The sequence below is a fragment of the Bradyrhizobium forestalis genome (genome assembly GCF_002795245.1).
Taxonomy (GTDB): domain Bacteria; phylum Pseudomonadota; class Alphaproteobacteria; order Rhizobiales; family Xanthobacteraceae; genus Bradyrhizobium; species Bradyrhizobium forestalis.
On record NZ_PGVG01000012.1, the window covers coordinates 1 to 55620 of the forward strand.

Consider the following 55620-nt stretch of genomic DNA (forward strand, 5'->3'; position numbering starts at 1 on the left):
CTCGTCCGCACAAATCTCATGCACAGACGGCCGATCAACAACTTGCTCGAACTACGGCAATCCGTCCCAATCAACCAAAATCAGTTGAACCTTGGACTATACTTCCAATGAACCGGACAGCCGTGGGTCAAGCCCGGCCGTGACGAGAGCGTCCAATCACACGCAAATGTGCGATTTCATGCGGCTCGCGTGATCAGTCCTGCCCGCTACCGAACAGCGCAGCGAACTGCTTCTCGCCGGTACGCGTGAAATTCACGACGCGGCTGCCGGGCGTGGCATCGCGCGCGGCCCATTTCAGCTCAGCGAAGCGCTGCATCAAGGCCGCGCCCAGCGTGCCGGCGAGATGGTGACGCCGCTCGCTCCAGTCGAGGCACGCCTTGCACACGGGGCGGCGTGGGTGGCTGAGCATGTCGGGCGAGATCTGCAGATGCTTGGCGAGGAAGCGCTCGCCCTCGGCCGTGAGCTCGATGTCCTGCTTCCTCTGCCTGACCAGCTGCCGCTGGCGCAGGGAGTCCAGCATCTGCACGCCGAGATCGCCAGCGAGATGGTCGTAGCAGATCCGCGCGCGCCGCAGCGCAGGGTCCTTCGGTCCGGTTCGCACGCGCATGTGGCCGGTCCGCGCGGCAAGGCCCGCAAGCCCCTCGAGCACGCCGGCGACGTCGTCGTCGGTGAGGCGGTAGTAGCGGTGCCGGCCCTGCTTCTCCGGTTCGACCAGCCCGCCGGCCTCGAGCTTCGAAAGATGCGAGCTCGCGGTCTGCGGTGTGATGCCGGCCTCCTGCGCCAGCTCGCTGGCAGTGAGCGCGCGGCCGTTCATCAGCGCCGTGAGCATATTGGCGCGGGCGGGATCGCCGACCAGCGAGGCGACCATGGCGATGTCGGGACCTGATTTCATGCTTCGATGGTAGCCGAAGCATTGTGGTCGGGCAAGGGCGTAGCGTGTTGTTACGAACACGTCATTGCGAGCGAAGCGAAGCAATCGAGAAGCTTCAGCGGCGACGGTGTTGCTTTGCTCGCTGCCACGGCCAATCAGGAGCCCATCATGTCCGTCACCGTCTTCATCCGTTACCAGCTCGATCCCTTCAAGCGCGCGCAGTTCGAGGAATATGCGAAGCGCTGGCTCACCATCATCCCGAAATGCGGCGGCGACCTGATCGGCTATTTCATGCCGCATGAGGGCACCAACAACATCGCCTTCGGACTGATCAGCTTCGAGAGCCTGGCGGCCTATGAAGCCTATCGCACGCGGCTGCGGCAGGACGCTGAGGGCATGGCGAATTTCCACTTCGCCGAGGAACACAAATTCATCCTCACGGAAGAGCGCACCTTCCTGCGCAAGGTGGTATTGTAGTCCACCAACAGCAGGAGATGCCCATGATCGCCGTGATCTTCGAGGTCTGGCCCAAGCCGGAACACCGCCAGGACTATTTTGACCTCGCTGCCGACCTGAAGCCACTGCTGCAGACCATCGACGGCTTCATCTCGGTCGAGCGCTTCGAGAGCCTGACCGAGAAGGGCAAGATCCTGTCGGTGTCGTTCTGGCGGGATGAGGCGGCAGTAGCGGCCTGGCGCAACACGATGGAGCACCGCCGCACCCAGGCAAAAGGCCGCGCAAAAATCTTCGCGGATTATCATCTGCGCATCGCCAGCGTGATCCGGGACTACAGCATGACCGACCGCGAGCAGGCCCCGAAGGACAGCCGCGCCGTACACGACGCGCACTAGCGGAGTTGAAAACGCGCGCCTATGTCTGCGCGGCCAACAAGGGAGAGAAACATGCATGTGACGACCGCTGACAAGCGCGCGACGTTCAGGAAGATGCACGAGAGCGGCTGCTTCATTTTGCCGAACCCGGTCGATGTCGGCAGTGCGAAAGCGTTGCAACATCTCGGTTTCAAGGCGATTGCGTCATCGAGCGCCGGCTTTGCCTGGACCATCGGCAAGGCGGACAATCACGTCAGCGTCGAGGACGTCTGTCAGCATCTGGCAGCATTGAGCTCGGCCGTCGACATCCCCGTGAACGCCGATTTCGAGGGCGGCTTTGCCGTCGAGCCGGACAAGGTCGCCGACAATGTCGAGCGCTGCGTGCGTACCGGCGTGGCGGGCCTGTCGATTGAGGATTCCACCGGCGACAAGGACAAGCCGCTCTACGACCGCGCGCTGGCGGTCGAGCGCATCAAGGCCTCGCGCAAGGCGATCGGCGACAGCGGCACGCTGCTGGTCGGCCGCTGTGAGGCGTATCTCTGGGGCGTCACCGATCTCAAGCTCGTCATCGACCGGCTCACCGCCTACGCGGATGCAGGTGCCGACTGCCTCTATGCGCCGGGCCTGAGGAGCCGCGAGGACATCGCCGCGGTGGTGAAGGCTGTCGCACCAAAGCCGTTCAATCTTCTGATCGGCGCGTCCGGCCTGTCGCTGCAGGAAGCCCAAGATCTCGGCGTGCGCCGGATCAGCGTCGGCGGCTCGCTCGCCCGCGCCGCCTGGGGCGGCTTCATGCGTGCGGCAAAGGAGATGGCGGAGAAGGGAACGTTCACAGAGCTTGGCAGCGGCTATCCCGGCGGCGAGCTCAACAAGATGTTCGGCTGAAGAAGATGCTCAGCTGAACGAAAAGCGGCGGGACGGTCAGTCCCGCCGCTCTCTCATCCTTTCGGTGTCATTCCCCGCCTCGCGCGCACTTGCGCACGGGGGCGGGGAATCCAGTACGCCGCGGCTTTTCGGTTCAATCGATACCGTCTCGGAGTACTGGATCGCCCGGTCAAGCCGGGCGATGACAGTTGTGTGCTGCGCGATGGCAGTCGCGTTGTTACTTCGCGCCGTCAGACGGACTCTGTGTATCCGGGGCCGGTTTGCTCGGTGCAGCACCCGTGGTCGTGCCCGGCTCGGTGTTGCTGCGCGGCGTTACGTCACGCATGCCGGGAGGGGCGGCCGGGTTGGCCGGCGCCGTCTGCTGAGCAGTTCGCGAAGCCGGCTCGTTGCTCGCCTGGTTGCTGGTGGTCGTGTTGTTCAAGCCGTAGAACACCGCGCCGAGCACCAGGGCGACGGCCACGGCAAACAGCGCGATCCTGCCGCTGGAGGCAGGGCCTTCGCCAAGCTCGGGATCGGCCTGAAGGTCGGCATCCCGGCGTGCCGCGCGAAGATACTCATCGTCGGCGAGGTTCGGGCGATACGGATCGTTGGGAAAACGGTCGTCAGCCATCGATTGGTCTCCTCGGGTTATGACCCCGGGACAACCCTCAGGTGCGAGATTCTGTTCCGCGCCACCCAATGCTTTCGTCGCATGTTGCTCCGGCGGCGGGAATCGGGAACCTGTTTGCTCGGGAACTGGACGCGAGTTCCATGGCCGCGACGAGGGACGAAGCTGATGTGGAGCCTGCCGCCGACCGATAGCGTGCTGCACTTTCTGGCGCTCATCGCCATCACGGCTGAGGGCATGACGGCGGCACTGGCCGCGGGGCGGCGCAGCATGGATTATGTCGGCGTTTGTCTTCTCGCCTGCATCACCGCGCTTGGCGGCGGCACGCTGCGCGATCTGTTTCTCGGTCATTATCCGCTGGTGTGGGTGGCCAACCCGATCTACCTCGCACTGCCGGGTGGGGCGGCGCTGCTGACCATCCTGATCGCGCGGCTGGTGCATCGGTTGTACCTCGCCTTCATCGTGCTCGATGCCATCGGCCTCGTCGTCTTCACCATGATCGGCTGCAACGTCGGCTGGCAGATGGATGCTTCGCTGCCGATCGTGATCGTCTCGGGCATGGTGACGGGCTGTGCCGGCGGGGTCTTGCGCGACGTGCTCTGCAACGACGTGCCGCTGCTGTTTCGATCCGAGCTCTATGCCAGCGTCTCGGTCGTGACAGGATTGTTCTATGCCACCGCCTTCGGCCTCAATCTCAATGCCGAGCTCTGGACGATTCTAACCTTCGTGCTCGGCCTCAGCTTCCGCCTGCTCGCGGTGCGCTACAAATGGGAGATGCCGAAATTCGTGTTCACGGGGGATGAGGGCAAGTAGAGCTCTTTCTTCGCCTCTCCCCGCGTGCGGCCGCAAGCGGGGGGACTTACTCCGCCTTCCTCGCCTTCGCCACCTGGGCTGGCGTCACCAGCGGGCCCGCATTGCCCCAGGAATTGCGGATGTAGTTCGTCACCGCCGCGATCTCGCGGTCGGACAATTGCTTGGCATAGCCCGGCATCTCGCCGGTGTTGGGTGCGCGCGGCGTCGTCACGGTGTGGGCACCGTCGAGGATGATGCGCAAGGTGGAGGATGGATTGATCGATTGCAGCAGCGCATTGCCCGGCAGCGGCGGGTAGATGCGCGGCGCGCCCGAGCCGTCGGCCTCGTGGCAGGCGATGCAGAGCTTTGCATAGACGGCCTGGCCGGCCTTCATCTCGGCATCGTCGGGCGGTGTCACGATTGTCTCGCGCCGGGCCGGCGGCAGGCTCTTCAGATATAGCGCGATCGCGCGTACATCGGCATCGCTCATCTTCGAGGTCGAGTTGACGATGACCTCCGCCATTGGCCCGCCGGCGTGGCTCTTGGCGTTACGCCCGCTTTGCAGGTACTCCGTAATGTCCTCCTCGCTCCACGATTTCAGCCCGGTGCGCGCGGCGCCATCGAGCCGCGGCGCAAACCAGCCGCCGATCTCATTGCCGGATAGCGCCTGCGCGTCCCTGTCGGCGCCGAAATAGTTCTTGGGCGTGTGGCAGGCGCCGCAATGACCGAGCCCGGTGACGAGATAGCCGCCTCTGTTCCAGGCCGCGCTCTTGCTCTGGTCCGGCTCGAACAGGCCGGGCTTGAAGTACATGGCATTCCAGATCCGCATCAGGCCGCGATAGCCGAACGGCCAGCGCAGCTCCGGCGGCTTGTTGGGGCTGGTGACGGGCGCAAGCGTGCCGAGATAGGCCCGGATCGCCAGCGTGTCGTCCTTCGTCATCTTCGTGAAGTAGGTGTAGGGGAAGGCCGGGTAGTAGTTCGATCCGTCCGGCGCGACCCCGTAGCGCAGGGCGCGGGTGAAATCGGCATCCGTCCAGGCGCCGATGCCGGCGTCGCGGTCCGGCGTCAGGTTCGGCGCATAGACCGCGCCGAACGGGGTGTCGATGCGTTTGCCGCCCGCGAAGGGCCTCTCCGGATCGGCGGTGTGGCAGCCCGCGCAGCCGCCGGCCTCGACCAGCGCCTTGCCATAGGCGATCAACTCCGGCGATGGTTCGGCGGCACGGGCCGCGCTTCCAACCGCACTGCACAACGCCAAACCCGCAACAGCCAAGCCAGCCAGAATCGTTCGCATCGAAAGCCTCTCCTGCGACCAATCGACCTCACCTGCGTGAAGGGAGCGTCAATTCATTTCGCGACGGCGGGGGGATGGTGACACAAATTGAAAATGCCCGACGCCTTTGCAGCCACGAAATTGCGATTTTTACCCGGCGCTCGCTTTGGTCCAGATTTGTGATGCGTCGCGTTAAATATCCGACATAGAGTGGCGGCGGTGGTCGGCGCGCCCTAGCTAAAAACAACGGGAAGGCAACGGCTTAAGTCGGCAAGACCTGAACAGGGCGGCAAAAGAGGACAGTATGGGCATCAACCAGGGTCCGATCAGTCTCGATCAAAAATACACCCAGCAGACCGGACACGTCTTCACCACGGGCATCCAGGCCCTGGTCCGGCTGCCGATGGCCCAGATCCGGCGCGACCGCGCCAACGGCCTCAACACCGCGGGCTTCATCTCCGGCTATCGCGGCTCGCCGCTCGGCGGCTACGACCAGCAACTCTTCGCCGCCCGCAAGCATCTCGAACAGTACAACATCAAGTTCCAGCCCGGCGTGAACGAGGACCTCGCCGCAACCGCCGTCTGGGGCTCGCAGCAGCTCAACCTTTCGCCCGGCGCCAAATACGACGGCGTGGTCGGCATCTGGTACGGCAAGGGGCCCGGCGTCGACCGCTGCGGCGACGTGTTCCGTCACGGCAATGCCGCGGGCTCGGCCAAGAACGGCGGCGTGCTGTGTCTTGCCGGCGACGATCACGGCGCAAAATCATCCACGGTTCCGCATCAGTCCGACCACGCCTTCATCTCGGCGCTGATGCCCTATCTCTATCCCTCGAGCATCCACGAGATGATCGAGATGGGCCTGCTCGGCATCGCGATGTCACGCTATTCCGGCTGCTGGGTCGGCATGAAGGTGATCACGGAGACGGTGGAGACCACCGCCGAGATCGACCTCACCGACGAGATGAAGCCCTTCATCATCCCGACCGATTTCGAGCTGCCGCCCGGCGGGCTCAATCTGCGCTGGCCCGACGACCGTTTCGAGCAGGACCGGCGCCTGCAGGACTACAAGGGCTTTGCCGCGATCGCCTTTGCCCGCGCCAACAAGGTCAACCGCGTCACCATGGATTCGCCGAACGCGCGCTTCGGCATCATGGCGTCAGGCAAGAGCTACGAGGACGTGCGCCAGGCGCTGCGCGAGCTGGGGATCACCGAGGAGGTTGCCGCCAAAATCGGCTTGCGTCTCTACAAGATCGGCATGCCCTGGCCGCTCGAGCCGGAGGGCGTGCGCCAGTTCGCCGTCGGGCTCGAGGAGATCTTCATCGTCGAGGAGCGCCGCGAGATCGTCGAGAACCAGGTCAAGCAGGAGCTGTTCAACTGGCGCGACGACGTTCGCCCGCGCATCGTCGGCAAGATGGACGAGCACGACAAGCGCTTCCTGACCTTCGCCGCCGAACTCAGCGTCGCCTCGCTTGCGACCTCGCTCACCGAGCGGCTGCTTCGACTTAATCTCAACCCCGAGATCGCGGAGATGCTCCGCGTCAAGGCCGATTGGTTCAACGGCCGTCAGGCCACCCAGATGCAGGCGGTCGCGCCCGTCTCCCGCACTCCCTATTTCTGCTCCGGCTGCCCCCACAACACCTCGACCAAGGTCCCAGAGGGAAGTCGCGCGCTCGCCGGCATCGGCTGTCACTTCATGGCGCTGTGGATGGACCGCTCGACCGAGACGTTCACCCATATGGGCGGCGAGGGCGTGCCGTGGGTCGGCATCGCGCCGTTCACCAACGAGAACCACATCTTCGCCAATCTCGGTGACGGCACCTATTTCCATTCGGGCATTCTCGCGATCCGCCAGGCGATCGCCTCCAAGGCCAACATCACCTACAAGATCCTCTACAACGACGCCGTCGCCATGACCGGCGGCCAGCGCCATGACGGCGATCTCTCCCCGCAGAAGATCATGGCGCAGCTTCATGCCGAGGGCATCAGCGAGATTTACCTGGTGTCCGAAAATCCCGACGCGTATCCGGCCAATACCATCGCGCCCGGCGTGAAGAAGTATCACCGCGACGAGCTCGACAACGTCATGAAGATGTGCCGCGAGTACAAAGGCACCTCGGCGATCGTCTTCGTGCAGACCTGTGCCGCCGAGAAGCGGCGCCGCCGCAAGCGCGGCCTGATGGAGGATCCGGCACGCCGCGTCATGATCAACCCGGCGGTCTGCGAGGGCTGTGGCGATTGCTCGGTGCAGTCGAACTGCATCTCGGTCGAACCGCTGGAGACCGAGTTCGGCCGCAAGCGCGCCATCAACCAGTCGTCCTGCAACAAGGACTATTCCTGCCTCAAGGGTTTCTGCCCGTCCTTCGTCACCATCGACGGCGGCGCGCCGCGCCACCGCGCACCTAGCGAACTCGCCGAGATCGGCGAGCTGCCCGAGCCGGCCTCGCGCCCGACTCTCGATAAGCCCTATAACATCGCCGTCGGCGGTGTCGGCGGCACCGGCGTGCTCACCATCGGCGCGCTGCTCGGCATGGCCGCCCATATCGAGGGCAAGGCCTCGATGATCCTGGACATGTCGGGCCTGGCGCAAAAGGGCGGGGCGGTGCTCAGCCATGTGCGGCTATCAGACCATCCGGCCGAGGTGACCTGCTCGCGCATCGTCACCGGCACGGCCGATCTCGTGCTCGCCGCGGACGAGGTAGTCGCGGTCGCCAAGGACACCATCTCGCTCTGCGACCCCAGCCGCACCCGCGGCATCATCAACAGCCACGTCATTCCCACCGCCGACTTCATCCTCAACCGCGACTTCAACTTCCAGACCCGCAAGCTCAATGCGGTGCTGGAGACGGCGCTGCACAAGGGCTCCGTCTTCTTCGATTTCACCAGGCCCGCCGAGCAGCTGCTCGGCGACAGCATCGCCACCAACATGATGATGATGGGCTATGCCTATCAGAAAGGCCTGCTGCCACTCTCCGCGGAATCGATCGAGCAGGCCATCGAGGTCAACGGCGTCTCGATCAAGATGAACAAGGAAGCCTTCCGCCTCGGCCGCCTCGCGGTCGCCGATCCCCAGCGCCTCGCCGACATGCTGAAGGGGACCGACGAGGTGGCTGCACCGAAGACGCTGGATGCGATGACGCTGGACGAGATCATCGAGCACCGCGCCAAGCATCTGGTCGCCTACCAGAACACCCGTCTCGCCAAGCGCTATCGCAAGCTGGTCGATCAGGTTCGCGATGCCGCCAAGCAGGGCGGCTACGGCGATGCGCTGCCGCGCGCGGTCGCGGTGAACTATGCCAAGCTCTTGGCCTACAAGGACGAATACGAAGTCGCGCGCCTCTTCTCCGATGGCGCTTTCGAGCAGCAGCTCCGCGACCAGTTCGAGGGCGACTTCAAGTTCAGCTTCAACCTCGCGCCGCCGATCCTGGTGAGCGGTGTCGATGCCTTGGGCCGCCCGAAGAAGCGCGCCTTCGGCCCGTGGATGCTGAACGTCTTCCGCGTGCTCGCAAAGTTCAAATTCCTGCGCGACACCCCGCTCGACATCTTCGGCCGCAGCGCCGACCGCAAGCTCGAGCGCGACCTGATTGCCGGCTACGAGAAAGATGTCGCCACCGTGCTCGGCCTGTTGTCGCCCGTGACGATCGACACCGCAGTGGAGCTCTTGTCTCTGCCCGACCGCATCCGCGGCTACGGCCCGGTGAAGGAGAAGGCGGTGGCGGACGCCAAAACCCGCTACGCCCAGCTCGCCGCGGATTTGGCGAGCCCGCCATCTGCGCCAAGGCAGATCGCAGCGGAGTAGACCCAGTAGCCCGGGTGAGCGAAGCGACACCCGGGGCGGTGCTTGCGGTATCCCGGATGTCGCTTCGCTCATCCGGGCTACGCCTACGGCACCTACGACACCATCCCTTGCGTTGCCCGCCGGGCAAAACATCATGCCGTGGGTCAATCCGCGCCCGCAAAAACATTCCGCTTTACCGAAATTCGGAATTGGCGTATCCACCCGCCCACCTCATCCCCTCAAAAGGGGCGTATCGCGATCGTCACGAAACGCGGGGTGAGCGGCGGTGGACGCGGGCTGCGTCGCACGGGCAATCGTCTCGTGCACACGACAGGCGCGGTCTCGCGTACGGCAAAATCGTGTGGTCCTGACGCCCGGGGTCTGTGCGTCAAGTCTTGCGGTTACTTGCAAGGCGACGGGGGCAATAGTGCATCGCTCCCCGGGGAGAGCGCGACATAAGCCGTAAAACCACTGCGCAGGGAAGGCCGGATGTTTGGCCGCACCTGTATGCCGCTGTGCATCTGTTCTTCGCGCAATTCGCGCACAGCGGACCGTGGGTGCCCAGCCGGCACCCGGTCTTCCCTGCGCCCTCTGTTTTGAGAGGGGAGCAAGACGGACGCAAGGCTCGGGCGAGAAGTGCCGCGAGGATGCGAGGGTGTGCCTGCAACGCAAGCTCTCGTGCCCCGGACGCTGCGCAGCGCCACTTGGCGGTGCGCTGCTGAGCCGGGGCCCATCTCGCAACGAGGACGCGGTGGCATGGGTCCCGGCTCTGCGCAGCAACGCTGAAGCGTTGCAGCACGTCCGGGACACGAGAACGTCCCCCACTTGCGCCAACCCGCTGCCCTCTCGCGGGGCGGAATATTTCCGCGCTTGCCAATCAGGCCGGTGCGGTTCAGAAAAAAGAGCCAAGAAGAAACGCGAGCGGAGACCTGAAGTTTGACCATCAAGGGCAAGGCCTACATTGCCGGGATCTACGAACACCCGACCCGGCATGCGCCGGACAAATCCACCGCCCAGCTCCATGCCGAGGTCGCCAAGGGTGCGATCGAGGATGCCGGGATCAGCAAGGACGATGTCGACGGCTATTTCTGCGCGGGCGATGCCCCGGGCGGCGCCTGGCCGATGGTCGACTATCTCGGCCTGAACACCAAGAAGCTGCGCCACATCGATTCCACCGAGACCGGAGGCTGCTCCTACATCATCCATCTCGGCCACGCGGCCGAGGCGATCGCCGCGGGCAAGTGCTCGATCGCGCTTGTTACGCTCGCCGGCAAGCCGCGCACGGGCGTGATGCCGCCGCGCGCGGCCGGCGCCGAGGCCGATTTCGAGTCCGCTTACGGCGCGACCACGCACAATGCCTATGGCATGTGTGCCATGCGCCACATGCACGACTATGGCACAACCTCCGAGCAGCTCGCCTGGATCAAGGTCGCGGCCTCCCATCACGCGCAATACAATCCGCATGCGATGCTCAAGGACGTCGTCACCGTCGAGGACGTCCTGAACTCGCCGATGATCTCCGATCCCCTGCATCGCATGGATTGCTGCGTCGTCTCCGACGGCGGCGGCGCGCTGATCGTGACCACGCCGGAGATCGCGAAGAGCCTGAAGAAGCCGCAGGTGCGCCTGATCGGCCATGGCGAAGCCATGAAAGGCCCGCGCGGCGGCAAGGATCTCGACCTCACATACTCCGCCGGCGTCTGGTCCGGCCCCCGCGCGTTCGAGGAAGCCGGCATCACGCCGAAGGACATCAAGTACGCCTCGATCTATGACAGCTTCACCATCACCGTCTTGATGCAGCTCGAAGACCTCGGCTTCTGCAAGAAGGGCGAAGGCGGCAAGTTCGTCGCCGACGGCAATCTGATCTCCGGCGTTGGCAAGCTGCCGTTCAACACCGACGGCGGCGGTCTTTGCAGCAACCATCCCGTCAATCGCGGCGGCATGACCAAGATCCTCGAGGCTGTCAGGCAGCTGCGCGGCGAGGCGCATCCGAAGGTGCAGGTCAAGAACTGCGATCTCGCCATCGCCCACGGCACCGGCGGCCTCTTGGGTGTTCGCCACGCCGCCTCGACGGCCATTCTGGAGCGCGTGTGATGAGTGAAGCAAAGAAATATCCGACTCCGGTGACGAACCCCGAGACCGCGGCGTTCTGGGATGCGGCGAAAGAGGGCAGGTTCATGATCAAGCGCTGCACCGCTTGCGGCGAAGCGCATTACTTCCCGCGCTCGATCTGCCCGTTCTGCTACTCCGACAAGACGGTGTGGGAGCAGGCCTCGGGCGAGGGCACGATCTACACCTACAGTCTGATGCGGAAGTCGCCGACCGGGCCCTACGCCATCGGCTACGTCACGCTGAAGGAGGGGCCGTCGGTGCAGACCAATTTCGTCGACTGCGATCTCGAAAAGCTCAAGATCGGCCAGAAGGTGAAGGTGGTGTTCAAGGCCACCGATGGCGCACCGCTGCCGTTCTTCACGATGGCCTGACGCGAAGCAAGATGTAACCCTCTCCCCTTGTGGGAGAGGGTGGCAGCCGAAGGCTGCCGGGTGAGGGGTCTCTCTCCACACGAAAAGTGTCATTGCGGAGCCAACCCCTCACCCGAGTGAGTTTGTTGCAAGAGCGGTGCGGCCCTCTCCCACAAGGGGAGAGGGCACATTAACGAGCGCGGCTGCTCGCTGAGACAAATGCCGGGAGGAAACCAGAAAAATGTCCGCCAGATACGAAGAGCTCAAAGCCCTCAAAAACATCGGCCAGAAATACGCCTACACCGACCGCGAGGTGATGCTCTACGCCTACGGCATCGGCCTCGGCGCCGATCCCATGGACGAGAAGGAGCTCGCCTTCGTCAACGAGGGCACGCTGACGCCGCGGCCGCTCAAGGTGGTGCCGACGTTTGCGTCCGTTGCCGCCTGGGGCTCGGGTCCCGGCGAGATGAATCTCAACCGCGTGATGGTGGTCGACGGCGAGCGCGACATCACCTTCCATCAGCCGCTGCCGGTGGCCGCGCGCATCACAGCCGACTCCTCCGTCCTCGAAGTCTACGACAAGGGCAAGGACAAGGGCGTCGTCATCGTTCACCAGACCGTGCTGAAGAACGAGAAGGGCGAGAAGCTGGCAACGCTGGTCGCCTCGCGCTTCGCTCGCGGCGACGGCGGCTTCGGCGGGCCGAACCTGACCCAGCCGGATCCGCACAGGATCCCCGCGCGCGCACCCGACAAGACCATCGATATCACCACGCGCCCCGACCAGGCGCTGGTCTATCGCCTCTGCGGCGACCGCAACCCGCTGCACTCCGATCCCGAATTCGCCAAGAAGGCCGGCTTCCCGCGCCCGATCCTGCACGGCATGTGCACCTACGGCATCACCTGCCGCGGCGTGCTCCAGACCTATGCCGACTACGACGCCTCCGCCTTCCGCCAGCACGTCGCGCGGTTCTCTTCCCCGGTTTATCCGGGCGAGACCGTGACCATGGACCTCTGGAAGGACGGCAACGTGATCTCGTTCGAAGCCAAGGTGAAGTCGCGCGGCGTCACCGTGATCAAGAACGGGAAGACGGTGCTGGGTTAGCAACAGGCGACGGCCGTCGTCTCCCTCGCCCCGCTCTTGCGGGGAGAGGGTGGGGTGAGGGGCTCTCACCACGAGCTGTGACGGTATTGAGACCTGTACCCCCTTACCCGATCGCTGCGCGATCGACCTCTCCCCGCAAGCGGGGAGAGGTGAAAAGCAAAAACAGGGAGAAGCCACCATGGGACTACTCGACGGCAAGGTTGCGCTGATTACCGGCGCCGGCGGCGGGCTCGGTGAGGCCTATGCAAAGCTGTTCGCGCGGGAAGGGGCCTCTGTCGTCGTCAACGACCTCGGCGGGCCCCGCGACGGCTCCGGCGCCGACACCTCGATGGCCCAGCAGGTGGTGGACGCCATCAAGGCTGAGGGCGGCAAGGCCGTCGCCAACGGCGCCGACATCTCCACCATGGAGGGCGGCCAGTCGGTGTTCGACGACGCCATCAAGCACTTTGGCCGCGCTGACGTCCTGGTCAATAACGCCGGCATTTTGCGTGACCAGACCTTCGTAAAAGCCTCCGAGGCCGACTGGGACAAGGTGATCAAGGTCCATCTGAAGGGCACCTTTTGTTGCACAATGCCGGTGTTTCGCTGGATGCGGGAAAACGGCGGCGGTGTCATTGTCAACACTTCCTCGACATCAGGGCTGATCGGCAATTTCGGCCAGACCAATTACGGCGCGGCCAAGGGCGGCATCTGGGGCCTGTCCAACGTGCTGGCGATCGAGGGCCGCAAATACAACATCCGGATCTGGACGCTCGCTCCGGGCGCCCTGACCCGCATGACCGCAGACCTGCCCCGCTATAAGGAGAACCCCTCGGCGGCGCTGGGGCCGGACGGCATCGCGCCGGCCGTGCTATACATGGTCAGCGATTTGTCGGGCGACCAGACCGGCAAGGTGCTGGGCGTGTCCGGGCCCCGCGGCGTGCGCGAGATGCGGATGATGGAAATGGAAGGCTGGAAGCCGCCGCACTCGGGCTGGAAGGCCCAGGACATCGCCGATCATGCCAGGGAGATCTTCTTCTCCGAGGAGCAGATCAAGATGGGGGCGCGGCGGTTTTAGCCACACTGTCATTCCGGGGCGCGACGAAGTCGCGAGCCCGGAATCCATAACCCCGGCTTGTGGTTATGGATTCAGGGCCTGTCCCTTCGGGCCATCCCGGAATGACGAATAAAGAGAGACAAGGAAAGACGATGAGACTCACCGCCGACGCCAAGGGCACCTTCGCAATCGCGCCGACGCCGTTCCACGACGATGGCCGGATCGACGAGCGCTCGATCGACCGCCTGACCGATTTCTACGAGGAGGTCGGCTGCGACGGCGTCACGGTGCTCGGCATCATGGGCGAAGCCCCCAAGCTCGATGCCGCCGAGGCCGAGCAGGTGGCGGTGCGCTTCGTCAAGCGCGCCAAGAAGATGCAGGTGATCGTCGGCGTCTCCGCGCCGGGCTTTGCCACGATGCGATCGCTGGCCAAGGCCTCGATGGATGCGGGCGCGGCCGGCGTGATGATCGCGCCGCCGCCGTCACTGCGCACCGACGATCAGATCATCGGCTATTTCAAGCAGGCGGCGGAAGCGATCGGCCCCGACGTGCCCTGGGTGCTCCAGGACTATCCGCTGACGCTGTCGGTGGTGTTCACGCCCGCGGTGATCCGCAAGATCGTCATGGACAATCCGAATTGCGTGATGCTCAAGCACGAGGACTGGCCGGGCCTCGAGAAGATCTCGGCGCTGCGCAATTTCCAGAAGGATGGCTCGCTGCGGCCGCTCTCGATCCTCTGCGGCAATGGCGGCCTGTTCCTTGATTTCGAGATGGAGCGCGGCGCCGACGGCGCCATGACCGGTTACGCCTTCCCCGAGCTTCTGATCGACGTGGTGCGCCTGTCGAAGCAAGGCCAGCGCGATGCCGCGCACGATCTGTTCGACGCGCATCTGCCGCTGATCCGCTACGAGCAGCAGCCCGGCGCCGGCCTTGCCGTGCGCAAATACGTGCTGCAGAAGCGCGGCGTCATCGCCTCCAGCGCGCAGCGCAAGCCCGGCGCGACCATCACGGCGGCGGCGCAGGCGGAGGTCGAGTACCTGCTGTCGCGCGTCGCCCGTGTCGACAAGCGGGCCAATCTCGGCCCGCAATCGAGCGCCGCAGGTTAGTTGCATGGCCGAGACATCAGCATCCCGCCCGGCGTCGACGATCCTCCTGCTGCGCGACGGCGCAGCACGGGAAATCGAGGTCTTCATGATGGTTCGCCATCATCAGATCGAGTTCAACTCGGGCGCGCTGGTGTTTCCCGGTGGCAGCGTCGATGCCGGCGACAAGGAGATCGTCGCCCGCTCCGACCTCTATTCGGGCGGCGAGGCCTTGAGCGAAGCGGACCGCGGCTTTCGGATCGCCGCGATCCGCGAGACGTTTGAGGAGAGCGGCATCCTGCTGGCGCGGTCGAAGGAGACGGGCACGCCGGTCGATGCCAAACGCGCCGGCGAGATCGCCGATGCGCACCGCGTTGCGCTCAACGAGCACAAGATCAGCTTCCGCGACATTCTCGCCGACAACGGCCTCCGGCTCGCGCTCGACACGCTGGTGCCTTACGCGCACTGGATCACGCCGGAGGGTATGCCCAAGCGCTTCGACACCTGGTTCTTCCTCGCTGCGGCGCCGCCCGATCAGCTCGGCGCGCATGACGGGCGGGAGTCCACCGATTCGATCTGGGTCTCGCCGCGTGAAGCGGTGGCGGGCGGCGAGAGCGGCCGGTTCAAGCTGCCATTCCCAACCACGCGCAATCTGATCCGGCTCGCCAAGCAGGGCAGCGTGAGCGCGGCGCTCGACCATGCCCGCGGCATGTCCATCGTCACCGTGATGCCGGTCATGACCAAGACCGAAACCGGCCGCCAGCTCCGCATCCCCCGCGAAGCCGGCTATGACGGCGAGGTGTTCGAGGTCGGTGCGGTCGGCTAGGATAGTTCGACAACAAACGAAGTGTCAGCGGCTGCAGACGCGCCAGGTTCCGTCCGTCGCGAATGGACGGGACGCAGCAGCGTGGCCTTCCTGGGTGAAGCCTTGAGCCGGCCCGCAGGGCAGCCAGCGTCAAACTGTCGTAAGGCGGAGGCTGAAGAGGACGGCAGGCCCCGATATTAAGGATATTCCGCGTCCCGCGGCATGTTCCCCCCGGGCGGCAATACGTCGTATATTGGGTCTCCAGCAGCCCGGTCCTCAAACCACCAATGTCCGCCGAATTGACGCCGCCCCCTGAGAAAAGGCGAACATTCTCGCTCTCCATCGGCCAGCTCACCTTCGGCAGCTTTCTGTTGGTGCTGGCGGTGATCATCGTCACCTCGACCGCGAGCGTGATTGCGATCCGCCACATCGACACGACCTTCGCCGAGTTGCAGCGGCTGCAGAGCGTCGGCGACCTCGCCGAGGACATCGACCGCCGCATGAACGAGCTGCGTCTTGCCGCGCGCGATTTCGTCACGGATCCCGGTGCCGGCATCCAGTTCCAGCAGGTGGGCGAGGCGGCCTCGACCCTGAGTGACATCCTGAAGAAGACCCGCATCGAGCTCGCGCCCGAGCAGCAGGACATGATCGACGGGGTCACCGAGCGCCTTGCGACCTATCGCACCGGCCTCGAGCGGATCTCCACCCTGATCGACCGCCGCGCCCAGCTGCTCGCCGGCCTGCCGCCGCTGCGCGACCAGTTCGACGCGGCGATCTCCGGCACCGCCGACCGCGAGCTCGCCTCGCGCCTGTCCGAGGCGCAGAGCCGGATCGCGCTCGGATTGCTCGCGCGCAACCCGTCGGCGGCCGAGCAGGCCGCACAGGGCATGCGTGCGATGGATATCACCGATCCCAAGCTCAAGGTGGCGGTGAACGATTATGCCGAGGCGATCATGGCGGTCGCCGTCCGCGAGCGTCAGATCGCCGACATCGACCGCGAGGTGCTCGGCACCGAGGGCCGGCTGATCGGTCGCGTCACCGAATTGTTGCGCGAGGTCAGCGCCCGCCGCGGGCACGTGCTGTCGCGCGATTTTGCCCGTACGCTGACGGAGGCGCGATGGCAGAGCATCGTGCTCGGTACGGTGGGCGTGCTGATCGGCATCGGCGCTGCGTTGTTCGTGGTGCGCAGGACGGTGCGTCCGCTCGCCCAGATCGCCCGATCCATTCGCGCGCTTGCGGCCGGCCGGAAAGACACGTCGATTCCGTCCGCCGACCTCGACAACGAGATCGGCGACATCGCGCGGGCGGCCGAAGTGTTCCGCCGCGCGCTGGAGGAGGCCGACACGGCGCGCGAGGCGGCGGTGCGCGCGCTCACCGAGCAGCGCCTCGCCGAGGAGAGCTACCGAAAACTGTTCGAGGGCTCGGTCGACGGCATCTATGTGACGACGCCGGCCGGTGATCTCCTGAACGCCAATCCGGCCCTGGCTCGGATGATGGGCTATGACAGCCCGCAGCACCTCATCGACAGCATCAACGACATCGCCCACACGATCTACGTCCATCCCGAGGCGCGCGCCGAGTACCAGCGGCTGATGGCGCGCGACGGCATGGTCCGCGAGTTCGAGTATCAGGTGCGCCAGCGCAGCGGCAACATCCTCTGGCTCTCCGACAGCGCCACGGGCGTGCGGGACGAGCAGGGCAACATCGTCCGCTACGAGGGGACGCTGCGCGACATCACCGATCAGAAGCGCGCGGAAGACGCCATCGCCGAAGGCCGGCGCCTGCTCCAGCAGGTCATCGACACCGTGCCTGCGGTGATCAACGTCAAGGACCGCAATCTGCGCTACGTGCTGATGAACCGCTACATGGCGGGCATCTTCGGCATCGAGCCCGGCGATGCGCTCGGCCGCACCACGGCCGACCTGATGTCGCGCTATGGCGCGGCCAAGTCCGACGAGAGCGACAAGAGGGTGCTCAAGCTTCGCAAAGGGCTCGGCTTCTACGAGGAGGAGTACAAGGACGCCTCCGGCAACATGCGGCAATGGCTGGTCAACAAGCTGCCGCTGCTCGATGCCGAGGGCGAGATCGAGCGGATCGTGACCGTCGCGCTCGACATTGGCGAGCGCAAGCGCGGCGAGCAGGAGATGCGCAAGGCCAAGGAAGCCGCCGAAACCGCGTTGCGCAATCTGCGCGAGACCCAGGCCTCGCTGATCGAGGCAGAGAAGCTCGCCGCGCTTGGGCGCCTGGTCGCCGGCGTCGCCCACGAGGTCAACAATCCCGTCGGCATCAGTCTCACGGTCGCCTCCGCGCTGGAGCGCAAGACCGCGATGTTCACCGCCGAGGTCGAGCGCGGCGAGCTGCGCCGCTCCACGCTCAACGACTTCCTCAGCACCAGCCGCGATGCCTCCTCGCAGCTCGTCTCCAATCTCAACCGCGCCGCCGAGCTGATCCAGTCGTTCAAGCAGGTCGCCGCCGACCGCAATTATTCGGATCAGCGTACTTTCGATCTCGGCGACCTCACCGAGCAGGTGGTGATGAGCCTGCGGCCGGGCCTGCGCAAGCACAATCTGACGCTCAACGTCGAGTGCCAGCCGGACTTGACCATGAACAGCTATCCCGGCCCGTACGGCCAGGTGCTGACCAACCTGTTTCTCAATTCGGTGGCGCACGCCTTCCCGGACGGCCGGCCGGGGACCATCGAGATCCAGGCGCGCGAGTCCGGCAAGGACAATGTCGAGATCATCTTCTCTGACAATGGCTGCGGCATGTCGCTCGACGTCCGCCGCCGTGCCTTCGATCCGTTCTTCACGACACGGCGCGACCAGGGTGGCACCGGCCTCGGGCTGCACATCGTCTACAGCATCGTTACGAACCGGCTCGGCGGGCGGCTTGATCTCGATTCCGAACCGGGCGGCGGCACCCGTATCCAGATCATCCTGCCGCGCGTGGCGCCGCTCGAGCAGGCTGCGGAATAGCTAATCGACCTCTGCGAGCTTATGCAGGGTGGCGCCGAAAATCAGACTGGCCTTGCCGACCAGCGCTGTGCCCGTCATCTCCGCGCGCGTGTCCGTGTAGGTGCCGCTGACGCCGATGCCGACTGGGGCAGGACCGCCGAACAGCGGATTGTCATCGCCCCGAGGCGACGTGTGCCGTTGCACCAGCACCTCGCCTTTGAAGGTGTTGTTGTCCTTCACCGTGTAGCTGCCGGTGTAATAGAGGTAGGCATCGCCGCCAAGAATCTTGCCGTCGCGGAAGAGAATCACACCGCTGCCCTTGCCGACTCGACCATCGAGCAGGGTCACGTGAATTGAATAGAGGCCGTTCTTCATAACGTCCCGCAGGCCGGCCGCCATCGCCCAATGGCGTTACCGGTCGGCTTTTATGCCAAAGCCCATCCCCTCGCGCAACGCGGCAGATTGCCGGCCGGTCGCGGGATCCTGCAGCAGCGAGCCGTAGTTGTCCCGGCTTGTGCGTGACACCGTCATGACGCTCTGATGGTGAGGCGAGGCCCGACGTTGCGAATCAGAGTTGGCCCGCGAAATGCATAACCATTGTTGCACCGGCCGCGGGGTGCTGGAGCAAGACGAACGTGACCAACTGGATCGATTCCGGCGGCGATGAGCCGTGTCTGTACAGTGTGCGTCCCACGAATTGCAAAAGCGAACAACAGCGGATTGGCAGTGCGATACGCCGGCGAAACCTGACAAGGCTGGTGTGCGCCTTGGCCTTGATTGCGTTCGCAGCTCCCTTTGGCCACGCGCGCGATCGCGGGCAGTTCGTCAACACCAATGCCGAGCTGAAGGCATGGTTCGACAGTCTGCGCAGCGGCAAGGGGCCTTGCTGCTCCGATGCCGACGGCTCGGCGCTCTCGGACGCCGATTGGGACAGCAAGGACGGGCACTATCGCGTCCGCATCCCGCGCCATGGCTACGCGCTCGATGGGCAGCAGCAGGAACTCGTCTGGGTCGACGTGCCCGAGGAGGCCGTGATTTCGGAGCCGAACCGGGTGGGGCGCACCATGGTCTGGCCGATCTACGGCTACATGGGCGTCACCATCCGCTGCTTTATGCCCGGTAGCATGACTTAGCCCCACGGGGCGTCACGTCGCCCCGGTGGGATATCCGAGACGACCCAACGCCGCGTCACATCAGGTGTATTTCTTGTCGCGCTCGAGCAGCTCGATGGAGATGCCTTCGGGGCCGCGGATGAAGCAGATGCGTACGCCGGGCCGGATGGTCGTCGGCTCGCGCGTGAACGTGACGCCTTTGGCCTTGATTTCGGCGGCGACGGCGTCGATGTCCTTCACCGTCAGACCGAAATGGTCGAGACCCTGATGCGGATGCGGGGGCGGCGGGTTGACGGTGCTGTCGCCCTCGAGCGGTGCGATGAAGATCCTGGCTCCGCCGAGGTTCACGTCGATCCGACCGGGGGCTCGCACGATCTCGCCGCCAAGGATGTCCCGCAGCCATACCGCCGTGGCCTCCGGATCGGGGCTGCGCAGATGGACGTGATCCCAAGTGACGGCGAATGGCATTTCATATTCTCCCAACGGGGGTCTTTCGATGTTGCGGCGCATGTTAGCGGCCACGGCCGGTGCTCGCCACCGCCCTTGCCGACTCGCATGAAGCGCGGGAACCTTAGTTCCTCTGCTGGATTAAGGTAAGCAGTGACCGAATCCATCGTTGATGGTGCTTCGGCTGCGATCGGTGATGCTACCATGAATGCCAGGCGCGACCGGATCGGATTGGGGCGCTTCGCCGCGACCAGCGAACGACTGGCGCACGCCGTAACGATTGCGAGCGTCTCGTTTGGTCGCAGCCTTCTGTGGCTGCTGGCGGCAATCATCGCCGGCTGCGGCATGTGGATGCTGCTGCCTCTTTCCAAAGGCAATAGTGCTGAGCCGGTGAGGGCGGAACTGGCGGCTGTTGAGGCGGCTCCCCCGGGCGATACGTCCGCAGTGGCCTCGCCGGCGTCCGGAGCTCAGGTGCCGGTCGCAGCAGAACTCGGTCGTCTCAGGATCTCATCGCAGACCTGGCGCCGCGGCGGCCTTGGCTCCAAAGCCCTGGTGACGTTCACGCTGCGAAACGACAATGACTATGCCGTAAAAGATGTCGAGATCGTCTGCGCCTTCACGCGGCGCGACGGCAGTCATCTTACCGACCGCAGCCGCGTGCTGGCGGATTCGGTCAGTATGAAGAGCCGCAAGACCTTTGCGCATATTCCCGTCGGCTTCGTTAACGTGAATGCCGATCAGGCAAAGTGTTCGCTGGTTGCAGCGCGCCGCGCTTGAAGACGGCGTGTTCCGGTAGCGGAAAAGTTACCCTCATGGTCCTTGGCCAAAAAACCATGCATCGCCATTTGAACCGAAGGGCTGGGCCAGGAACCAATTGAAAGATCGCCTGTTGAGGCGGAGAGAGCCCACGCGGGGAATGCGGGGGGCGGAGCACGGCCAATGCCCATCCTTAGGTATTTCATTTTTGTCGGTGGAGCCTTGCTCGCACTGCTGTTCGTGGCGGATTTCGTTTTCCCGGCGGCGCCTGTAGTGCAAGCCATCGTGACCGCAAGCAACGACCAGCCTCTGATCCGAATCCGGTCCGATCGTCATCTGCCTGAGCGCGTCGTGCTCGATACCAGCCAGCCGACGATTGCCGCACCCGCGGTAAAGACCGCCGCTGTCGCGGCTCCCCAGCCGCCGGTACAGGAGGGCCTGTCGCCGGCTTTCGCCGAAATGTCGGCCAAGACGCGGGTGCGCGAGACGTTCGCCCAGTTCACGCCGGCGCCGCGGGCCGAGACCGCCGCGGCCAGGAAGTCCGAGGCCGCTCAGCCTCAGATCTCTCAGGCTCAAGCTTTTCCGGTGCAGACTCAGCCCAAGCGCAAGATCGTGAGGACGCATCCGGCGCCGCAGCCCGGCCGTCCCATGATGCAGGTCGCTCAGCAGCCGCATTTCGGCCTCTTCAACGCGACCTGGTGACGGCGTCTTCGACCCGCTTCGATGGAGGCGGGAAGGGCTTTTTATTGGCCGGCCTCTCTGCTAATTCGAACCGATCCGAACGCCATCCGGTGTGCTGGTTCGTCGCCAGCGCCGGTCGGGCGAATTTCGGTGGCCCCGTACCCGGGCCAGGGCGCTCGTAGCTCAGCTGGATAGAGCATCGGATTTCGATTCCGAGGGTCGGAGGTTCGAATCCTTCCGAGCGCGCCAGTCCTCGGTTTGTTCCAGATATGTTCCGAAACGGCGCTGGCGTCGGGGCAGTGTCGCGAGGCCTGCGGTGTCCATCAGCCCGCCCAGACACCGCTTTGCCGGCCGCGTGCCAGCGTGTCGGAGGGCGCCTCATGGAAGGTCGCGCGGTAGGCTGCGGCAAATTCACCGAGGTGATGGAAGCCCTGGGCGCGTGCGCAGGTGGCAACGGTAGCGCCGCCGCCCTTGAGGAGGCGGGCGCGGGTCGCCCACAGCCTCTTCAGGCGAATGTACTGGTGCAGGCTCATGCCACGCACCTTGCTGACGGCGCCGCCGAGAGTCCGGATCGAGACGTCAAACTCGCGGGCGAGATCGGCCGTATAAATCGGAGCGGTCGGATAGGTCGCGACGTAATCGTCGATGCCCTGCACGAGCTTGATCGCGCGCTCGCTCTGGACCGAGGCGCTCCGATCCGAGATCGAATCGATCCGAAATAAATCGTCGAGCGCGAGCAGCAGGCCTTCCTGGAGATGGGCCGCAACTTCGGTGGTTTCGAACAGGCGCGGCTGCACTGATGCGGTGCGCAGAATGTCGAGCAGGAGCTGCCGCGTGTGGAGCAGGGCGGGCCGGTTCGCGACATGGGCCCGCAAATGGTCGGCGTGGTCGAACCAGCCCCGGTCTCTCAGCCCGGGGGAGAAGATGATCATGGCATGATGATTGGTCCGGGGCTCGACGAAATGGCACTCATCGTTGCCGTGGAGCGCAACGAAGAAGCGGGCGTCGAGATCCACTCCCTTGAAGCTGGCCTGAAGATCGTCGGTCATCGACAGGATCACCATCCCGCCCGGCATCCGATAGGCGGTGTCGAGGATGCGCGCGAATGATCTCATCACGATGATGCGGCACGCCGGCAGGGAGACGACGGCGCGGGCCGCCGCGAAGTTCGGGATGTCGAGCGGAATGCTTCTCGCATCCTCCATCGTCTCGACCGGCCGAAACGCATCGACGTCGGAAAAGCCGATCAGTTGAAGCGCGGAGGATGGAGCGAGGTTGTCGAACAACATGGTTCTGGCCGGCCGCGGAAATGAGACAATCAAATAAACGTCGATGCATCGCCATCAATGGCGAAACATCGCGTTTCAGTAAACCGGATTCCGGGCCGTAGTATTGCGGACATCATGGCATGAAGTTCGCCGGATCAATGTCACCGTCAACGTTCTCGGCTCATCAGTTCGCCGGACGAGGGCAATGAAATACTGTCCGCATGCAGGCGCAAAGCTTCGTCGCTTCGTTATTGTAGAATGACGGGATCGACTGACTTCATCTTTGATCTGGATCAGATCTGAAGGGCCGCAGGCCAGTGGCGGCCGCGCAAGACGTGATCTGGCAAAAGCGAAGGGGCCCGAGGGCCCCTTCAAACGTCACCAGCGGCGATATCCGTAATAACCATAGTAGCGCGGACCGTAATAGCGCGGCCCATAATACCTCGGGCCGTAATATGGCCGCGGCCCGTAGTACCCATAGTAGTTCGGGCGCCACCAGCACCGCCCCCAGGCGTTGCAGACCATGCGGACCTGCTCGACGCCGGAGACCTGCGGTGTCGCAGGTGCGGGCGCGATGGGCATGGCGGATGCCGCCGACGACGCCGCGAGGGCGCCGAACAGGGACGCGGCGACGAGGCCAGTCTTGAAATTCATGATGTTGTCCTCCGCTTACGCGACGCAGAATATCGAAGTTGTTCTGCCCAAATTGTGGCGGAACCGAAATGTAATACTGATGAACAAACCTTCAGCGAGCCGGCCGGCCCTGAATCCCAGCCCGCCAACTGGCCTAGGCCGCAGGGCGATGCCGTGCCTTGGACCTTGATCTTGCGCAATTCGCAAGTTTGTCTTGGCTCCTAGTGTCGCCGACATGGCAGCGGCGTGGGGCCAGCTGCCGGGTAAGGTGATCTGGATGCGAGTCATTCCAAATCTGTCGATCTCGCCGGAGAAGGTCTTCTTCGTCATCTCGAAATCGCGCCGGTCCGACAGCGAAGCGGCGGGGGGTGGTGTCGTCCTGGACTTCGGCGACGACGACATGAGCTACGGCCGCGGCGGACGCGGCCAAACCACCGACCGTGCGGAGCTCGTCGGCTTCATCCGCGCTCTCAATGTTGACGAGCAGATCGATCTTGTGGCGCTGACCTGGCTCGGCCGCGGCGACGGCGATCTCTCCGATTGGCGCGAACTGCGCGCTCAGGCCGCGCAGGCGCACAACCAGCGCACTGCCTCCTACCTGATCGGCACGCCGATGCTCGCCGACTATCTGGAAGAGGCGATGACGCAATTCGGCAAGCCCTTCGAGGAATTCGAAGAACAGCTCTGATGCCGGATGCGGCGTCTGCAAGACGTCAAGGAGAAGTTGTGATGGACAAGATGAGAATGGCCAAGGGTGACTGGCTGGTCGTATGCGACGGGCGTAAGGCGCTCATTCTGGAGAATCTCGGCGACGGGATGTTTCCGAATCTCCACACCAGAGAAGTGCACGAGCAGCAGCCTAACCCTTCGACCGCCGCGCAAGGCAGCGATGCCCCGGGCCGATTGCATCCGGCGGCCGGAGGGTCGCGCAGCTCGGTCGAGCAGACCGATTGGCACGACGAGGCCGAGCGCGCCTTCTTGCGGGAATTGGCCGGTCGGCTCGATGCCGCCGTCAGCTCCGGCGAGACCAAGGCTCTGACCTTGGTCGCCTCACCGCGCGCGCTCGGCATGATCCGCGCCGACTATTCGGACGCGGTGCGCAACGCGCTTCAGGGCGAGGTCTGCAAGGACCTCGTCAAGCTGCCTGTCTACGAGATCGAGAAGCAATTGCTGCTGTCGGGCGCCGCCAAATAGGCACGCCCGCGGGAGGGACGCGCGGCGCCTCAGTAGCAGGGGTGCCGCCGGCCGTCCTGGCCGATATAGGCGGCCGCGCTGCGGTAGCAGTGGTTGGTCGACGGACCGTCGTAATAGGCGAAGGTGCCGGGAGTGATGCCGGGTCCGTAATTGTGCAGATAACTGATCGGATAGGGCAGCGGGTTGGCGTAGGAGCGGTGGTACCGGTGATGTCCGCGCGCCTCCGCGAGGCCAGGGACCAGGACCGCAGTCGTCAGGGCCGCAACCGCGGCTACAAGCGTCAACTTGCTCATCTCGATTCTCCGGAATCCGCTCGAATAGGTCGGCCATCTATAGCAATTTCGAGTGGTCAGGCATCGCTCCAGAGGCCCGAAATCATGGCCAATCCTGCAGATTTCCGGGAAGGTGTGACCGAATTGCCGGACATGCGGTTGAAAGCTGCCCATTTTTGGCCTTTTCGGGATGCTTAACGAATTCCCCACACAAGTATGACCAAAGAGTATTCGGTTAAGATCCTGTCGCCGGCCCCAGGGATCATCATTTGAGGGTCCTTCGAGGCCGGTCCATTCCTGAAGGCCATCGCCGTCACCTCGCCATGCGCATCACGCTTCTGAGCCTGCTGTTGCTCTCCGCCGTCATCGCCACGCCGGCGCGCGCCGAGTTGCACATCACCCGCGACCATGGCGGCTATGTCGAGGAGTACAAGGCCAAGTACAAGCGCGTGCGCGAGAAGGGCGAGCGCGTCATCATCGACGGTATCTGCAATTCGGCTTGCACGCTCGTGCTCGGCATCGTGCCGATGAACAAGATCTGCGTGACGCCGCGCGCCAGCCTCGGCTTCCACCAGGCCTATTACGACAAGGCCTTCACCTTCGGCATCAAGGTCACCAGCGCCGAAGGCACCTCCGATCTCATGTCCTACTACCCCGACAAGGTGAAGGACTGGATTCGCCGCAATGGCGGGCTCACCACAGACATGAAGAAGATCAAGAACGGGGTCGAGCTCTGGAAGATCATCGACCCCTGTCCGGAAGAATGGTGAGCGGCTGAGCGAGACCGCTGTCGTCCGTCGCAGCGCAGCATCGTCCGGACGAAATTCGCATTGCCGCATGGCCTCCGGTGGGGCAATGAGGGCGGCAATGAACCATAATCAAGAAACCCTGACCGCCCGCGCCGCGCCGATCCTGTTCGTGCTGCTCTGGAGCACCGGCTTCATCGGCACCAAATACGTCGTCAACAACGCCGATCCCTTGACCTATCTCGCCATCCGCATGGCGATCGTGGTCGGCTTGATGGCGATCATCGCGGGCATCGCGCGGCCTAAATGGCCTGATCGCGCGGGCATTGCACACAGCGCGGTCGCCGGCATCCTCGTCCACGGCTTCTATCTCGGCGGCACCGCGATCGCGATCGCGCATTCGATTCCGGCCGGCCTTTCCGCGCTGATTCCAGGTCTGCAGCCGATCCTGACCTCGACCATCGCCAACCGCTGGCTGGGTGAGAAGGTGTCGCCGGTGCAATGGGCTGGCCTCGTCCTCGGCCTCGGCGGCGTCGTGCTGATCCTGCACAACCGCCCGATGACCGGCGAAGCCGGGCTCGGCTGGCTCGCATCGGTGGTCTCGCTGATCAGCATTACGCTCGGCACCCTCTACCAGCGTCGCTACTGCAATCACATCGACTGGCGCGCCGGCAATCTCGTGCAATACGTATCCGTCACCATCTTCTTCGCGATCGGGGCCTTCCTGTTCGAAGACCGCGTGGTGCACTGGACGCGGGAATTCGTGCTCGCGCTCGCCTGGCTCGCCGTGGCGCTCTCGATTGGATCGATCGGGCTGTTGTACTGGCTGATCCGCCACGCCGCGGCAACTTCGGTCGCGAGCCTGTTCTACCTGGTGCCGGCGGTGACGGCCCTGATGGCCTATCTGCTGTTCGGCGAAAAGCTGGACGCAATTGCCATTGCCGGCATGGCGCTCTGCGCCGCAGCGGTCTTTGTGGTCAATCGGCGCTCATAGCGGTTTCCAGCGCGCACAGCCCTGACGTGTGTTGACCTTTTCGTGCTAGGGTGCGGCATTCAACCCATTTCTTTTCAGCACGGTGATGTCCATGACGAAAGCACGGCGTGCACTGCTCGGCAGGTCGATGAAGCCGGTCCGGATTGCCTGCATCAACTATGCAGAGGAGATGCTGAGCGACCGAATGATGGGAAGGCTCACGGCCGCGCTCCAGAAATGCTACGACGAGCATTTCTTCCCCGTCTGGGGCTACCCCGTCGATCTCGATGTCACCCGCAAGCCGAAGCCGACGGACTGGCAGCTGGTCTATTTCGACGACGCCACCCACGAGAACTTCCTCGGGCGGCACGAGCTGACGCATCAGGGACAGCCGATCTCGAAGATATTCCTGAAGACGCTCGGCGAGAACGACCCGGTCAGCCTCGCCGCATCGCACGAGTTGTTCGAGATGGTGCTCGACCCCATGGCCAATCTGTGGGCGGACAAGACCCGGCACACCCAATATGCCTACGAGGTTTGCGACGCCGTGGAGGAGGAGTCGTTCCTCGTCAACGATTTCCCGATGTCGAACTTCGTCTATCCGTCCTGGTTCGAGCCATTCGAGCATCCCCGCGGCACCAAGTTCGATCACATGGGGTCGCTGAAGGCGCCTTTCACGATGACCGAGGGCGGCTACGTGATCAAGAAGGTCAACGGCAAACGGGTGATCAAGCAGTTCGGCTCACCGGAAAAGCGGAAGCGCTTCAATGCCGAGGACCGGCGCGGTCATCGCAGTGAATTCCGCGATCCCAAGGGCAAGCATCATCCGGGCCGGCGCGCAGCCAAGCGACGAGGGTAGGCGTCGCTGGGGCTGTCTCCGGGCGCGCCCGCACCCGGAGACGTCCCTGACCGTTGCGATCAGCGCTTGGCCTTTTTGGCCTTCTTCGACTTGGTGGCTTTCTTGGCGGCCTTCTTCGCAGCCTTCTTAGACGACTTCTTGCCGGCTTTCTTCGTCGTCTTCTTCGCAGCCTTCTTGGCTTTCTTCTTGGCAGTCTTCTTCGGCGCTACTTTCTTGGCGACCTTCTTGGCCGCTTTCTTCACCTGCTTGACGGCGGTGACTGCGGCGTCCTTGGTTGCTTCCACGGCGGTGGTCATCGTCTCCATCGCCTGGTCGGTGATCGGCTTGTCGTCATCCATATCGTCCCCCACGGTTTGTATGGAGCGATGACGATAGCGGGTTTCGAAATTGTGTCAAAGCAGCGCTCAACCTCTGCGGATATTGCGCAGGCGGCAGGCGCGCGTCCCCTGGCATGATCGACGATCGGCTGCGGAGAAGTCTTGCCGATCGTGATGCCCGCGCCCGCAAGCTCGATCGGCGTCGCCTGCCAGGGCCGGTGGATCAGCTTGGGCGGCATGTCCTTCAGTTCCGGCACCCAGCGCCGAAGGTGGCGCGCTTGGCGAGGGCAGGGAGGCCTCGTTTACCAACTGGAAAGCATGCCGCGTGCGGCGGTGGGAACCGTCGTTAATGCGACTGTAAGTCAATTGCACGATTATGCAGGAATTACGGGGGTCATTCCATCCATGTCCAATCCTCTAACGGCGAAGTTCCTGCCGCAGTTCAAGCTCGGCACCAAAGCGGTCCTGTGCGCTGTGGTGCTGATCGCAATGAACACGGCGCTGGTGGTCGGCGCCGGCTATTGGTCGCTGACGTCAGCCTTCAACGATCGCGCGCTCCGCGACATCGAGGTCAATCTGCGCACGCTGGCGCTGGCCTTTGCGGAGACCGTTCCCGAGGCCAAGATCACGATGCGGGATGGCGCGGTGGTACGCGCCGAGATTCCCAAGATGCCCGACCTCAAGGATCACGCCATCGTCGATCGGGCGGTGTCCTATGTCGGGGGCAATGCGACCCTGTTCGTGTTCGACGCGGCGAGTGGGCAATTCGTGCGACGCTCGACCAACGTGAAGAAGGAGAATGGCGACCGCGCCGTCGGCACCCAGCTCGCCGCCGATCATCCGGGGCAGGCCCCGCTGCGCCGCGGCGAGGCCTATAAGGGGCCGGCGACGCTGTTCGGCAAGACGTTCATGACCGCCTATTTCCCGGTTCTGGACGCGACCGGCAAGGTCGCCGGCATCCTCTACGTCGGCATCCCCATGGCCCAGTTCGAGAGCATGCTGACCCAGGCGATCGAGAGCATGGCGATGGCCGCCGGTCTTGCCGCACTTCTGGTGCTGGTCCTGACCCTGCTGGTCGTCCGCCGCGTCACCCGGCCGCTCATCTCGGTCACGCACTCGCTCACCGCGCTTGCCAACGGCCAGAGCGACGTCGCGATCGAATGCGAGGACCGCGCCGACGAGATCGGCGAGATCGCCCGCACGGTTGCAGTGTTCAAAAGCAATTCGCAGGAGCGGGCGCGGCTGCGCAGCGAACAGGTGGCGGCAACGACGGCCGCGGCCGAGCAGCGCAAGGCGGAGCTGCGCAGCTTCGTCGAGGAGTTCCGCGGCAGCGTCGGCGGCATTCTCGACAAGGTGCTCGCATCGTCGGGCGAGTTCGAGCGTTCCGCGCGACAACTCACCGACGCCGCGCGCTCCACGGCCGATCTGTCGGCGCAGTCGGCGGGAGCTTCCGAAAGCGCCTCCGAGCACGTGCGTTCGGCCGCGTCGGCCTCTGACGAGTTGTCTCAATCGATCTCCGAGATCACCCGCCGGGTGCAGGAATCCAACGAGATCTCCGCCGAGGCGGTGCGGCAGGCCGAGGCGACCGACCAGCGCATCGCGCAGCTCTCGGAAGCCGGCGCGCGTATCGGCGATGTCGTCAAGCTGATCACCTCGATCGCCGAGCAGACCAATCTCCTGGCGCTGAACGCCACCATCGAGGCCGCACGCGCGGGCGATGCCGGGCGCGGCTTCGCGGTGGTGGCTCAGGAGGTCAAGACGCTCGCCGGCCAGACCGCAAAGGCGACCGACGAGATCTCGAACCAGATCGAGAGCATGCAGCTCGCGACCGAGGAGTCAGTCGCCGCCATCAAGGCGATCAGCCAGACCATCGAGCGCATCAGCGGTATCGCGGGCTCGATCTCGGCTGCGGTCGAGCAGCAGAAAAGCGCGACGCACAACATCGTGGCCAGCGTTGGCGCGGCGGTATCAGGCACGGCCGATGTCGCCGTCAATGTTCGTCACGCCGCCAAGGGCGCCAGCGAGACCGGCGAGACCTCGAGCCGGATGTTTGCTTCCGCCCAGGCGCTGTCGGGCGAGAGCCTGCATCTGAAGGCCGAGGTCGAGAGCTTCCTCGACCGCGTGCACGCGGCGTAATTCAGCCCAGTCGTTCCGGGTCGGTCCGCAGGACCGAACTCTGGTGCGCAATTGCGCACCAGAGAACCTCGAGATCCCGGGTTCGCGCTTGCGCGCGCCCCGGGATGATTTTTTGCGGCCGCTATCCGCGACCGCAAAAAGTCACTTCGGCTGCGGCACGATGCGGATGTAGGGCTTCGGCTCCTTCCAACCCTGCGGGTAGATGGTCTTGGCCTCGTCGTTGGAGACCGAGCCCGCGATGATGACATCCTCACCCTGCGACCAGTCGGCCGGCGTCGCGACGCGATGCTTGGCGGTGAGCTGGAGCGAGTCGATGACGCGCAGGATCTCCTGGAAGTTCCGCCCGGTGGTCATCGGGTAGACCAGCACCAGCTTGATCTTCTTGTCCGGCCCGATGATGAAGACGTTGCGGACGGTCTGGTTGTCGGCCGGCGTGCGGGTGAGGGGATCGCCCGAGGTCGAAGCCGGCAGCATTTCATACAGCTTGGAGACGTTGTAGTCGGTGTCGCCGATCATGGGATAGTTCGGCGCCGCGCCTTGGGTCTCCTTGATGTCGTCCGACCATCTGGCATGGTTGTCGACCGGATCGACCGAGAGTCCCATCAGCTTGACGCCGCGCTTGTCGAACTCCGGCTTCAATTTCGCGAGAGCGCCGAGCTCGGTCGTACAAACTGGCGTGAAGTCCTTGGGGTGCGAGAACAGAAGTGCCCAGCTATTGCCGATCCAGTCGTGGAACTTGATCTTCCCTTCGGTGGTCTCGGCTTCGAAGTCGGGTGCGGTGGTGCCGATCGGAAGTGTCATGGTTCTACCTCATCGCATTGAATTTACTTGGGAATTCGTCTCTTGCCGTCACACTCAGTATAAGGGCTTGGCGAGGCCAAGTGAACGCCAAGTGAACTGGCTCAAGTAAAATGTGAATTCCTTCCTTGAAGGACCGATTTTCTAGCACCTTTCTGTTACAGCGGCGCCTGCGGCGAAACATCTCCACCGGGGGCAGACGGTCTCGCTTGCCCCGATAATGCCTTTTATGACTTCCATCACGCCCGCCCGGCGCGTCCTAGAACCAAAATGGTCCTGACAGCGACCAATTGGCAACCATCTAGAAAAGTCGCGATCACCGTATCGAATCGTTAACCACCCCTTTACGCCGGCATGAAAATGCTGGCCGATCAGAAGAAATCTGGAAGTGAACTATGTCTGCCGCTGCGCCTAAGCCTACCGAGTCGTCGTCCCTCGAACCGTCCTGCCGCGATACCGCGGCCCATGCGCTGAGCATTGTGCGTGACGGCGTGATCACGGGCGAAGGCCCCACGACCAAGGGAAGGGTGCATTTCTCCCGTTCGCTGGATGCCGATGACACCGCCTGGTGCATGCGCATCCTGACCGCCACCGCCGTCAACGACCAGCCGGTCAGCCGCACCGAGGCCGAGGTTCTGTTCGAGATCAACGAGGCCGCGACCGAGCGTACTGACGGTGGCTGCTTCGACGACCTGCTCGCCAAGGCCGTTGCCCATTATGCCGCCAGCGCCTCGGGCCTGAAGGTGCCGCCGCGCAGCGTTGCGCTGTCGGCCGACACCGAGATCGAGAGCTGGGCGCCGTCCTATGCCTCCAAGGTCAACAGCGAGATGCTGGAGTGGATCGCCGGCCAGATGCGCGGCAAGCGCCAGAACAACCGTCGCCTGATGGCGATGGTGGCGACCTTCCTGGGCGCCACCGCGTTGCCTCTGGCGGGCCAATTGCCGAACGTGTTCGACATTGGGATGTAGGATTTTGCGCGTCACTCGATGACGCGAGGGAACGGCGGGGTCACTTCCCCGCCGTTTTTTGTTTGCGGTGCTCCAGTCCAAGCTTGTCCACCTCGAGGCCCAGCGTGCGGCCCGGAAAACCGGCGGCGTCGAAATAGCGCTGGCTGCCGACGCGCTGGAAGTTCAGCACGGTCGTCAGGCCGCCCTCGGCGGGCTTCGACTTCAGCGTGCCAACATAGGCCTTCGGCACGATGCCGTTGGGCATGGCCTCCGACATCACGCGGCCGATCAGGCCGCCGTTCTGCGAGCCGCGCAGGCCCATGAGCTGGGCGGCCGTCATGCCGACATCGGCATTGCTGACCGGAATCTCGTCGACATAGCCGGCTTTGAAGTCCGGGCCGATCGCGGCCATGAAGTTCATGGTGTCGCCGCGGCTGAAGCTGCCATGCATGCCCTGGCCCTGGCGCAGCACGGTATCGGCGACCTGGACCGAGCAGTTGGTCGGCGCCTCGCCGCAATCGCTGGCATAGGAGCGGAAGTTGACGACGATCGACGGCGTCGGCGTCGCCGACTTGCCGCGCAAATTGATGCTCGACAGCGGCAGCGTCCCGGGGAAGCGGCCGATCGAATCCTCGACGAACAGGCCGGAGACGTAGTCCTGCTCGAGCAGTGCCTTGATGGTCCTCGCGGCGAGCTTCTTGTCCTTGTTCGGCAGATAGATCAGGTCGGAGCCGCCATTGGTGGCGACGACGAGGTCGGGCTTGGTCGGATCCTTGCCGAGCACGCCGTTGCCGGCCTTCGGATGCTTGTTGCCCTCGATCTTCGCGTTCTTGTCGTTGGGATCGAACAGCGGCAGATCGAGCGCTTTCGCAAGGTCGAGCGCCAGGAATCCCATCGGCAGGAAGTCCTTGGGCGTGTCGTCATAGCTGACCTTGGCGGAGGGGCTGGTCTTGCTCTCCTTGGAGATGGTCGAGAAGCCGTGGTCGGCGGAGACGATGATGTTGGTGGAGGCGGCGAGCCCGAGCTCGTCGAGCGCCTTGCGCAGCTGGGCGAGGTTGGTGTCGGCGTTCTTGATCCCGGCCATCGAGGTCGGGCCGTTGATGCCGGGCTTGATCTGGTTGAGGCTGTCGCCGGTGTTGTGCTGGCTGCCATCAGGGTCGCGCGACCAGAACACCAGCACGAAGGGCTTGTTGCGCGCCTTGAACATCGGCAGCACCACCTTGGTGGCGACGTCGGCGAAATAGGCCTGCTGCGCGACGTTGGCGACCGTGGTGCCCGGCGTCTTGGCGTCGCCCGCCTTCGAATTGTCACCGCGTGGCGGCGTGGCGATGGGCAGGCCGGCCTTGGTCAAAGCGTCTTTCACCTCGTCCGACAGCGCAACGCCGTTCTTGCCGCCGGTGGAATCGTCGAACACGATCGAGTGCAGGCCCGCCTTCTCGGGTTTGTCGGTGTGGTCGAACTGATAGGTCGGGCCGACCTTGCCGATGGCCGCGGTGCTCAGCCCTTTGTCGCGGGCCATTTTCAAAATGGTCTCTTCGTTGAGATAGTCGCCCCTGAAATGCTCGTCGATGTCGCCGAGCACGGCGTCGTTCTCGATGAAGGGGACCACGGTGTCGCCGGCCGGACCTGAGGTGTAGTTGGTCCAGATCGTGTTGGAGAACACGCCGGTGTCACCGAGATAATGGCCGGTCGACATCGCCGAGCCGTTGGCCATGGTGAAGGTCGGGAACAGCGAATGCGGATTCTTGAAGTTGACGCCCTTGTCGCGGACGTCGGCCATCGCGGGCGTCGTTTCCGGTGTGACCTTCAGCGCGCGCAGACCGTCGGGAATGAACAGGATCAGGTTGCGGGGTGTGTTGTTCTGGGCCAAGGCAAATCCGGTTGACAGGACTGTCAGCCCGGCGGACAGCAACAGCAGTGAAGGGCGCATGGAAGTCTCCTGGGCGGTGAGGCGGCGTGGCCGCCGACCGCGGCCCCCGGCAATCGTTTAGTTTTGCTGCATGACAGTCTTGTTACAGGCCCCCGTTGTCGATGCAAGAGGCTGGGGGAGGGGTGCGATCCACTCTCGTGTCCCGGACGCGCTGCAACGCTCTTGGCGTTGCGGGCGCAGAGCCGGGACCCAGTGTCGCCTCGCGAGTCGCTGTTGCATGGGCCCCGGCTCTGCAGCGCACCGCTGAAGTAGCGCTGCGCTGCGTCCGGGGCACGAGATCGAAGTTTTTGCGCCCAGCTCATCAACATCGTCATTGCGAGCGCAGCGACTTGTCCGCCGAAGCCTTTGGCGAAGGCGGAAGCAATCCAGTTTCCCTCCGCGGCAACCCTGCTCGTTCCGTCATCCTGAGGTGTGAGGCGTGCGACGCAACGCGTCGTATGCCGAGCCTCGAAGGATGAACGGCCGGGATGCAGCCGGGCCGTCGCCCTTCGAGGCTCTCCACGCGACGCGTTGCGTCGCATGGAGAGCACCTCAGGGTGACGGTGATGGATAGGTGCTCGCGGCATTGGTCTCGATTTCCAAACAACAGACACACCTTCGCATTCTCGCGGCGCATCTCGCCCGAGTTTTGCTTCAATGCCTTGCCCCCAATGAAAGAGGGCGCAGGGAAGGCCGGGAGCCGGCTGGCACCCGCGGTCCACTGTGCGAAAGTTGGCAGTCAGAAAATCTGCACAGCGGCATACAGGTGTAGCCAGGACATCCCGGCCTTCCCTGCGCAGTGGTTTTACGGCTTATGTCGTGCTCTCCTCGGGGAGCGATGCACTATTGCCCCCGTCGCCTTGCGGATGGCTGATGCACGTGCCCGGTCGGGCCGCCACATCACCGCAACACTTGGCGCACAGACCCCGGGCGCCAGGACCACACGATTTTGCCGTACGCGAACCGCACCTGTCGTTGGCACGAGGTCTTCGCTCACAGTCGCCTGCCCTGCGAAGCTTTTCGCGCCGGTGCAACTCACGTCCACCGCCGCCCAGCCCGCGTTCGTGACGATCGCGATACGCCCCTCTTCCTTGGGCCGGGTTGCGGCGATAAATACGTGATTTCCGAATTTCGGTAAAGGGGAATATTTTTGCCGTGGCGGATTGACCCATGGCTTGCGTGTTTTGCCCGACGGGCAACGCAAGGGTTGGCGGCTGGGCCGCTGACGCACGAAGGCCCACCGCCCGCTGGCCTCACGTCACGCGGCCTTACCAGCGATATCTGCCGGTCAGCGTGCCGTTGTTGTTGCCGCCAGGGCCGACATCGCCCTGTGTCGAGCTCGGGGTTGGATGGTTGGTGCCGTTGAACGCGCCGTAGGGCCCCGCGACGTCAGGATAGTACGCGCGCGGTTGAACCGGCTCGTAAGGGGCCGTGCGGTCCCAGCCCGCGCGCGGTCCGTTCCAGTCGTAGCCTTGCGCCGAGGCCGCCGCGGTGCCCGCGACGAGCGATGCCGCGATCAGGCAGAGGAGTTTCGACTTGTTCTGCATTGGAGATGCTCCTTGCTTGCGTGGGGGCCAACGGCTGCACTAAGGGAGCGTTCCGGACCTATGGGCCGGCGAGCGATCAACTCCGATCAACTGGATATGAGGCGCGTGCCGCGGAACGAAGTGGCTGAAATGAGACGCGAATTCCGGGCGTTCTGCCGCACCCTGTTCCCAGTTAAACCTGTGCCTTAACCAATAATTAATTATACGTTTGCGGGCGGGCGACAGCCCGGCCTAGCCTCTCGCGGGGAGCCGCTATCGCAAGCCAAACGAGTGTGGTGCGTATCATGATTGCCAGATCACATGGGGCGTTGTTCGCCTCGCTCAGCGCAGCCGCGCTGCTCCTTAGCTCCGGTGACAGTTTTGCCAGACCCGCTGGCGCTGCGGCGCCCGGCGTCGTGACCGCTGTCGCCCCGCCGGTTGCGTCACGCCCGCCGATCGGTCCGGGCGCCCGGTTCCACCGCCGCAGCGCTCCGTGGGTCTATTGGCCGGGCGGCGGCGGCTTCTTCTACGACGGCGCCGGCTACAGCCAGCCCTTCGTCGATGCCGGCCAGCCGCTCTCCACCGACGTGCGCTACACCTACACCTACGATGTTCCCTGGGACTGGACGCATCGCTATCCGCCGAACGTCGTGCCGTCCGACCGGCCCTATGTACCGAGCTGCCCGACGGAGCAGGTGACGGTGCCCGGCCGCGGCGGCAGCGAGCACACCGTCAACATCATGCGTTGCTACTGAACCAAAGCGGGATGGGGTTAGGTTGAATCGATGCGGGCCGAGTGGTTCACCTCTCCCGTAGGGAGAGGTCGGATCGCATCGAAGATGCGATCCGGGTGAGGGGTTTCGGTTCTCACCGTGCGCTGCGGCCCCTCACCCGGATTGCTACGCAATCCGACCTCTCCCCTCCGGGGAGAGGTGACCCGACCAGCCGATCGAGCCTCATTTCATCGCGCTTTAGCCCAGCTCGAAGCTGGTGACGCCGAAGACGCGGTCGATGCGCAGCGGCGGGATCGGCCCCGTGTACATCCGCGCCGTCTCGAACACCGGCTTGAGGCCGAGCTCCTCGGCGAGCGCGATTCCGACGGCATTGACGGCGGGGACATCGAGGAAGACCTCGCCGCCGCCCGCGCTTGCGAACAAGGCCTGCACAACCGCCTCCGCGGCCGCGCGATCGTCGGCGACGAGCGGGCCGATCTTGTAGCCCGTCCGGCATGGACGGATCACGCCCCATGCAGCGAGCCTGCCGTCGCGCAGCAATGCACGGCCAACATGGCCGGGTGTGTTGATCCAGGCACGCAGGAAGGCGGTGCGCCGGGCCGGGAAGACGGTTGCATCATCGGCTTCAACAATTGCAAGCGGGATCTTATCGAGGGCGACGACCTCGGCAGACGGTTTCGGCGGCACGGTCACGATGCCGCCATAGCGGATATTGGCGTAAGCGAGCTGGAAGCCGGACTTCTTGTAATTGTCCTGCTGCGCCACGACGCCGTCGAGCCCGATCACGCGAGTGCTCGCATGCGCGATCGCCGCGTTCCAGATGCGCAGGCCGTGGCCGCTGCCGCGAAAACTCTCGCGCACGATGTAGAAGCCGAGGAAGGCGAAGCGGTCGTCATAATTGACGCAGGAGACGGTCGCGACCGGCTCGCCGTCGATCTCGCCGACGAGGAAGCCTTGCACATCGGGGATCGCGAAGCAGGCGGCATCGGCAAGGCCCGGATTCCAACCCTCCGCCGCGGCCCAGTCGATGGCGACGGTGATCTCCTCGGGGCGCAAGCTGCGGATCTGCAAATCGCTCATGACGAACGCTCTCGACCATGGACCTGCCGACGGGGCCGGCTGTAGAAGGCCTCATGATAGGCCGAGCCCGCGGCTCGCCTCAACTCAAGGGATGACTGGTCATGGCAGCAGAGAAGGTTGCTCTCGTTACCGCCGGCGGCAGCGGCATGGGGGCGGGGGCTGCGCGGCGGCTGGCAGCGGACGGGTTTCGCGTCGCGATTCTGTCGTCGTCGGGCAAGGGCGAGGCGCTGGCTGCCGAGCTCGGCGGGCTCGGCGTCACCGGCTCGAACCAGTCGAACGATGATCTGAAGCGCCTCGTCGACGCTGCGATGGCGAAGTGGGGACGGATCGACGTGCTCGTCAACAGCGCCGGCCACGGGCCGCGCGCGCCCATCACCGAGATCACCGACGAGCAGTGGCATACCGGTCTCGACACCTATCTGCTCAACGTGATCCGTCCGACGCGGCTGGTGACGCCGCTGATGCAGGCACAGCAGGGCGGCGCCATCATCAACATCTCGACGGCCTGGGCGTTCGAGCCGAGCGCGATGTTCCCGACCTCGGCGGTGTTCCGCGCCGGCCTTGCCGCCTTCACCAAGATCTTCACCGACACATACGCCGCAGACAACATTCGCATGAACAACGTCCTGCCGGGCTGGATCGACAGCCTGCCGCAGCAGGACGCGCGTCGCGACAGCGTGCCGATGAAGCGCTACGGCAAGGTCGAGGAGATCGCCGCGACGGTCTCGTTCCTGGCGTCCGACGGCGCGGCCTACATCACCGGCCAGAACATCCGTGTCGACGGCGGACTGACACGCTCGGTCTGACATACGCAAACTCGAATTAGTTGGCGCCGCCTTGTCGTGATGCGACGCGGGTGCGCGTTGCGCGCCGCTGATGATGTTGGCGCGTGGCTCCCGAGCCACACTCGTCATCCGTTTCCATGACGTGGGCGCGCACTACGTCACAGTCCGTATGAACTTCGCCGCAGCCCAAGACGTTGCGGGGCCATAGCCCTATTCCCCGACCTGCGCCGGCTGCCTTCCGCCCGCGCGCATTCGAAACGCGTGTTTGACGCGTGGGCAAGGAGACTGGAATGAAGAAGTTTTTGCTGGCGGTCGCATCGCTCGTGCTCGGCACCGCCTCCGTGCAGGCCGCCGACCTCGCGGCGCGCTACACCAAGGCGCCGGCGATGTCGGCGGCTTATGACTGGACCGGCTTCTATGTCGGCGCCAATGTCGGCGGGCAGTGGGGCAGCGCCGATCCGACCACCTCGACGGTGTTCTCGCCGACCGGCTATTTCGCCACCAGCAGCGTGCCGGCCATCAACACAGTCGGCGCCCAGAGCGCCAACAGCTCAAGCGTCACCGGCGGTTTCACCGCCGGCTACAACTGGCAGCTCAACCGCGCCGTGCTCGGCCTCGAAGGCGACATCAACTATTTCGGATTCAAGGGCAGTGCGACCGGCTCGGCGCTCTATCCCTGCTGCGCTCCGACGGGCTTTACGGTGTCCTCCTCGGTTTCGGCCGATTGGCTCGCGACCATCCGCGGCCGCATCGGCTTCCTCGCCGCTCCGGCCTGGCTGCTCTATGCCACGGGCGGCGCCGCCATCGCCGAGGTGAAGGGCAATTTCAACTTCACCGACACTTTCGCACCCGCGACGGAATCTGCGGCGATTCGCGATACGCGCGTCGGCTGGACCGCGGGCGTCGGCACCGAATATGCGTTCGGCGGCGGCTGGTCGCTGAAGGCCGAATATCTCCATGTCGATCTCGGCCGCGCCAGCACGACCAGCACGAACCTTGCTGCCTTCGGCGCCGCATTTCCGAGCAACGTCTACACCCACTCGGTCGACATCAAGTCGGACATCGTGCGTGTCGGCGTGAACTACAAGTTCGGCGGAGCTGTCGTCGCCAGGTATTGAGCTTCATCCCGTTCCGGATCTGGCGTGGAAAGCCCCGGCTCTGCCGGGGCTTTCTGTTTTGAAGCTCAGTCGCCGTGTGAGGCGACCAGATGCGCCAGCGCGGGCAGGATCCTGTAGCGCGCGATCTCGTGCGGGTACTCGCCGCGATTGGCGAGCAGGACGATGCCGATCCGTCGCGCCGGCACGAGGCCGATGTAGCCGGAGGCATTGTTGAGGCCGCCCGGCTTGTCGACGACGGTGATGCCGGGCAGGCGCACCGTCTCCCAGGCCATGCCTTGCCCGAACTTCTCGTCGATTCGGAAGCACTCGCGCTGCGTCATCCGCAGCGCTTCGCGCAGATGCGGATCGATCGCCCGGCCGCCGACGCAGGCTGCCACGAAACTTGCGAGATTCCGTACAGAAGAGAACATCTGGCCGGTGCCGGAGAAATCAAAATAGCTCTGCTGGTCGCCGATCGGGCCGATCGCCATGCCCTGATCCGAATAGCCCTGGACCGCGCGCTGCATCGAGGCCGCGTCCATGATGGCGCGATTGTCTTCACCGCGTTCGGGGACGCAGGTCGCGGTCATGCCGAGTGGCCCAAGGATGCGTTGTTCGAGCAGGGTCGCGATCGGCATGCCGTAGCGGCGCTCGAGCACGAGCTGAAGCAGCACGTAGCCGGCATGGGTGTAGACGCGCTGTCGGCCGGGCGCCACGCCGGGGGCCGGAGCGAAGGCGTTCAGCATGGCGATGAACTGCTCGCGATTGTACTGCTCGTTCGGCCACGGCGGATGGTCGGTCTGCAGCAGCAGCCCCGAGGTGTGCGTGACCAGCTCGCCGACAGTGACGCGGCGGATGTAGTCGCCGGTCAGCTCGGGAAGGTGTTTCGGCAGGCGATCGTCGAGCCGCAGTTCGCCGCGCAGCGCACCGATCGCCACGAGGGTCGCCTCGAACGGCTTTCGCAAGGAGGCGAGATTGAACAGCGTATCCGGCGTCACCGGTCGTTTGGCGGCATCATCGGCGAAACCGTAGCCGAAGAACTCGACATGGCGGCCGGCATAGAGCGCGGCGGCGAGGCCGCCTGCATGGTCCGGTGAAGCGGTCGGTGCCAGCTCGCTGGCGACGATGTCGCGCATCTGCGCGATCATGTCGGAATCCGCGGATGCGCGGCGCGGGCCCGCAAGCCCAACGGCAAGCGGAAGCAGGGCCGCCTTCGCGAGGGCCCTCCGGCTGATCGAAACAGGTCGTGGCGCGACAAAAGGAGACACGTGATGTGATGAACGGATCGCCGGCGCCCCGTCGCCAGTCCTATCCGCAAAATGCGGTCTGCCTCAATTCACAATCGCGCGCTGAAGGTTCCTGATTTGAAGCGCGAGAGATGCAGCATCATCGCGCCTCAGGTTGTTGTTCAAGCATGATCTTGTCGGAAAACCGCTTCGCGCTGACGCGGCCCTCCGGGTCCGGATCAGGCTCTAGCCGCCGCCGAGCTTGTAGTTCACGCCCACCCGGATGACGTCGTTGCGCACGGTGGACCTCGTTCCCATGGTCGGGAAGCCGGGATCCGTCGTCGCAAACGTGTGATCGATGCTGCCGAGGTCGAAATGGAGATATTCGATCTTCCCGGTCCAGTTGCCGAATAGCCAGGCCTCGACGCCGCCGCCAGCGACCCAGCCACCCTTGGTCTGCTTGAAATTGGAGGTGTAGACGGCGGCGCCGGAGAACACGTCGGTTTCCTCGACCTCGGCCCATGCGCCGCCCGCCGTGACGAACAGCAGATAGCCGCGGTCGGCATAGCCGAGCCGGCCGCGCACGGTGGCGAGCCAGTTGAAGCGTTGCGAGACGGTCTCGATGGGACCGCCAGCCGTGAAGCAGCTCATGGCGCAGGCTGTGTCCTTCTGGCCGCTCCATTGCGCGTCACCCTCGACGCCGAGCACGACATGGCCGGTCTGCCAGTTGTAGCCGAGCTGTCCGCCGCCGAGCGCGCCCTGTGGCGACACCTTCTGCGGCGCGAACGAGGAGATGTAATGCGTGAGCTCGCCAGGCTGAGGTGCAACTGCCGGGTCGAAATACTTGAATTCCCGGAACGAGGTGTTGCCGACGCCATAGCCGCCGTTGAGACCGCCATACACACCGGTCCAGCGCCACGCATTCGCGGCCGGATCGACCGGCAGAGGAGCCGTGGCCTGCGTATTGAACAGCCGGTAGTTCAGGCCGACACGGACGATGTTGTCGGTGACATGGCTGTTCACGGTATTCGTGACGTCGAAGGGCAGGAGACCCGCCCCGGTGGCGATGCGTGTCGTCGTGGTCGTCGGCGAGAAATCGAGATGCAGATATTCGAACTTCACGGTCCAGTTCTGCCAGAGCCGTCCCTCGATGCCGCCGCCGAATACCCAGCCGGCAACGGTATTCCTCACCGTGGACGAGGCGACGGAATCGTCGAACTGAGCTGTTGCGGTCTCGCGGATGCCGGCCCAGGCGCCGCCGCCTGTCACGTAGAGCAGGTAGCCGGCATTGGCGAGGCCGAGGCGCGCACGCGCCGTCGTGAACCATTCCAGCTCGTGGCGCACGCGCACGGCGCCGACTTCCGCGTTGAAGTTTTGAATGCACTCGAAGCCGCCGCAGCCGGAATCGCGCTGGCCGCTCCATTGGGCATCGCCCTCGAGCCCCAGCACCCAGCGGCCGACCTGCCAGTTATATCCGAGCTGGCCTCCGAAGATTCCGCCGGTCGGCAGGACGCGGCCCGGGCCGACCTGGACTTGCGGCCCGCCGGCGAACGCCTGATCGAACGTGTCGCGGCCAAAACTGTAGCCGGCATTGACGCCGCCATAGAGGCCGCTCCAGCTCCAGGGATCGGGCGGCGGCGCCTTGTACTTGACGGGAAGATCGGCAGCGGACGCGCCAAATGCCGACGCCAGCAGGATCACCGCTCCCAAGCCAATCCGGATCACTTGCATCATCATTCCCAGGTCTGGCTGAGGACGCCGCCACTCGCGGCAGATGGAATCGAAGAAGCCGTACCGTGCCATTTCAGCACATCGACTTGCTTGCCGGTGTAACCGGGCCGCCACAATCCCAGGTAATTCATCGCGCCGACCGCACCGGCCGGAGCCTTGCGTGGGGATCGGCAGATTTCACTTAGCTGTGTGGCTAACAATTATTGACGCGGCCAAGTGCGTCGCCTATAGTTAGCTACATGGCTAACCAACAAACCCACCTCGACCAGATCTTCGCAGCGCTCGCCGACCCCACGCGGCGGGCGATCGTGATGCGGCTCTGTGCGGGCGAGGCGTCGGTCGGCGAGCTCGCCGATCCCTTCGACATGGCGCTGCCGAGCTTCATGAAGCACATCCGCGTGCTGCAGACGAGCGGGCTCGTGCTGTCGGAGAAATCCGGCCGCGTGCGCACCTGCCGACTCAGTCCGGATGCGCTCCTCGGCGCGGAGGATTGGTTCCAGCAGCAGCGCGCGATCTGGGAGGCGCGGCTCGACCGGTTCGAGGCCTATGTGATGAAGCTCAAGAAGGAGAGGGCGGGCGTCAAGCGGCCGTCCCGAACAACCAAACGGAAAGGTTCTGAGTGATGACGAGTTCTGCCAATCCCGCTCTGTCGCAATGGTCGCTCGACCGCGAGATCGTGATGTCGCGCGTGATCGACGCGCCGCGCGATCTGGTGTTCGAGGCGTGGTCCGATCCGAAGCATCTGCCGCAATGGTTCGGGCCGAAGGGATTCAAGGTCGAGACCTTCGAGATCGACGTGCGCGTCGGCGGCGTCTGGCGCTTCAACATGATCGGTCCCGACGGCACGGTCTATCCGAACCGGATGCGCTTCCGCCGTATCGAGCGGCCGTCGCTGATGGAGATGGATCATGGCCTCGACCAGGATGACGATCCCGGCATGTTCCGCTTCACCGTCACCTTTGCCGAGCAGAGCAACGGCAAGACCGTGCTGATGATGCGCCAGCTGGCTTCAAGCACCGAGCAGCGTGATGGCATGATCGGCTTCGGCGCCGTCGAATATGGCTACCAGACGCTGGACAAGCTGGCTGCGTATGTGGCGGGGATGAAGGGATGAACCAAGCTGATCGTTCGGGGATCGATGCTTCGCTACTCGCGCTCTGCGCCGCTGGCATGCCGGAGGCCAAGGCACCGCTCGAGACATCGTTGAAGGAAGAGCAACGCATGGCCGCCTGGATCGACTCCAATGTCGAGAAGGTGACCATGGAGTACCTGACGCATCAGCGCCAGGCAGCGTAGTTTTTCGTGTTCCTCGCCGATTCTTCGCCGATCGAACCACCGGCGCGCCATGGCAGCCGGTGGTTTACGCGCTCCCGGTCCAGTCGCGCGCTCGCGCGGTAGGAACCATCGCTGCCCTCCGGCTTTGGCAGTGATGGCGCACATCATCTTCAGCGACGACCGCAATCCCGCCGGGGAACAGGCTTACGAGATCGCCTGGGACTTTCTCGTGCGTACGGGCGCCATCTGCGACGAATTCGAGGCCTGCGTGTTCCTGGCGCACCGTATCTCCATGATGGTCGAGGAGGGGCAGACGAACCGGATCCGCATGGCCAACCGCGCGATCTCCGAATACCAGCACCATGTCGACGAACGCGACGACTTGATCCGCAGCGGCGGCCGCCGTGCTGGAAGGCATTGAGCGCCAATCAGCGTGCCTTTCGCCGCCTCATTCCCTGGCCTCGTCCGTCACGATGTCGCCAAGCTTCTGCCAGCGCACGCCGTCGAACTGCACCATCTGGAACTGCTTGTTGACGCGATAGTCGGTCGGCGTGGTCGTGACCGAAATCCCCGGCAGCGTCAGGTCGAGTTCGACGTTCTTGAGGCTGGCCGCCTGTCGCATGACGTTGTCGCGGGTGAGATCGTCGCCGCACTGCTGCAGCACCTGCACCAGCAGCTGGGCGGTGATGTAGCCGTAGACGTTCAGGTTCGATTCCTTGTCGCCGTCGGGATAGTACTTGGCCATGAAGGCGAGGTAGCGCTTCATGCCAGGGTCGTCCTTCCATTCGGGGTCGGCGGCATCCTTGACATAGCCGACGCTGACCACGCCCTTGGCGTTGTCGAGCCCCGCGGGCTTCAGCACGGCGCTGACCGAGGAGGCGTTGATGTCGATGATGTGCAGCGGCTTCCAGCCGATCTCGGCGACTTTCTTGATCGCCTGGGCCGCCTGCTTCGGCGTCGTGGCGCTGAACAGCACGTCGGCACCCGCATCCTTCAACCGCAGGATCTGCGAGTCGATCGTCGGCTCGGTGATTTCGTAGGACGTCTCGGCCACGACCATGTTCGCCTTGTCGCCGAGGCCGGCTTTCAGGCCGGCGAGATAATCCTTGCCGAGGTCGTCGTTCTGGTAGAGCACGCCGATCCTGGCATTCGGATATTTCTTCAGGAGGTACTGCGCGTAGATCCGCCCCTCGACGAGGTAGGAAGGGTTGAACCCCATGGTCCAGGGAAAGTTCTTCGGATCGGTGAAGCGCGCCGCGCCGGTCGCGGCGAAGAGCTGGGGGATCTTCCTGGCGTTGAGATATTTCTGCACGGCGACGTTCGGCGCGGTGCCGATGATCTGGAACGTCAGCAGCACCTCGTCGCTTTCGACCAGCCGGCGGGTCTGCTCCACGGTCTTCGGCGGCGAATAGGCATCGTCGTACTGGATCAGCTCGACCTTGCGGCCGTTCACGCCGCCCTGGTCGTTGATCATCCTCATATAGGCGGCCTGAGTCTTGCCGATCACGGCGTAGGCCGAGGCCGGGCCGCTGAGCGGCACGGTCTGACCAACCTTGATCGCGGTGTCGGACGCGCCAGGGTCGTACTTCTTCTGCGCCTGTGCTGCCGCGCTCGACAGCACGAGGAGCAGCGCGGAAGCTGCGATGCGTTTGAGAAGAAGAATGCTTTTCATGGCCGGTCCCTCCCGCTCGCTATTCGCCCTTGAGACCGGCGTCGCGGATCAACTTGGTCCACTTCTGCGTCTCGGCGTCGATGAACTGGCCGAACTCGGCCGCGGTGCCGGCACGCACTTCGAGGCCTTGGGCGGTCAGCTTGTCCTTGATTGCAGGTTCGGCGAGCGCGCGCAGAACTTCGGCCTGGAGCTTGTCGATGATCGCGCGCGGCGTCGTGGACGGCGCCATGAAGCCGTACCAGCCGGCGGCAGCCACGTTGGGAAAGCCCTGCTCGCGCAGCGTCGGCGCCTGCGCGTAGAGCGCGCTGCGCTCGGCCGAGGCGACGCCGAGCACGGTGAACTTGCCGCTCTGGATGTAGGGCAGGGCGGTCGGCAGCGCCGTCAGCGTGGCATCGACGCGTCCGGCGAGCAGCTCGGTGTAGGAAGCCGCATCGCCCCGGAACGGAATGTTCAGACCCTTGACGCCGGCATCGCGGAACAGAAGCTCTCCGGCAAGGTGCGGCTGCGAGCCGGCGCCGGGAGAGGCGAAGGTCAGCCCATCCGGCTTCGATTTGCCGTAGGCGATCAATTCGGGGAGCGTCTTGAACGGCGCGTCGGCACTGATGATGAGGAACAGCGGCGCGATCACTACCATCGCGACCGGCTGCAGATCCTTGCGGTCATAGGTCAGCTTGCCGAACAGCGCCTCGGCGGTGGCGTAGGGGGCCGCGACGTAAAGGATCGTATAGCCGTCGCCCGGCGCATGCGCGACCATGTCGTTGGCGATGCGCGTGCCGGCACCCGGCTTGTTTTCGACGATGAACTGCTGACGCAGGCTGCGGCCGAACTCTTCGGCGAGCAGGCGCAGCGAGATGTCGTTGGAGCCGCCGGGCCCGTAGGGCGAGATCAGCCGCACCATGCGCGACGGCCATGCATCCTCGGCCTGGGCCGTCAGACCCGAGCCGGCGGCCAGGCTGCCTGCGATTGTGCCCAGCAGGGTTCGGCGTGTGACTTCGAGCGATGCCACTGTTTTCTTCCTCCCATTTTTATTGTTGGTCTTCTTGTTACGTTCAGATCACCTTTCGCTCGGTGAGCCGATCGATCTCCTTGTCCGAAAGGCCGAGCCAGGTTCGGAAGACCTCGTCATTGTCCTGGCCGACATCACCGGCGGCGTGACGCATTTGCGCGGGATCGACGGTGAAGCGCGGGACGACATTGGTCATGGCGACGGTCCCAAAATCCCGGTCGGCCACGCGGGTGATCACCTCGCGCGCCCTTACTTGCGGATCGTCGGCGATCTGATCGATCGAATAGATCGGGGCGAGCGTTCCCTGCGCGGCGTTGAAGCTCGTGAGGACCTCGTCGAGGGGATGCGCGGCGCACCAGACCGCGAAGATCTCGTTGAGTTCGGCGGCGTGCTTGACGCGCTGGTCATTGGTGGCGAAGCGCGGATCCTCGACCAGGTCGGGACGTCCGATCGCCCGGCAATTCGCTGCAAAGAGGGCGTTGGTCGAACCCGCGAGCGTCACCCAATGATCGTCGCTGGTGCGAAACACGGCGGCCGGCGCCGAATAGCCGTTGGCGTTGCCGATGCGGCTGCGAACGGCGCCGAGCTGGTCGTATTCGATGGCGAGCACGTCGAGCAGGCGGAAGGTGGCTTCGGTGAGTGCGAGATCGATCTCCTCGCCGGGAGCGCCGGGGTCGCGTGCCCGCTTCCACAGCGCTGCCAGCACGCCGACGGCGCCGAACAGGCCGCCGATCGAATCCCCGATTGGGTATCCGGGATGGGTCGGCTCGCCCTCGCTCTCGCCGGTGATGTAAGTCAGTCCGCCCATGGCCTCGAAGATGCGGGCGAAGCCGGGCCGCTCGCGATAGGGGCCGTTCTGCCCGAAGGCGGTGGCGCGCAGAATCACGAGGCGCGGCTGGATCGACCACAGCACCTCCTTAGGAAGGCCCCAGCGATCCAGCGTTCCCGGACGAAAATTCTCGATCAGCACGTCGAAGCGTGGAAGCAGCTGCTTGAACAGCGCAAGCCCTTCCGGCATGCGCAGATCGAGCGTGGCAAACTTCTTGTTGCGGTTGGCGGCCTTCCACCACAGCGGCTTGCCGTTCTTGAACGGCGGAAACGACCGCACGCCGTCGCCGTGCCCGGGCATCTCGATCTTGAGCACGTCCGCGCCGTAGTCGGCCAGCAGCGTGGCAGCGAACGGCGCGGCGATGATCGTCGCGATGTCGAGAACCTTCAGTCCTTCGAGCGGCCCAGCCATATCATTTTCCGGCGCTTGTGATTTTCTTGGTCTTGCGCGGCGTCGTCGTGAGCTCGGCCTGCCCGACGATGGCGCGGATGCTGTCGGCGAGCGCCGCGATGCGCGGACCGATCTCGCCCTCGAGCTGCCCTGGCTGGAGCCGGAAGGCGGGGATGCCGCAATTGATCGAGAACGACTGCTTCGATTCGCTCGCATGAAACAGCGGCGCGGCGACGGCATGGATCGAGGCCATGTACTCGCCCCAGCAGGTGCAGAAGCCACGGCTTTTGCATTGCGCGATCCCGGCGCGGTATTTGTCGCGGACCGCCGACCACAGCCCGGCATCCTCGGCGGCGATATTCCGTTCCAGCCGGTCTGCATCGGCCGGCGGCAAGGTCGCCGCCGCGGCGCGGCCCATGGCGGTCATCACGACGGGAATGGGCATGCCGATGTCGGGCACGTGCGGGCCGACATCACCGGAGCGCGCGGTCTCGACATAGATCATCGAGGTGGCATCGAGCAGGCCGATCGACACCGTGCCGCGGACGCTGTGCGCCAGCTCCTGCATCATCGGCCGCGCCACTTGGCGGAATTGCATTCCGGCGAGCAGAGGATGCGCCATCCGCAGCGCCCGCGCACCGACGCGGTACTTCGCCCGCTCGGCGTCGTAGCGGAGGTAGCCGAGCTCGGCCAGCGTATGGGTCAGCCTCGCCACCGTCGGCCGCGGGATGCCGGTCAATGTCGACAGCTCCATGTTGCCCAGCAGCGTGCTCCCAGCCTTGAAGGCCTCGAGCACGACGAGCCCTTTTGCCAGCGTGGTGGCGAAAGCGGCGTCGTCGGTGCTCTCCGCCAGCACTGCTGCGGCGGAGGAGAGCGGATGTCGCGGTTTGGATGAGTCAGTTGGAGCCATTCCCGAATATCAGACGGGAGCAATCCAAATGTCCAATAGATTCGACGAAAGAGCAAAAATTGTCCGATATGTGGACACAGCTGCGCGGCGGCGTTTTCCCTGAGGGCGGCCGCAGAACGACTGGGCACACAGATTTTTGTCGTGATTGCATGCCGTTCTGTGACAGGATTATTACGATGGCATGTCAGGTCGATAATTTTGCGGAGCGGTTCATGTTGCAGTGGCAGGCGCGGTCAAATCCCCTCGCGTGGTGGTGGGGATCCCTCACGCTCGTGAGCAGCGCCAATATTCTCGTCTGGTTCATGCTCTATCGCGAGTTCTATCCGACGCCTTCGGGCAGCCTCAGTGGCGGCTCGGACATCGGGCTGATGCTGCTGCTGTGCGCCGGCTATGTGTTCGGCTGCGCCTTCCGTTCGGTGCTGCCGCGCGCCGACGTGCAGCGCATCTGCCTGTTCGACACCTGGCTCTCCAGCGTCTTCGTCGGACGCTCGGTTGCGACCGTGGCCGAGGTCTGCTTCGCCGCGCAATGGGCCATCATCCTGCATCAGCTCGGCACCATGACCGGCGCCGAGACGGCGGTGAACGTCGCGTGGGTGATCGTCCCGGTGATCATCATCGCCGAGTGCTTCTCCTGGTACGCGGTGGTCACCACCAATTATCTCTACAACGCGATCGAGAATTCGCTGTGGGCGGTGACCTTCTTCCTCGCCGGCATCGCGCTGTGCCGCCTGATGCCGGAATTCCAGGGCGTGGTGCGCTGGGCGCTGATCGCGGGCATCGTCGGCATTGCCTGCTTCCTGGCCTTCCTCGTCACGGTCGACGTGCCGATGTATCTCAGCCGCTGGCGGGCAGGGCACGCCGAGGGCGGCAGGTTCTTGGGCCTGCTCGAAGGCCTGCATGACGTCGCGACGCGCTGGGTGGTGACCCACGACATCGCGCATTGGAAGGGCGAGCTGACCTGGATGTTCCTGTATTTCAGTGCAGCTGTGTGGTCGAGCCTCGCGCTCTGCGCGCTCTACGCCATGGAAGGGTATCTCACGCGGTATCTGGCCTGACGGTCAGATTCTTGTTTCGACGCGTTTTCCTGGCGCGAAGCGGTATCCACTTCGCTTGAAAACGCTCTACTTGCCGACCAGGCTGCACTTGCTGCGGTCGAGCGGACGGAAGGCCTGGTCGGGCGGGATCGTCGCGACCAGCTTGACGAAATCCCACGGGCCTCTGGATTCTTCGGGCGTCTTGACCTGCACCAGGTAGAGATCGTGCACCATGCGCTGATCCTCGCGGATGCGGCCGTTGGGCGTATACGCATCCGACACCGGCGTCGCCCTCATCTTGGCCATGACGGAGGCGCTGTCGTCCGAGTCGGTGTCCTTGACGGCTTGCAGATAATGGCGCACGGCGGAATAGACGCCGGCCTGGATCTGCGACGGCATCGCCTTGCGACGGGCATAGAAAGCATCGGAGAATTTCCGCGCCGCAGGCGAGACGTCCTCGAAGAACGAGGTGACGATGAGATCGCCGCGCGTCGCCTTCAAGCCCACGGCCTCGATATCCACGTTCTGGAACGACATCGGCACGATCTTGATGCCCTGATCGGCGAGCCCGAATTCCTCGGCCTGCTTGATTGCGGTGGCGTTGTCGCCGGCAACGTTGATGGCCAGGATCTTGGCGCCCGACGACTGCGCCTGAAGCAGGAATGAGCTGTAGTCGGGCGTGCCGAGCTGGGCCTTCACGCTGCCGGCAACCTTGCCGCCGAGCGCGGCGATGCGGTCGCGCGCGGTCGCCTCGATCGAATGTCCGAACGCGTAATCGCCGGTGACGAAGAACCACGGCTCCTTGCTGGTCTGCATGATGCCGGAGACCACGGCGGTCGCGGTGGAATAGGCGTCCTGGGTCCATTGCACGCTGGTCGGGGCGCACGCTTCATCAGTGAGCTGGTTTGCTCCGGCGCCGGAGATGAGAAATATCTTGCCGTTGCCGCGCACGAGCTCCTGCACCGCCAGCGCGGCGCCGGAGCTGCCGCCGTCGGCGATCGCCTGGACACCGTCGCTGAACCACTTTCGCGCGAGCGAGGCCGCAAGGTCCGGCTTGTTCTGATGGTCGGCCTGCAAGATCTCGATCGGCTTGCCGTTGATCTTGCCGCCGAACTCCTCCGCCGCCATCCGCGCCGCCTCGACCGAGCCCGGACCCATGGCGGTCGCAAACACACCGTTCATGTCGGTGAGGACGCCGATGCGGATCGCATCGCCCTTGATTTCGGCCCGCGCAGCGGAGCCCGCGAGCGCGAGTGCCATCAGCAGGGTGGCGGCGGAGGTGGTGCGGGTCGTGCCCATGGCGTTTCCTGAGTTTATCGTTGATTGATCGGTCTTGACGGTCAGGCCGGTTCGGCGATCACCTTGTTGCGCAAGGTGCCGATGCCGGAGATTTCGACCTCGACATTGTCGCCGGGGCGCATCCACAACGGCGGCGTGCGCTTGGCGCCGACGCCGCCGGGCGTGCCCGTGACGATGACGTCGCCGGGCACGAGCGGGCAGATGGTGGAGATGTAGGCGATCAGCTCGGGGATGGCGGTGATCAGGAGATCAGTGGTGGTGTCCTGCACGACCTTGCCGTTCAGGCGGGTCTGCAGAGTGAGCTTCGACGGATCGGGGATCTCGTCCGCCGTGACCAGCCACGGGCCAAAACTGCCGCTCTCGGCAAAGGTCTTGCCGGAGAGGAACTGGCTGGTGTGGCGCTGCCAGTCGCGGACACTGCCTTCGTTGTAGCAGGAATAGCCCGCGATATGGTCGAGCGCACTGCTGGCCGGGATGTGGCGGCCTTTCTTGCCGATGACGAGCGCGAGCTCACCCTCATAGTCGAAATCGTCGCTCACCCTCGACTTGACGATGGGCTGGAGATGGCCGACCTGGCTACAGGCGAAGCGCGCGAACAGCGCCGGCTTCTCGGTGACGGTGCGGCCGGTCTCGGCGACGTGGTCACGATAGTTCAGGCCAACGCAGATGATCTTGCCGGGATCGGGGATGACGGGGGCGAAGGCGATGCTGTCGAGCGGATGATCGGGCGCCGCGGATGCGACCAGCTTTGCCGCCTCGGTGAGGCGACCAGTTTCGAGCAGCTGCCGCAGCGTGGTGCAGCCCGCCATCTGCGCGCCGAGATCGACGACGCCGTTGTCCTTGACGGCTCCGAAGGAGGCGCGGCCACCGGCGATGAAAGAGAGCAGCTTCATGAGATATCCTTGGAAGTGAGTTCGATCAGGCCGCGGACGGCACGTGGGTTGAAGGCTCGAGAACGGCAACGAGTCGGGCGAGCTCGGATTCGTTGCGGGCGGTGCCGCGGATGTAACGGTCGGGACGAACCAGCGCGGCGACGATGCCCTGCGCGCGGAGCCAGTCGCCGATGGCTTCCGCATCATCGTCGGTCAGGATCTCGATCCCTGCTTGCGAAAGCGCGAGACGCGAGGAGAGCGTGGCGGCGTCCGCTACGAACAGCACTTGGCTGTAGCCGACTCGGTCGTCGCTGCGGCGGCCGTCCTTCAACGCAAATTGCGGCGCGAGATGGCCGGCGAGTGGTAGGTCGCCGAGCGCGAGTCCAGGGCCGAGCAGGGGCTTTTTCACCTCGAGCTTGACCGGCGCATTGTCGCGGGGCTGGCCGGCGGCAAGGCCAGCTTCGATCGCCTTGGTGTTGACCACGCCGCCGAGGCGAATGGCGAGCTCGATGAATTCGCGTACATGCGGCAGCCGTTCGCTCTGATAGGTGTCGAGCAGATCGGGCGCTGCGCCGTCGCGGATGATGGCGCCGAGCTTCCAGGCGAGGTTGGCGACATCCCGGATGCCGGCGCACATTCCCTGGCCGAGGAACGGCGGGGTCTGATGCGCGGAGTCGCCCGCCAGCAGCAGCCGGCCGTTTCGCCATTGCTGCGCGATAGCGGAATGAAACGTGTAGACCGCCGCGCGCTCGATCTCGGCATCGTCGGGCCCGATCCAGCGCGACAGCAGCTCCCAGACCTTTGCCGGTTGCGCGACGTCGTTCGAATCCTCGTCGGGAAGAACCGTGATCTCCCAGCGCCGCCGCCTGCCGGTGCCGCGGACATAGGTCGCCGGCCGTCTCGGATCGCAATGCTGGAGGCTGTAGTCGCCGAGATCGTCGCGCGCGTGCTTGAGCAGCACGTCGATCACCAGCCAGCGCTCGTGGAAGCCGAGATCGTCCATGCCGGAGCCGATGAAACGGCGAACGAGAGAGCGTGCGCCGTCGCAGCCGATCACATAGCTGGCGCGGACCTCGGTGAGCTTTCCGTTGGAGAGGTCCTCGTACCGGACGCGCACGCCGGTGTCGTTCTGGTCCAGCGCGAAGACGTCGCAGCGGTTGCGCAGGGTGACATGCGGCCAGCGGGCGAGGCCGCCGATCAGCACGTCCTCCAGATCGGGCTGGTGGAAACGGTAGCTCAGATTCCAGCCCATCGACGTCGGCGTTTGCGGCCGCGACCAGTCCAGCAGCATCTCGCCGTTGGCATCGAGGAACAGCATGCCGGGGCTGAGGATGGTTTGCGGCAGGATCGCGTCGGCGAGACCAATGGTCTGGAACACGCGCATGCATTCGTCGTCGAAATGCACCGCGCGCGGCAGGTGATAGGTCCGCGCCTCGCGCTCCAGCACCAGCGTCCGCACGCCGCACAGGCCGAGCAGATTAGCGAGCGTGGCGCCGACCGGGCCGCGGCCGACGATCACGACGTCATAGTCTTCGGGGGCGGATTTATCTTGCATGGGGCTATCTCTTCCCCAAGCCGCGCCGCAGCATCAACGCCGCCGCGCCAAGTGTCCGCCCAGCGGACGGCCCCTAGACCTCGACAGGAATGGCCGAGGCCGTCTCCTGAAGCTGGCTGACGAACTGCGCCACCGCTTCCTCGATCCCGAGCGCCGAGCGGATCCAGATGATGGAAATGCAGCCGAACACGGCGCCGTGCCGCACGATCGGGACGGCGATCGATGCCGTCTTCGGATTATATTCGCCTTCGCTACGGATGGCGTAACCCCGCGCGGCCGTCTCTTCGATCATCCGGTTGAAGCGGCCTTCGTCGAGAAAGGGGCGATCGTCGGCCTCGTCGATGCGGCGCAGGTGATTGACGATCAGGTCGCGCTCGCGCGCCGGGCAGGCGGCAAGATAGGCACGTCCCGCGGACGTGCGCAGCATCGGCAACCGCTTGCCGATCATGCCGCGGTCGATCGAGAGCGGGCTGCGCGAGTGGGTGGTCTCCTGCACCACCATCGCGGCGTTCTCGTAGGTGGACAGATCGACCGGCCAGACCAGGGTCTTGCTAAGCTCGGTGAGATATGGGGCTGCCGCCTGGCAGATCACCACGCCGGGATCGTAGCCGTCGCCGAGACTCAATGCCCGCCGGGTGACGCGAAAGCGGTCGTCGCTGGCGCTGCGGGCGACATAGCCGAGTTCCTCCAGCGTTTCGAGCAGGCGATAGACGGTGGGGCGAGGCAGGTCGAGCGCGCGGGCAACGTCGCCGGCGCGGATGCCGCCGGAGCGGTTAACCTCCTGCAGCACGTCGAGCCCGCGCTTGAAGGCGCGGACGCCCTCGGACTGCCGCGGCTGGCCGTTCCGCGTCCGCTCCTTGGACACTTCGTATTTCCTCCCTTGTGGCCGGCGGCCCCGCGATTATCGTCCTTGCGAACGCGAAGCGATTGCGGAGCGCCACCGTAGGATCGCGCGCGGCCGGTATCAAGCTCGCCGCAGTGCGGCGATCGCGATGCCTTCGGGAGGACGTCGATGGAAATCACAGCGCTCGGCTATATCGGGATCAATTCATCCCAGCTTGACCAGTGGAGCCAGATGGCGACCGGGCTGCTCGGCATGCAGCAGGTCGATCGCGGCGCCAAGATGCGCGCTTTTCGCATGGACGACCGCAAGCAGCGCCTGATTGTCGACGGCAGCAGCGACGCCGGCCTTGCGGTGATGGGATGGGAAGTTCCTTCGACCGCCGAACTGGACCAGTTGGCAGGACGGTTGGAAAGCCATGGCATCAAGGTGGTCCGAGGCTTGCGCGCGCTCGCTGACGAGCGGCATGCCGCCGAACTGATCGCGTTTGCCGATCCCGCCGGCAACCGGCTGGAAGCTTTTTGCAAGCCTGAGCTTGCGAGCGAGCCCTTCATGCCGGGCCGCCCGATCTCGGGCTTCCGCACCGGCGCGCTCGGCATGGGGCATGTCGTGCTCAATGTGGAGGACGTCGAGCCGCTTTTGCCGTTCTATCGCGACGTGCTCGGCTTTCACGTCTCCGATTTTGGGCTGAAGCCTTACGGGCTTTATTTCTTCCACGTCAATGGCCGCCACCACTCCTTTGCGATGGTCGGCTCGGGACGGAAGGCGCTACATCATTTCATGGTCGAGCTCGGTAGTCTCGATGATATCGGGCAGGGCTACGACCTCGCGCAGATGGACGAGGGGCGCATCGCTTACACGCTGGGCCGACACACCAACGACCACATGACCTCGTTCTACGTAAATACGCCGTCCGGCTTCTTCATCGAATACGGCTGGGGCGGGCGCGTCATCGATCCCGAAACCTGGGAGCCGCACGAGACCTTTGATGGGCCCTCCCTATGGGGCCACGAGCGGCTCCATATGCCCGAAGAACAACGCAAGCGATTGCGCGACATGCGGCTCGATGCGGCCGCGCGCGGCGTGCGCGTCGCCGACCCGCGCGTGCCGCCGCTGAATTGCGCATGGCTGGATTCGGTGATCGCACGTGAATGATCCGCGGCGGCGCGGCAAACAATTTGATGCCCAGCAAAGGATGACATGTTCAAAACCTTCTTGAGGGCAAGCCTTGTGCTGCTCGCGTTCACGACGGTTGTCTCGGCCGAACCGATCAAGGTCACGCTGCTCGGCACCGGCGTGCCGACGCCGCGGCCGACCAGCTTCAGCGCTTCGACGCTGGTGGAGGCGGGCAGCGAAAAACTGCTGTTCGATCTCGGCCGCGGCGCGACCATGCAGCTCTACAAGCTGAAGATTCCCCTCGGCGCGATTACCGCGAGCTTCATCACGCATCTGCATTCCGATCACATCGTCGGCCTTCCCGACATGTGGCTGACCGGCTGGCTCGCCACGTCCTGGGCCTCGCGCAAGGGTCCGATGAAGCTCTACGGCCCGAAGGGGACCGTCGCCATGACGGAAAACCTCACCAAGGCTTTCGCCGACGACATCCGCATCCGCATCGATGACGAGCATCTCGATCCCGTAGCGGTCACATTCGCGGCCAAGGATATCGAAGCCGGGCCGGTCTATGAGAACAACGGCGTGAAGGTCAGCGCGATCGAGGTGAACCACGGCGAGAAGATCAGGCCCTCGTTCGGTTACATCGTCGAATATGGCGGCCACAAGGTCGTGCTCTCAGGCGACACCAAGTACGACGAGCGTATCGCGAAGGCGGCCGAGGGCGCCGATCTCCTGATCCACGAGGTCGCGGTCATCGAGCCGGAGCTGCTGGTCAAAAATCCCGTCTATAAGGACATCCAGGCTCACCACACCTCGCCCGAAGAGGCCGGCCGCATCTTTGCTTCGTCCAAGCCAAAACTCGCCGTTTACTCCCACATCGTGTTCGGCACGGTGAAGCCCGCGCCCGACATTCCCGAGGAGCCGCTGATCCTGCGCACGCGCACGGCTTACAACGGCCCGTTGCTCGTCGGTCGTGACATGATGTCGTTCAGGATCGGTGACAGGGTGGAGGCGTTCTCGCCTGATGGAACGAAGCTGGAGCCGTAAGGCAGCGGCAATCAGACTTCCGTCAACAGTCCCTGGCGCAGCGCCAGCCGGACCAGCTCGATGTCGGAGCCGACGCCGA

General features: G+C 64.6%; 56 protein-coding genes, 1 tRNA gene and 1 pseudogene (1 of these 58 only partly in view). 33 read left to right on the forward strand and 25 right to left on the reverse strand.

The genetic code is table 11. The annotated features are described in order from the left end of the window. Positions 1-193: 193 nt before the first annotated feature. Entirely contained in the window at positions 194-892 is a 699-nt protein-coding gene (locus CVM73_RS16230) for a winged helix-turn-helix domain-containing protein (RefSeq protein WP_167406874.1), read from the reverse strand. 147 nt (positions 893-1039) lie between these two features. On the opposite strand from CVM73_RS16230, the gene CVM73_RS16235 reads away from it, so the two are divergent. Genes CVM73_RS16235 through CVM73_RS16245 form a run of 3 tightly spaced genes read left to right on the forward strand, consistent with a single transcriptional unit; the run spans position 1040 to position 2583 of the window. Next, positions 1040-1348, forward strand: a complete 309-nt coding sequence (locus CVM73_RS16235) for an NIPSNAP family protein (RefSeq protein ID WP_100233123.1) — start codon at positions 1040-1042, stop codon at positions 1346-1348. Positions 1349-1371: 23 nt separating this feature from the next. Further along, positions 1372-1722 carry an antibiotic biosynthesis monooxygenase family protein gene (locus CVM73_RS16240; protein ID WP_027574093.1) on the forward strand — a complete coding sequence of 117 codons (351 nt, stop codon included), beginning with the start codon at positions 1372-1374 and terminating at the stop codon, positions 1720-1722. Positions 1723-1773: 51 nt separating this feature from the next. After that, entirely contained in the window at positions 1774-2583 is an 810-nt protein-coding gene (locus tag CVM73_RS16245; RefSeq protein WP_100232969.1) for an isocitrate lyase/PEP mutase family protein, read from the forward strand. Positions 2584-2800: 217 nt separating this feature from the next. Here CVM73_RS16245 and CVM73_RS16250 read toward each other — a convergent pair whose 3' ends face one another. Continuing rightward, entirely contained in the window at positions 2801-3193 is a 393-nt protein-coding gene (locus tag CVM73_RS16250) for a lipase chaperone (protein ID WP_100232970.1), read from the reverse strand. Between the two features lie 165 nt (positions 3194-3358). Here CVM73_RS16250 and CVM73_RS16255 point away from each other — a divergent pair, with 165 nt between their 5' ends. Beyond that, on the forward strand, positions 3359-4003 hold the full coding sequence (locus CVM73_RS16255; RefSeq protein ID WP_100232971.1) for a trimeric intracellular cation channel family protein: 645 nt from the start codon (positions 3359-3361) through the stop codon (positions 4001-4003). A 46-nt stretch (positions 4004-4049) separates the two neighbouring features. Here CVM73_RS16255 and CVM73_RS16260 read toward each other — a convergent pair whose 3' ends face one another. Beyond that, positions 4050-5273, reverse strand: a complete 1224-nt coding sequence (locus CVM73_RS16260) for a c-type cytochrome (protein WP_100232972.1) — start codon at positions 5271-5273, stop codon at positions 4050-4052. Between the two features lie 283 nt (positions 5274-5556). Here CVM73_RS16260 and CVM73_RS16265 point away from each other — a divergent pair, with 283 nt between their 5' ends. The 8 genes from CVM73_RS16265 to CVM73_RS16305 all read left to right on the forward strand — a co-directional run bounded on the left by CVM73_RS16265 (position 5557) and on the right by CVM73_RS16305 (position 18489). Next, positions 5557-9048, forward strand: a complete 3492-nt coding sequence (locus CVM73_RS16265; protein WP_100232973.1) for an indolepyruvate ferredoxin oxidoreductase family protein — start codon at positions 5557-5559, stop codon at positions 9046-9048. A gap of 915 nt (positions 9049-9963) precedes the next feature. Beyond that, a complete protein-coding gene (locus CVM73_RS16275) occupies positions 9964-11121 on the forward strand; it encodes a thiolase domain-containing protein (protein WP_100232974.1) in 1158 nt (385 codons plus the stop codon). Continuing rightward, positions 11121-11510, forward strand: a complete 390-nt coding sequence (locus tag CVM73_RS16280) for a Zn-ribbon domain-containing OB-fold protein (protein WP_100232975.1) — start codon at positions 11121-11123, stop codon at positions 11508-11510. Before CVM73_RS16275 ends, CVM73_RS16280 begins: the two co-directional genes overlap by 1 nt. Before the next feature lie 220 nt (positions 11511-11730). Then, the gene (locus CVM73_RS16285; RefSeq protein WP_100232976.1) at positions 11731-12591 is read left to right on the forward strand and encodes a MaoC family dehydratase; all 861 of its coding nucleotides are present in this window, start codon (positions 11731-11733) and stop codon (positions 12589-12591) included. A gap of 178 nt (positions 12592-12769) precedes the next feature. Then, complete coding sequence (locus CVM73_RS16290) at positions 12770-13648, forward strand: SDR family oxidoreductase (RefSeq protein WP_100232977.1); 879 nt, start codon at positions 12770-12772, stop codon at positions 13646-13648. 131 nt (positions 13649-13779) lie between these two features. Further along, the gene (locus CVM73_RS16295) at positions 13780-14733 is read left to right on the forward strand and encodes a dihydrodipicolinate synthase family protein (protein ID WP_100232978.1); all 954 of its coding nucleotides are present in this window, start codon (positions 13780-13782) and stop codon (positions 14731-14733) included. Between the two features lie 4 nt (positions 14734-14737). Then, a complete protein-coding gene (locus CVM73_RS16300) occupies positions 14738-15535 on the forward strand; it encodes an NUDIX hydrolase (protein WP_100232979.1) in 798 nt (265 codons plus the stop codon). A 266-nt stretch (positions 15536-15801) separates the two neighbouring features. Further along, the gene (locus tag CVM73_RS16305; protein ID WP_100232980.1) at positions 15802-18489 is read left to right on the forward strand and encodes a PAS domain S-box protein; all 2688 of its coding nucleotides are present in this window, start codon (positions 15802-15804) and stop codon (positions 18487-18489) included. Here CVM73_RS16305 and CVM73_RS16310 read toward each other — a convergent pair whose 3' ends face one another. Further along, positions 18490-18843 (reverse strand): GrlR family regulatory protein, encoded by a 354-nt coding sequence (locus CVM73_RS16310; RefSeq protein WP_167406888.1) that lies wholly within the window; start codon positions 18841-18843, stop codon positions 18490-18492. Positions 18844-19103: 260 nt separating this feature from the next. Here CVM73_RS16310 and CVM73_RS16315 point away from each other — a divergent pair, with 260 nt between their 5' ends. Continuing rightward, positions 19104-19601, forward strand: a complete 498-nt coding sequence (locus CVM73_RS16315; protein ID WP_100232982.1) for a hypothetical protein — start codon at positions 19104-19106, stop codon at positions 19599-19601. A gap of 60 nt (positions 19602-19661) precedes the next feature. Here the strand turns inward: CVM73_RS16315 and CVM73_RS16320 are convergent, their stop codons facing one another. Beyond that, the gene (locus CVM73_RS16320; RefSeq protein WP_100232983.1) at positions 19662-20048 is read right to left on the reverse strand and encodes a VOC family protein; all 387 of its coding nucleotides are present in this window, start codon (positions 20046-20048) and stop codon (positions 19662-19664) included. A gap of 183 nt (positions 20049-20231) precedes the next feature. Here CVM73_RS16320 and CVM73_RS16325 point away from each other — a divergent pair, with 183 nt between their 5' ends. From CVM73_RS16325 to CVM73_RS16335, 3 genes are all read left to right on the forward strand, one after another. After that, positions 20232-20804, forward strand: a complete 573-nt coding sequence (locus CVM73_RS16325; RefSeq protein ID WP_167406889.1) for a hypothetical protein — start codon at positions 20232-20234, stop codon at positions 20802-20804. 162 nt (positions 20805-20966) lie between these two features. Beyond that, a complete protein-coding gene (locus CVM73_RS16330; protein WP_100232985.1) occupies positions 20967-21485 on the forward strand; it encodes a hypothetical protein in 519 nt (172 codons plus the stop codon). 151 nt (positions 21486-21636) lie between these two features. Continuing rightward, positions 21637-21713: transfer RNA gene (locus CVM73_RS16335), tRNA-Arg, on the forward strand. Positions 21714-21787: 74 nt separating this feature from the next. Here the strand turns inward: CVM73_RS16335 and CVM73_RS16340 are convergent. Both CVM73_RS16340 and CVM73_RS16345 read right to left on the reverse strand, forming a co-directional pair. Continuing rightward, complete coding sequence (locus CVM73_RS16340) at positions 21788-22753, reverse strand: AraC family transcriptional regulator (protein ID WP_167406875.1); 966 nt, start codon at positions 22751-22753, stop codon at positions 21788-21790. Between the two features lie 357 nt (positions 22754-23110). Beyond that, positions 23111-23386, reverse strand: a complete 276-nt coding sequence (locus CVM73_RS16345; protein WP_100232986.1) for a hypothetical protein — start codon at positions 23384-23386, stop codon at positions 23111-23113. 256 nt (positions 23387-23642) lie between these two features. On the opposite strand from CVM73_RS16345, the gene CVM73_RS16350 reads away from it, so the two are divergent. Then, on the forward strand, positions 23643-24053 hold the full coding sequence (locus CVM73_RS16350; protein ID WP_100233125.1) for a DUF3775 domain-containing protein: 411 nt from the start codon (positions 23643-23645) through the stop codon (positions 24051-24053). A gap of 41 nt (positions 24054-24094) precedes the next feature. After that, positions 24095-24559, forward strand: a complete 465-nt coding sequence (locus CVM73_RS16355; protein ID WP_100232987.1) for a host attachment protein — start codon at positions 24095-24097, stop codon at positions 24557-24559. A 29-nt stretch (positions 24560-24588) separates the two neighbouring features. Here CVM73_RS16355 and CVM73_RS16360 read toward each other — a convergent pair whose 3' ends face one another. After that, complete coding sequence (locus tag CVM73_RS16360; RefSeq protein WP_100232988.1) at positions 24589-24852, reverse strand: hypothetical protein; 264 nt, start codon at positions 24850-24852, stop codon at positions 24589-24591. 302 nt (positions 24853-25154) lie between these two features. On the opposite strand from CVM73_RS16360, the gene CVM73_RS16365 reads away from it, so the two are divergent. From CVM73_RS16365 to CVM73_RS16375, 3 genes are all read left to right on the forward strand, one after another. Further along, complete coding sequence (locus CVM73_RS16365) at positions 25155-25601, forward strand: hypothetical protein (protein ID WP_100232989.1); 447 nt, start codon at positions 25155-25157, stop codon at positions 25599-25601. 97 nt (positions 25602-25698) lie between these two features. After that, positions 25699-26571, forward strand: coding sequence for a DMT family transporter (locus CVM73_RS16370; protein ID WP_100232990.1), 873 nt, complete (start codon positions 25699-25701; stop codon positions 26569-26571). Positions 26572-26662: 91 nt separating this feature from the next. Next, a complete protein-coding gene (locus CVM73_RS16375; RefSeq protein ID WP_167406876.1) occupies positions 26663-27409 on the forward strand; it encodes a hypothetical protein in 747 nt (248 codons plus the stop codon). A gap of 59 nt (positions 27410-27468) precedes the next feature. Here the strand turns inward: CVM73_RS16375 and CVM73_RS16380 are convergent, their stop codons facing one another. Beyond that, positions 27469-27747: a histone gene (locus tag CVM73_RS16380; RefSeq protein WP_167406877.1), complete on the reverse strand. Its 279-nt coding sequence runs from the start codon at positions 27745-27747 to the stop codon at positions 27469-27471. A gap of 83 nt (positions 27748-27830) precedes the next feature. Continuing rightward, positions 27831-27998 (reverse strand): annotated as a pseudogene (locus CVM73_RS40960) (FAD-binding domain-containing protein); the annotation flags it as partial. Between the two features lie 133 nt (positions 27999-28131). Between CVM73_RS40960 and CVM73_RS16390 the strand changes: the two are divergent. Then, entirely contained in the window at positions 28132-29862 is a 1731-nt protein-coding gene (locus CVM73_RS16390) for a methyl-accepting chemotaxis protein (RefSeq protein WP_100232993.1), read from the forward strand. A 141-nt stretch (positions 29863-30003) separates the two neighbouring features. Here the strand turns inward: CVM73_RS16390 and CVM73_RS16395 are convergent, their stop codons facing one another. After that, positions 30004-30663, reverse strand: a complete 660-nt coding sequence (locus CVM73_RS16395) for a peroxiredoxin (protein ID WP_100232994.1) — start codon at positions 30661-30663, stop codon at positions 30004-30006. A 392-nt stretch (positions 30664-31055) separates the two neighbouring features. Between CVM73_RS16395 and CVM73_RS16400 the strand changes: the two genes are divergently transcribed. Further along, positions 31056-31628 carry a hypothetical protein gene (locus CVM73_RS16400; RefSeq protein ID WP_167406878.1) on the forward strand — a complete coding sequence of 191 codons (573 nt, stop codon included), beginning with the start codon at positions 31056-31058 and terminating at the stop codon, positions 31626-31628. Positions 31629-31668: 40 nt separating this feature from the next. On the opposite strand, the gene CVM73_RS16405 is transcribed toward CVM73_RS16400, so the two are convergent. Both CVM73_RS16405 and CVM73_RS16415 read right to left on the reverse strand, forming a co-directional pair. After that, entirely contained in the window at positions 31669-33537 is a 1869-nt protein-coding gene (locus CVM73_RS16405) for an alkaline phosphatase family protein (RefSeq protein WP_167406879.1), read from the reverse strand. Between the two features lie 1247 nt (positions 33538-34784). Then, positions 34785-35063: a hypothetical protein gene (locus tag CVM73_RS16415; RefSeq protein WP_100232996.1), complete on the reverse strand. Its 279-nt coding sequence runs from the start codon at positions 35061-35063 to the stop codon at positions 34785-34787. Between the two features lie 284 nt (positions 35064-35347). Here CVM73_RS16415 and CVM73_RS16420 point away from each other — a divergent pair, with 284 nt between their 5' ends. Continuing rightward, positions 35348-35797: a hypothetical protein gene (locus CVM73_RS16420; RefSeq protein ID WP_167406880.1), complete on the forward strand. Its 450-nt coding sequence runs from the start codon at positions 35348-35350 to the stop codon at positions 35795-35797. Between the two features lie 216 nt (positions 35798-36013). On the opposite strand, the gene CVM73_RS16425 is transcribed toward CVM73_RS16420, so the two are convergent. Further along, positions 36014-36856: a GNAT family N-acetyltransferase gene (locus tag CVM73_RS16425; RefSeq protein ID WP_100232997.1), complete on the reverse strand. Its 843-nt coding sequence runs from the start codon at positions 36854-36856 to the stop codon at positions 36014-36016. A gap of 101 nt (positions 36857-36957) precedes the next feature. Here CVM73_RS16425 and CVM73_RS16430 point away from each other — a divergent pair, with 101 nt between their 5' ends. Together CVM73_RS16430 and CVM73_RS16435 are read left to right on the forward strand one after the other, a co-directional pair. Beyond that, on the forward strand, positions 36958-37662 hold the full coding sequence (locus tag CVM73_RS16430; RefSeq protein ID WP_100232998.1) for an SDR family oxidoreductase: 705 nt from the start codon (positions 36958-36960) through the stop codon (positions 37660-37662). A 269-nt stretch (positions 37663-37931) separates the two neighbouring features. After that, positions 37932-38759: an outer membrane protein gene (locus CVM73_RS16435; RefSeq protein ID WP_100232999.1), complete on the forward strand. Its 828-nt coding sequence runs from the start codon at positions 37932-37934 to the stop codon at positions 38757-38759. 65 nt (positions 38760-38824) lie between these two features. Here CVM73_RS16435 and CVM73_RS16440 read toward each other — a convergent pair whose 3' ends face one another. Continuing rightward, a complete protein-coding gene (locus CVM73_RS16440; protein ID WP_167406881.1) occupies positions 38825-39886 on the reverse strand; it encodes a serine hydrolase in 1062 nt (353 codons plus the stop codon). 324 nt (positions 39887-40210) lie between these two features. Continuing rightward, a complete protein-coding gene (locus CVM73_RS16445; protein WP_158237572.1) occupies positions 40211-41701 on the reverse strand; it encodes an outer membrane protein in 1491 nt (496 codons plus the stop codon). A gap of 233 nt (positions 41702-41934) precedes the next feature. Between CVM73_RS16445 and CVM73_RS16450 the strand changes: the two genes are divergently transcribed. From CVM73_RS16450 to CVM73_RS16465, 4 genes are all read left to right on the forward strand, one after another. Further along, positions 41935-42318: an ArsR/SmtB family transcription factor gene (locus CVM73_RS16450; protein WP_100233002.1), complete on the forward strand. Its 384-nt coding sequence runs from the start codon at positions 41935-41937 to the stop codon at positions 42316-42318. Beyond that, positions 42318-42809 carry an SRPBCC family protein gene (locus CVM73_RS16455; protein WP_167406882.1) on the forward strand — a complete coding sequence of 164 codons (492 nt, stop codon included), beginning with the start codon at positions 42318-42320 and terminating at the stop codon, positions 42807-42809. Before CVM73_RS16450 ends, CVM73_RS16455 begins: the two co-directional genes overlap by 1 nt. Further along, the gene (locus tag CVM73_RS16460) at positions 42806-42991 is read left to right on the forward strand and encodes a DUF892 family protein (protein ID WP_100233004.1); all 186 of its coding nucleotides are present in this window, start codon (positions 42806-42808) and stop codon (positions 42989-42991) included. The genes CVM73_RS16455 and CVM73_RS16460 overlap by 4 nt, the downstream gene beginning before the upstream one ends. 133 nt (positions 42992-43124) lie before the next feature. Beyond that, positions 43125-43391 carry a hypothetical protein gene (locus CVM73_RS16465; RefSeq protein ID WP_100233005.1) on the forward strand — a complete coding sequence of 89 codons (267 nt, stop codon included), beginning with the start codon at positions 43125-43127 and terminating at the stop codon, positions 43389-43391. Between the two features lie 27 nt (positions 43392-43418). Here the strand turns inward: CVM73_RS16465 and CVM73_RS16470 are convergent, their stop codons facing one another. Genes CVM73_RS16470 through CVM73_RS16485 form a run of 4 tightly spaced genes read right to left on the reverse strand, consistent with a single transcriptional unit; the run spans position 43419 to position 47777 of the window. Then, entirely contained in the window at positions 43419-44642 is a 1224-nt protein-coding gene (locus CVM73_RS16470; protein ID WP_100233006.1) for an ABC transporter substrate-binding protein, read from the reverse strand. A gap of 19 nt (positions 44643-44661) precedes the next feature. Beyond that, positions 44662-45648 carry a Bug family tripartite tricarboxylate transporter substrate binding protein gene (locus CVM73_RS16475; protein ID WP_100233007.1) on the reverse strand — a complete coding sequence of 329 codons (987 nt, stop codon included), beginning with the start codon at positions 45646-45648 and terminating at the stop codon, positions 44662-44664. Positions 45649-45691: 43 nt separating this feature from the next. After that, positions 45692-46888 carry a CaiB/BaiF CoA transferase family protein gene (locus CVM73_RS16480; protein WP_100233008.1) on the reverse strand — a complete coding sequence of 399 codons (1197 nt, stop codon included), beginning with the start codon at positions 46886-46888 and terminating at the stop codon, positions 45692-45694. A gap of 1 nt (position 46889) precedes the next feature. After that, the gene (locus CVM73_RS16485; protein WP_100233009.1) at positions 46890-47777 is read right to left on the reverse strand and encodes an IclR family transcriptional regulator; all 888 of its coding nucleotides are present in this window, start codon (positions 47775-47777) and stop codon (positions 46890-46892) included. A 212-nt stretch (positions 47778-47989) separates the two neighbouring features. Between CVM73_RS16485 and CVM73_RS16490 the strand changes: the two genes are divergently transcribed. Continuing rightward, positions 47990-48832 carry a hypothetical protein gene (locus CVM73_RS16490; RefSeq protein WP_100233128.1) on the forward strand — a complete coding sequence of 281 codons (843 nt, stop codon included), beginning with the start codon at positions 47990-47992 and terminating at the stop codon, positions 48830-48832. A gap of 66 nt (positions 48833-48898) precedes the next feature. On the opposite strand, the gene CVM73_RS16495 is transcribed toward CVM73_RS16490, so the two are convergent. The 4 genes from CVM73_RS16495 to CVM73_RS16510 all read right to left on the reverse strand — a co-directional run bounded on the left by CVM73_RS16495 (position 48899) and on the right by CVM73_RS16510 (position 53402). Beyond that, positions 48899-50110 carry an ABC transporter substrate-binding protein gene (locus CVM73_RS16495; protein WP_100233010.1) on the reverse strand — a complete coding sequence of 404 codons (1212 nt, stop codon included), beginning with the start codon at positions 50108-50110 and terminating at the stop codon, positions 48899-48901. Between the two features lie 41 nt (positions 50111-50151). After that, positions 50152-51003 carry a fumarylacetoacetate hydrolase family protein gene (locus tag CVM73_RS16500; protein ID WP_100233011.1) on the reverse strand — a complete coding sequence of 284 codons (852 nt, stop codon included), beginning with the start codon at positions 51001-51003 and terminating at the stop codon, positions 50152-50154. A 25-nt stretch (positions 51004-51028) separates the two neighbouring features. Then, a complete protein-coding gene (mhpA, locus tag CVM73_RS16505; RefSeq protein WP_100233012.1) occupies positions 51029-52537 on the reverse strand; it encodes a bifunctional 3-(3-hydroxy-phenyl)propionate/3-hydroxycinnamic acid hydroxylase MhpA in 1509 nt (502 codons plus the stop codon). 73 nt (positions 52538-52610) lie between these two features. After that, positions 52611-53402 carry a DNA-binding transcriptional regulator gene (locus CVM73_RS16510; protein WP_100233013.1) on the reverse strand — a complete coding sequence of 264 codons (792 nt, stop codon included), beginning with the start codon at positions 53400-53402 and terminating at the stop codon, positions 52611-52613. Positions 53403-53549: 147 nt separating this feature from the next. Between CVM73_RS16510 and CVM73_RS16515 the strand changes: the two genes are divergently transcribed. Together CVM73_RS16515 and CVM73_RS16520 are read left to right on the forward strand one after the other, a co-directional pair. Further along, positions 53550-54533, forward strand: a complete 984-nt coding sequence (locus CVM73_RS16515) for a VOC family protein (RefSeq protein WP_167406883.1) — start codon at positions 53550-53552, stop codon at positions 54531-54533. Between the two features lie 45 nt (positions 54534-54578). Further along, entirely contained in the window at positions 54579-55541 is a 963-nt protein-coding gene (locus CVM73_RS16520; RefSeq protein ID WP_100233014.1) for an MBL fold metallo-hydrolase, read from the forward strand. An 11-nt stretch (positions 55542-55552) separates the two neighbouring features. Here the strand turns inward: CVM73_RS16520 and CVM73_RS16525 are convergent, their stop codons facing one another. Continuing rightward, positions 55553-55620: the final stretch of a response regulator gene (locus CVM73_RS16525; protein ID WP_100233015.1), read on the reverse strand. 580 nt of this gene lie beyond the right edge of the window; 68 of the gene's 648 nt are visible here — the last part of the coding sequence; the start codon falls outside the window, past its right edge; it ends in the stop codon at positions 55553-55555.

Coding starts and splice junctions, on each gene's coding strand:
- CVM73_RS16230 (WP_167406874.1), bottom strand. CDS start 892: ATGAAATCAGGTCCCGACATCGCCATGGTCGCCTCGCTGGTCGGCGAT.
- CVM73_RS16235 (WP_100233123.1), top strand. CDS start 1,040: ATGTCCGTCACCGTCTTCATCCGTTACCAGCTCGATCCCTTCAAGCGC.
- CVM73_RS16240 (WP_027574093.1), top strand. CDS start 1,372: ATGATCGCCGTGATCTTCGAGGTCTGGCCCAAGCCGGAACACCGCCAG.
- CVM73_RS16245 (WP_100232969.1), top strand. CDS start 1,774: ATGCATGTGACGACCGCTGACAAGCGCGCGACGTTCAGGAAGATGCAC.
- CVM73_RS16250 (WP_100232970.1), bottom strand. CDS start 3,193: ATGGCTGACGACCGTTTTCCCAACGATCCGTATCGCCCGAACCTCGCC.
- CVM73_RS16255 (WP_100232971.1), top strand. CDS start 3,359: ATGTGGAGCCTGCCGCCGACCGATAGCGTGCTGCACTTTCTGGCGCTC.
- CVM73_RS16260 (WP_100232972.1), bottom strand. CDS start 5,273: ATGCGAACGATTCTGGCTGGCTTGGCTGTTGCGGGTTTGGCGTTGTGC.
- CVM73_RS16265 (WP_100232973.1), top strand. CDS start 5,557: ATGGGCATCAACCAGGGTCCGATCAGTCTCGATCAAAAATACACCCAG.
- CVM73_RS16280 (WP_100232975.1), top strand. CDS start 11,121: ATGAGTGAAGCAAAGAAATATCCGACTCCGGTGACGAACCCCGAGACC.
- CVM73_RS16285 (WP_100232976.1), top strand. CDS start 11,731: ATGTCCGCCAGATACGAAGAGCTCAAAGCCCTCAAAAACATCGGCCAG.
- CVM73_RS16290 (WP_100232977.1), top strand. CDS start 12,770: ATGGGACTACTCGACGGCAAGGTTGCGCTGATTACCGGCGCCGGCGGC.
- CVM73_RS16295 (WP_100232978.1), top strand. CDS start 13,780: ATGAGACTCACCGCCGACGCCAAGGGCACCTTCGCAATCGCGCCGACG.
- CVM73_RS16300 (WP_100232979.1), top strand. CDS start 14,738: ATGGCCGAGACATCAGCATCCCGCCCGGCGTCGACGATCCTCCTGCTG.
- CVM73_RS16305 (WP_100232980.1), top strand. CDS start 15,802: ATGTCCGCCGAATTGACGCCGCCCCCTGAGAAAAGGCGAACATTCTCG.
- CVM73_RS16310 (WP_167406888.1), bottom strand. CDS start 18,843: ATGAAGAACGGCCTCTATTCAATTCACGTGACCCTGCTCGATGGTCGA.
- CVM73_RS16320 (WP_100232983.1), bottom strand. CDS start 20,048: ATGCCATTCGCCGTCACTTGGGATCACGTCCATCTGCGCAGCCCCGAT.
- CVM73_RS16325 (WP_167406889.1), top strand. CDS start 20,232: ATGAATGCCAGGCGCGACCGGATCGGATTGGGGCGCTTCGCCGCGACC.
- CVM73_RS16330 (WP_100232985.1), top strand. CDS start 20,967: ATGCCCATCCTTAGGTATTTCATTTTTGTCGGTGGAGCCTTGCTCGCA.
- CVM73_RS16340 (WP_167406875.1), bottom strand. CDS start 22,753: ATGTTGTTCGACAACCTCGCTCCATCCTCCGCGCTTCAACTGATCGGC.
- CVM73_RS16345 (WP_100232986.1), bottom strand. CDS start 23,386: ATGAATTTCAAGACTGGCCTCGTCGCCGCGTCCCTGTTCGGCGCCCTC.
- CVM73_RS16350 (WP_100233125.1), top strand. CDS start 23,643: ATGCGAGTCATTCCAAATCTGTCGATCTCGCCGGAGAAGGTCTTCTTC.
- CVM73_RS16355 (WP_100232987.1), top strand. CDS start 24,095: ATGGACAAGATGAGAATGGCCAAGGGTGACTGGCTGGTCGTATGCGAC.
- CVM73_RS16360 (WP_100232988.1), bottom strand. CDS start 24,852: ATGAGCAAGTTGACGCTTGTAGCCGCGGTTGCGGCCCTGACGACTGCG.
- CVM73_RS16365 (WP_100232989.1), top strand. CDS start 25,155: ATGCGCATCACGCTTCTGAGCCTGCTGTTGCTCTCCGCCGTCATCGCC.
- CVM73_RS16370 (WP_100232990.1), top strand. CDS start 25,699: ATGAACCATAATCAAGAAACCCTGACCGCCCGCGCCGCGCCGATCCTG.
- CVM73_RS16375 (WP_167406876.1), top strand. CDS start 26,663: ATGACGAAAGCACGGCGTGCACTGCTCGGCAGGTCGATGAAGCCGGTC.
- CVM73_RS16380 (WP_167406877.1), bottom strand. CDS start 27,747: ATGGATGACGACAAGCCGATCACCGACCAGGCGATGGAGACGATGACC.
- CVM73_RS16390 (WP_100232993.1), top strand. CDS start 28,132: ATGTCCAATCCTCTAACGGCGAAGTTCCTGCCGCAGTTCAAGCTCGGC.
- CVM73_RS16395 (WP_100232994.1), bottom strand. CDS start 30,663: ATGACACTTCCGATCGGCACCACCGCACCCGACTTCGAAGCCGAGACC.
- CVM73_RS16400 (WP_167406878.1), top strand. CDS start 31,056: ATGTCTGCCGCTGCGCCTAAGCCTACCGAGTCGTCGTCCCTCGAACCG.
- CVM73_RS16405 (WP_167406879.1), bottom strand. CDS start 33,537: ATGCGCCCTTCACTGCTGTTGCTGTCCGCCGGGCTGACAGTCCTGTCA.
- CVM73_RS16415 (WP_100232996.1), bottom strand. CDS start 35,063: ATGCAGAACAAGTCGAAACTCCTCTGCCTGATCGCGGCATCGCTCGTC.
- CVM73_RS16420 (WP_167406880.1), top strand. CDS start 35,348: ATGATTGCCAGATCACATGGGGCGTTGTTCGCCTCGCTCAGCGCAGCC.
- CVM73_RS16425 (WP_100232997.1), bottom strand. CDS start 36,856: ATGAGCGATTTGCAGATCCGCAGCTTGCGCCCCGAGGAGATCACCGTC.
- CVM73_RS16430 (WP_100232998.1), top strand. CDS start 36,958: ATGGCAGCAGAGAAGGTTGCTCTCGTTACCGCCGGCGGCAGCGGCATG.
- CVM73_RS16435 (WP_100232999.1), top strand. CDS start 37,932: ATGAAGAAGTTTTTGCTGGCGGTCGCATCGCTCGTGCTCGGCACCGCC.
- CVM73_RS16440 (WP_167406881.1), bottom strand. CDS start 39,886: ATGATCGCGCAGATGCGCGACATCGTCGCCAGCGAGCTGGCACCGACC.
- CVM73_RS16445 (WP_158237572.1), bottom strand. CDS start 41,701: ATGATGATGCAAGTGATCCGGATTGGCTTGGGAGCGGTGATCCTGCTG.
- CVM73_RS16450 (WP_100233002.1), top strand. CDS start 41,935: ATGGCTAACCAACAAACCCACCTCGACCAGATCTTCGCAGCGCTCGCC.
- CVM73_RS16455 (WP_167406882.1), top strand. CDS start 42,318: ATGACGAGTTCTGCCAATCCCGCTCTGTCGCAATGGTCGCTCGACCGC.
- CVM73_RS16460 (WP_100233004.1), top strand. CDS start 42,806: ATGAACCAAGCTGATCGTTCGGGGATCGATGCTTCGCTACTCGCGCTC.
- CVM73_RS16465 (WP_100233005.1), top strand. CDS start 43,125: ATGGCGCACATCATCTTCAGCGACGACCGCAATCCCGCCGGGGAACAG.
- CVM73_RS16470 (WP_100233006.1), bottom strand. CDS start 44,642: ATGAAAAGCATTCTTCTTCTCAAACGCATCGCAGCTTCCGCGCTGCTC.
- CVM73_RS16480 (WP_100233008.1), bottom strand. CDS start 46,888: ATGGCTGGGCCGCTCGAAGGACTGAAGGTTCTCGACATCGCGACGATC.
- CVM73_RS16485 (WP_100233009.1), bottom strand. CDS start 47,777: ATGGCTCCAACTGACTCATCCAAACCGCGACATCCGCTCTCCTCCGCC.
- CVM73_RS16490 (WP_100233128.1), top strand. CDS start 47,990: ATGTTGCAGTGGCAGGCGCGGTCAAATCCCCTCGCGTGGTGGTGGGGA.
- CVM73_RS16495 (WP_100233010.1), bottom strand. CDS start 50,110: ATGGGCACGACCCGCACCACCTCCGCCGCCACCCTGCTGATGGCACTC.
- CVM73_RS16500 (WP_100233011.1), bottom strand. CDS start 51,003: ATGAAGCTGCTCTCTTTCATCGCCGGTGGCCGCGCCTCCTTCGGAGCC.
- mhpA (WP_100233012.1), bottom strand. CDS start 52,537: ATGCAAGATAAATCCGCCCCCGAAGACTATGACGTCGTGATCGTCGGC.
- CVM73_RS16515 (WP_167406883.1), top strand. CDS start 53,550: ATGGAAATCACAGCGCTCGGCTATATCGGGATCAATTCATCCCAGCTT.
- CVM73_RS16520 (WP_100233014.1), top strand. CDS start 54,579: ATGTTCAAAACCTTCTTGAGGGCAAGCCTTGTGCTGCTCGCGTTCACG.